The organism is Saccharothrix sp., from assembly GCF_031180885.1.
GTDB lineage: Bacteria > Actinomycetota > Actinomycetes > Mycobacteriales > Pseudonocardiaceae > Actinosynnema.
The window spans coordinates 1-57671 of sequence record NZ_JAPSLK010000040.1; the positions used below are offsets into that span (position 1 = coordinate 1).

General features: G+C 71.1%; 48 protein-coding genes and 1 pseudogene (1 of these 49 running past the window's edge). 20 read left to right on the forward strand and 29 right to left on the reverse strand.

What is annotated here, in order from left to right; translation table 11 throughout:
- The coding region (locus RIN75_RS31560) for a transposase (protein ID WP_309115703.1) at nt 1–212 on the forward strand (212 nt) is incomplete at its 5' end.
- Nucleotides 213–824: 612 nt separating this feature from the next.
- Here RIN75_RS31560 and RIN75_RS31565 read toward each other — a convergent pair.
- Nucleotides 825–1760 carry a lysyl oxidase family protein gene (locus RIN75_RS31565; protein ID WP_309115704.1) on the reverse strand — a complete coding sequence of 312 codons (936 nt, stop codon included), beginning with the start codon at nt 1758–1760 and terminating at the stop codon, nt 825–827.
- 130 nt (nt 1761–1890) lie between these two features.
- On the opposite strand from RIN75_RS31565, the gene wecB reads away from it, so the two are divergent.
- Nucleotides 1891–3000: a non-hydrolyzing UDP-N-acetylglucosamine 2-epimerase gene (gene wecB / locus RIN75_RS31570; protein WP_309115705.1), complete on the forward strand. Its 1110-nt coding sequence runs from the start codon at nt 1891–1893 to the stop codon at nt 2998–3000.
- Here the strand turns inward: wecB and RIN75_RS31575 are convergent.
- Nucleotides 2926–4275: an FAD-dependent oxidoreductase gene (locus RIN75_RS31575; protein WP_309115706.1), complete on the reverse strand. Its 1350-nt coding sequence runs from the start codon at nt 4273–4275 to the stop codon at nt 2926–2928. The genes wecB and RIN75_RS31575 overlap by 75 nt on opposite strands.
- On the reverse strand, nt 4275–5075 hold the full coding sequence (locus tag RIN75_RS31580; RefSeq protein WP_309115707.1) for a glycosyltransferase: 801 nt from the start codon (nt 5073–5075) through the stop codon (nt 4275–4277). The genes RIN75_RS31575 and RIN75_RS31580 overlap by 1 nt, the downstream gene beginning before the upstream one ends.
- Before the next feature lie 331 nt (nt 5076–5406).
- Here RIN75_RS31580 and RIN75_RS31585 point away from each other — a divergent pair, with 331 nt between their 5' ends.
- A complete protein-coding gene (locus tag RIN75_RS31585) occupies nt 5407–6804 on the forward strand; it encodes a sugar transferase (RefSeq protein ID WP_309115708.1) in 1398 nt (465 codons plus the stop codon).
- A complete protein-coding gene (locus RIN75_RS31590) occupies nt 6786–8297 on the forward strand; it encodes a putative glycoside hydrolase family 15 protein (RefSeq protein WP_309115709.1) in 1512 nt (503 codons plus the stop codon). Before RIN75_RS31585 ends, RIN75_RS31590 begins: the two co-directional genes overlap by 19 nt.
- A gap of 55 nt (nt 8298–8352) precedes the next feature.
- On the opposite strand, the gene RIN75_RS31595 is transcribed toward RIN75_RS31590, so the two are convergent.
- From RIN75_RS31595 to RIN75_RS31655, 13 genes are all read right to left on the reverse strand, one after another.
- Complete coding sequence (locus RIN75_RS31595; RefSeq protein WP_309115710.1) at nt 8353–9435, reverse strand: glycosyltransferase family 4 protein; 1083 nt, start codon at nt 9433–9435, stop codon at nt 8353–8355.
- Nucleotides 9432–10520: a glycosyltransferase gene (locus RIN75_RS31600; RefSeq protein ID WP_309115711.1), complete on the reverse strand. Its 1089-nt coding sequence runs from the start codon at nt 10518–10520 to the stop codon at nt 9432–9434. The genes RIN75_RS31595 and RIN75_RS31600 overlap by 4 nt, the downstream gene beginning before the upstream one ends.
- Nucleotides 10517–11923: an oligosaccharide flippase family protein gene (locus RIN75_RS31605; RefSeq protein ID WP_309115712.1), complete on the reverse strand. Its 1407-nt coding sequence runs from the start codon at nt 11921–11923 to the stop codon at nt 10517–10519. The genes RIN75_RS31600 and RIN75_RS31605 overlap by 4 nt, the downstream gene beginning before the upstream one ends.
- Nucleotides 11920–13047, reverse strand: a complete 1128-nt coding sequence (locus RIN75_RS31610; RefSeq protein ID WP_309115713.1) for a glycosyltransferase family 87 protein — start codon at nt 13045–13047, stop codon at nt 11920–11922. Before RIN75_RS31610 ends, RIN75_RS31605 begins: the two co-directional genes overlap by 4 nt.
- 398 nt (nt 13048–13445) lie before the next feature.
- Nucleotides 13446–14270: a hypothetical protein gene (locus tag RIN75_RS31615; RefSeq protein WP_309115714.1), complete on the reverse strand. Its 825-nt coding sequence runs from the start codon at nt 14268–14270 to the stop codon at nt 13446–13448.
- Nucleotides 14267–15316, reverse strand: coding sequence for a glycosyltransferase (locus RIN75_RS31620; RefSeq protein WP_309115715.1), 1050 nt, complete (start codon nt 15314–15316; stop codon nt 14267–14269). The genes RIN75_RS31615 and RIN75_RS31620 overlap by 4 nt, the downstream gene beginning before the upstream one ends.
- Complete coding sequence (locus RIN75_RS31625) at nt 15291–16475, reverse strand: O-antigen ligase family protein (RefSeq protein WP_309115716.1); 1185 nt, start codon at nt 16473–16475, stop codon at nt 15291–15293. Before RIN75_RS31625 ends, RIN75_RS31620 begins: the two co-directional genes overlap by 26 nt.
- Nucleotides 16472–17416 carry a polysaccharide deacetylase family protein gene (locus tag RIN75_RS31630; RefSeq protein WP_309115717.1) on the reverse strand — a complete coding sequence of 315 codons (945 nt, stop codon included), beginning with the start codon at nt 17414–17416 and terminating at the stop codon, nt 16472–16474. Before RIN75_RS31630 ends, RIN75_RS31625 begins: the two co-directional genes overlap by 4 nt.
- Entirely contained in the window at nt 17413–18240 is an 828-nt protein-coding gene (locus tag RIN75_RS31635) for a hypothetical protein (protein WP_309115718.1), read from the reverse strand. The genes RIN75_RS31630 and RIN75_RS31635 overlap by 4 nt, the downstream gene beginning before the upstream one ends.
- Nucleotides 18241–19274: 1034 nt before the next feature.
- A complete protein-coding gene (locus RIN75_RS31640) occupies nt 19275–19886 on the reverse strand; it encodes a hypothetical protein (RefSeq protein ID WP_309115719.1) in 612 nt (203 codons plus the stop codon).
- Nucleotides 19887–19968: 82 nt separating this feature from the next.
- Nucleotides 19969–21444, reverse strand: a complete 1476-nt coding sequence (locus RIN75_RS31645; protein ID WP_309115720.1) for a sugar ABC transporter ATP-binding protein — start codon at nt 21442–21444, stop codon at nt 19969–19971.
- A complete protein-coding gene (locus RIN75_RS31650) occupies nt 21444–22484 on the reverse strand; it encodes a sugar ABC transporter substrate-binding protein (RefSeq protein ID WP_309115721.1) in 1041 nt (346 codons plus the stop codon). The genes RIN75_RS31645 and RIN75_RS31650 overlap by 1 nt, the downstream gene beginning before the upstream one ends.
- Nucleotides 22485–22502: 18 nt before the next feature.
- Nucleotides 22503–23501: an ABC transporter permease gene (locus RIN75_RS31655; protein ID WP_309115722.1), complete on the reverse strand. Its 999-nt coding sequence runs from the start codon at nt 23499–23501 to the stop codon at nt 22503–22505.
- A gap of 167 nt (nt 23502–23668) precedes the next feature.
- Between RIN75_RS31655 and RIN75_RS31660 the strand changes: the two genes are divergently transcribed.
- Nucleotides 23669–24475, forward strand: a complete 807-nt coding sequence (locus RIN75_RS31660) for an SDR family oxidoreductase (protein WP_309115723.1) — start codon at nt 23669–23671, stop codon at nt 24473–24475.
- A gap of 260 nt (nt 24476–24735) precedes the next feature.
- Here the strand turns inward: RIN75_RS31660 and RIN75_RS31665 are convergent, their stop codons facing one another.
- From RIN75_RS31665 to RIN75_RS31685, 5 genes are read right to left on the reverse strand one after another with little or no spacing between them, the layout of a single operon-like run.
- Complete coding sequence (locus RIN75_RS31665; protein WP_309115724.1) at nt 24736–26838, reverse strand: hypothetical protein; 2103 nt, start codon at nt 26836–26838, stop codon at nt 24736–24738.
- 43 nt (nt 26839–26881) lie between these two features.
- Nucleotides 26882–27895 carry a hydroxyacid dehydrogenase gene (locus RIN75_RS31670; RefSeq protein ID WP_309115725.1) on the reverse strand — a complete coding sequence of 338 codons (1014 nt, stop codon included), beginning with the start codon at nt 27893–27895 and terminating at the stop codon, nt 26882–26884.
- Between the two features lie 8 nt (nt 27896–27903).
- A complete protein-coding gene (locus RIN75_RS31675; protein ID WP_309115726.1) occupies nt 27904–28806 on the reverse strand; it encodes a carbohydrate ABC transporter permease in 903 nt (300 codons plus the stop codon).
- A complete protein-coding gene (locus RIN75_RS31680) occupies nt 28803–29693 on the reverse strand; it encodes a sugar ABC transporter permease (protein ID WP_309115727.1) in 891 nt (296 codons plus the stop codon). Before RIN75_RS31680 ends, RIN75_RS31675 begins: the two co-directional genes overlap by 4 nt.
- A 60-nt stretch (nt 29694–29753) precedes the next feature.
- Complete coding sequence (locus RIN75_RS31685) at nt 29754–31058, reverse strand: sugar ABC transporter substrate-binding protein (protein WP_309115728.1); 1305 nt, start codon at nt 31056–31058, stop codon at nt 29754–29756.
- Nucleotides 31059–31289: 231 nt separating this feature from the next.
- On the opposite strand from RIN75_RS31685, the gene RIN75_RS31690 reads away from it, so the two are divergent.
- The 7 genes from RIN75_RS31690 to RIN75_RS31720 all read left to right on the forward strand — a co-directional run bounded on the left by RIN75_RS31690 (nt 31290) and on the right by RIN75_RS31720 (nt 43789).
- Nucleotides 31290–33044, forward strand: a complete 1755-nt coding sequence (locus RIN75_RS31690; protein ID WP_309115729.1) for a DUF2264 domain-containing protein — start codon at nt 31290–31292, stop codon at nt 33042–33044.
- Nucleotides 33041–35878, forward strand: coding sequence for a polysaccharide lyase family 8 super-sandwich domain-containing protein (locus RIN75_RS31695; RefSeq protein ID WP_309115730.1), 2838 nt, complete (start codon nt 33041–33043; stop codon nt 35876–35878). The genes RIN75_RS31690 and RIN75_RS31695 overlap by 4 nt, the downstream gene beginning before the upstream one ends.
- Before the next feature lie 60 nt (nt 35879–35938).
- Nucleotides 35939–37030, forward strand: coding sequence for a LacI family DNA-binding transcriptional regulator (locus tag RIN75_RS31700; protein WP_309115731.1), 1092 nt, complete (start codon nt 35939–35941; stop codon nt 37028–37030).
- An 834-nt stretch (nt 37031–37864) separates the two neighbouring features.
- Complete coding sequence (locus RIN75_RS31705) at nt 37865–38887, forward strand: iron ABC transporter substrate-binding protein (RefSeq protein ID WP_309115732.1); 1023 nt, start codon at nt 37865–37867, stop codon at nt 38885–38887.
- 125 nt (nt 38888–39012) lie between these two features.
- Nucleotides 39013–40389, forward strand: coding sequence for an iron ABC transporter permease (locus RIN75_RS31710; RefSeq protein ID WP_309115733.1), 1377 nt, complete (start codon nt 39013–39015; stop codon nt 40387–40389).
- Complete coding sequence (locus tag RIN75_RS31715) at nt 40386–41399, forward strand: ABC transporter ATP-binding protein (RefSeq protein ID WP_309115734.1); 1014 nt, start codon at nt 40386–40388, stop codon at nt 41397–41399. The genes RIN75_RS31710 and RIN75_RS31715 overlap by 4 nt, the downstream gene beginning before the upstream one ends.
- Nucleotides 41396–43789, forward strand: coding sequence for a non-ribosomal peptide synthetase (locus RIN75_RS31720; protein ID WP_309115735.1), 2394 nt, complete (start codon nt 41396–41398; stop codon nt 43787–43789). The genes RIN75_RS31715 and RIN75_RS31720 overlap by 4 nt, the downstream gene beginning before the upstream one ends.
- Here RIN75_RS31720 and RIN75_RS31725 read toward each other — a convergent pair.
- Nucleotides 43740–44453, reverse strand: coding sequence for a hypothetical protein (locus RIN75_RS31725; protein WP_309115736.1), 714 nt, complete (start codon nt 44451–44453; stop codon nt 43740–43742). The two genes, RIN75_RS31720 and RIN75_RS31725, sit on opposite strands and share 50 nt — an antisense overlap.
- A gap of 98 nt (nt 44454–44551) precedes the next feature.
- Here RIN75_RS31725 and RIN75_RS31730 point away from each other — a divergent pair, with 98 nt between their 5' ends.
- Both RIN75_RS31730 and RIN75_RS31735 read left to right on the forward strand, forming a co-directional pair.
- Complete coding sequence (locus RIN75_RS31730) at nt 44552–44863, forward strand: helix-turn-helix domain-containing protein (RefSeq protein WP_309115737.1); 312 nt, start codon at nt 44552–44554, stop codon at nt 44861–44863.
- 232 nt (nt 44864–45095) lie between these two features.
- The gene (locus RIN75_RS31735) at nt 45096–45308 is read left to right on the forward strand and encodes a hypothetical protein (protein WP_309115738.1); all 213 of its coding nucleotides are present in this window, start codon (nt 45096–45098) and stop codon (nt 45306–45308) included.
- On the opposite strand, the gene RIN75_RS31740 is transcribed toward RIN75_RS31735, so the two are convergent.
- A complete protein-coding gene (locus RIN75_RS31740) occupies nt 45305–45895 on the reverse strand; it encodes a short chain dehydrogenase (RefSeq protein WP_309115739.1) in 591 nt (196 codons plus the stop codon). The genes RIN75_RS31735 and RIN75_RS31740 overlap by 4 nt on opposite strands.
- Nucleotides 45896–45965: 70 nt before the next feature.
- Here RIN75_RS31740 and RIN75_RS31745 point away from each other — a divergent pair, with 70 nt between their 5' ends.
- Nucleotides 45966–46814: a LysR family transcriptional regulator gene (locus RIN75_RS31745; RefSeq protein WP_309115740.1), complete on the forward strand. Its 849-nt coding sequence runs from the start codon at nt 45966–45968 to the stop codon at nt 46812–46814.
- Between the two features lie 42 nt (nt 46815–46856).
- Nucleotides 46857–48116, forward strand: coding sequence for a cyclase family protein (locus RIN75_RS31750; RefSeq protein ID WP_309115741.1), 1260 nt, complete (start codon nt 46857–46859; stop codon nt 48114–48116).
- On the opposite strand, the gene RIN75_RS31755 is transcribed toward RIN75_RS31750, so the two are convergent.
- Genes RIN75_RS31755 through RIN75_RS31765 form a run of 3 tightly spaced genes read right to left on the reverse strand, consistent with a single transcriptional unit; the run spans nt 48117 to nt 51791 of the window.
- Nucleotides 48117–49565 carry a serine/threonine-protein kinase gene (locus RIN75_RS31755; RefSeq protein ID WP_309115742.1) on the reverse strand — a complete coding sequence of 483 codons (1449 nt, stop codon included), beginning with the start codon at nt 49563–49565 and terminating at the stop codon, nt 48117–48119. It abuts the gene before it with no gap.
- Entirely contained in the window at nt 49562–50365 is an 804-nt protein-coding gene (locus tag RIN75_RS31760) for an SAM-dependent methyltransferase (protein WP_309115743.1), read from the reverse strand. The genes RIN75_RS31755 and RIN75_RS31760 overlap by 4 nt, the downstream gene beginning before the upstream one ends.
- A 34-nt stretch (nt 50366–50399) precedes the next feature.
- Nucleotides 50400–51791, reverse strand: a complete 1392-nt coding sequence (locus RIN75_RS31765; protein WP_309115744.1) for an APC family permease — start codon at nt 51789–51791, stop codon at nt 50400–50402.
- 116 nt (nt 51792–51907) lie between these two features.
- Here RIN75_RS31765 and RIN75_RS31770 point away from each other — a divergent pair, with 116 nt between their 5' ends.
- Together RIN75_RS31770 and RIN75_RS31775 are read left to right on the forward strand one after the other, a co-directional pair.
- Nucleotides 51908–52513: a TetR family transcriptional regulator C-terminal domain-containing protein gene (locus RIN75_RS31770; protein WP_309115745.1), complete on the forward strand. Its 606-nt coding sequence runs from the start codon at nt 51908–51910 to the stop codon at nt 52511–52513.
- Nucleotides 52513–53586 carry a P1 family peptidase gene (locus RIN75_RS31775; protein ID WP_309115746.1) on the forward strand — a complete coding sequence of 358 codons (1074 nt, stop codon included), beginning with the start codon at nt 52513–52515 and terminating at the stop codon, nt 53584–53586. The genes RIN75_RS31770 and RIN75_RS31775 overlap by 1 nt, the downstream gene beginning before the upstream one ends.
- Here the strand turns inward: RIN75_RS31775 and RIN75_RS31780 are convergent.
- Nucleotides 53583–54116, reverse strand: coding sequence for a carboxymuconolactone decarboxylase family protein (locus tag RIN75_RS31780; RefSeq protein WP_309115747.1), 534 nt, complete (start codon nt 54114–54116; stop codon nt 53583–53585). The two genes, RIN75_RS31775 and RIN75_RS31780, sit on opposite strands and share 4 nt — an antisense overlap.
- An 83-nt stretch (nt 54117–54199) precedes the next feature.
- On the opposite strand from RIN75_RS31780, the gene RIN75_RS31785 reads away from it, so the two are divergent.
- Nucleotides 54200–54667, forward strand: coding sequence for a MarR family transcriptional regulator (locus tag RIN75_RS31785; protein WP_309115748.1), 468 nt, complete (start codon nt 54200–54202; stop codon nt 54665–54667).
- A gap of 221 nt (nt 54668–54888) precedes the next feature.
- Here the strand turns inward: RIN75_RS31785 and RIN75_RS31790 are convergent.
- A pseudogene (locus RIN75_RS31790) lies at nt 54889–55472 on the reverse strand (Gfo/Idh/MocA family protein); the annotation flags it as partial.
- Entirely contained in the window at nt 55469–57229 is a 1761-nt protein-coding gene (locus RIN75_RS31795) for a beta-galactosidase (protein ID WP_309115749.1), read from the reverse strand. The gene RIN75_RS31795 and the pseudogene RIN75_RS31790, both read right to left, overlap by 4 nt.
- A 47-nt stretch (nt 57230–57276) precedes the next feature.
- On the opposite strand from RIN75_RS31795, the gene RIN75_RS31800 reads away from it, so the two are divergent.
- Nucleotides 57277–57671 carry the 5' portion of a sugar phosphate isomerase/epimerase family protein gene (locus tag RIN75_RS31800; protein WP_309115750.1) on the forward strand. It continues 373 nt past the right edge of the window, so only the first 395 of its 768 coding nucleotides appear in the window; its start codon is at nt 57277–57279; its stop codon lies off the right edge, out of view.

The window sequence follows — 57671 nt, forward strand, 5'->3', positions numbered from 1 at the left end:
TCGAGTCGCTCAACGCCCGCTACCGCCGGGCGGTCCGCGCCCGCGGGCATTTCCCGACCGAACAGTCGGCGATGAAGTGTCTGTACCTTGTCACCCGCAGCCTGGACCCGACCGGGACGGGCCGCGCTAGGTGGACGGTGCGGTGGAAGCCCGTGCTCAACGCCTTCGCCATCACGTTCGGTGACCGCTGGCCGAACGCCGAAACCTACTGATCAACAACGCCGAACACACCGATCCTGAGATAGACCCACGCTCAGGTCAGGTGGCGACGCAGGTGAGGGTCCGCTGGCGTGGCGGCGCGGCGTGGTGGTGTGGCGGCGTGGCATGGCGGCGGGGTGGCGGCGCCGCGATGCGGTGGCGCGGCGGGCCAGCCGTCCGGCGGCGTGGGCGTGCGGTGGGGTAGCGGACAGCCGTGCGGCGGTCTGGGTGTGCGGTGGCGTGGCGGGTTAGTGGCACTGCGGCGGGCGGGGGTGGACTGCGGCGCATGGTCAGGCGGCGGCGTTGCGACCTGCGGTGGAGCGGGCTCGCGAGGCGGAGGTGCGGTGGGCTGGCCGTGCGGCGGTGCGCCGGGTGGGCTGGCGGCGTTGGGCTTGCGGGGCGCGCTCGCGCGGGTGGCGGCGAGAGTGGGCCGGCGAGGGCGGGTCAGTGGGCGCCGTGGTGCGGGAGCGGGGCCGGGCCGGGCCTGGCTGGATGGGGGCCGTTGACCGCGCTCCTTGTTTACGGGACGCGCGAGACCGGGTTTGGTCGCAGATCCTGCATGTCACCCGATCGGGGGTTTCTGGGAGCCGCCTGCCGGCCAACCCGCCACAAGCCGCTGACCTGCACTACAGCTGAGAACACCGCTCCGAGCCAGGACAACTGCGAAGGATCTTCACCTTCGGCGCCGAAGAGATCACCGGAGGGGGAGTGGTCGCGCCGTCGGGCCACTGCAGGGAGATCGAGATGGACGAAGCGTTGTTGTCGTAGCTCTTCTCCACCAAGCTCCGATCGGCGTTCACCACGTTCACCACGTCATACACCCCCGACGGCACGTTGGTCACGTCCAACCACTGAAAGTCGACCTCGTAGTCGTAGTCGTCCCCCGACCCCACCGAGATCCCCTGCTTCACGTCCAACGCCCCCGGCTCCCGCCGCTTGCACATGTTCTCCCGCAGGAAAGTCGCCAACTGACCCTCCGGACTCGACAAGTCCTGCGGCCGCGCCGGCAGGTCGCGCGCGTCGCGGGTCGCGTAGCGGTCGCCCAGGCAGAAGCCGTTCTTGCGGTCGTTCGCCAGAGTCACCCCGTCCGGCGTCCGCAGCATGAAGTGCTCGAAATCCAACAGGTGCCAGTGCTCGTGCGTCGCCGCTGGCTCGTAGTACACCGTCGCGGGCAGGTCGTGCTGCGCCTCCGCGAACGAACCCGGGATCGAACGGTCCACAGCGGACTGGAACGCCTGGCGCGCCCGCATCGTCGACTCCTCGGCCGACCGCTGCGCGTAGATCACCAACGGCCCGTCACCGACGTTGTCCGCCGACGTCGTGAAGCGCAGCCGCACCGCCCCCGCCGGCCCCGCCGCCAGGCAGGTTCCGTTGGCCGCCAACGGGTCCTCCACCATGCACACGTCCCAGTCCCGGCACTGACCGGGATCGCGCGCCGTCCCGCCGGGGCACCCCACCGGCGCCTGTCTCAGGTCCGGCAGCAGGGGACCGGACTCGGCCGGCGCGCCGAGCGCGGCCACGGTCATCGCGGCCGTCGCGGCGGCCTGGAGTTTCCTGATCACCGGAACAACCTAGTGCCACCAACGGGAAACGACACCCACGTTCACTCGATCGACTGAGGTGCAAGGGAAAGCCTCCGAGCAAGAACTACCTTCCCCCGCATTCCAGCCACGGACTAAGGAGAACCCCACGGTGGACACCGTCACGCTGGTGTGCGGCACCCGCCCCGAGCTGATCAAGCTCGCGCCGCTGATCCGCCTGCTCGGCCCGCGCGCCACGCTCGTCTACACCGGACAGCACTACGACCCCGCCATGTACGACCTGATCCGCCGCGACCTCGCCGAACCCGGCGCGTTCCACGAGTTCGCCCTCGGCGGCGCCCGGCGCGGCGCGCAGCTCGGACTGGCCACCAAAGCCGTGGACGACGTCCTCAAAGCCCACCCGACCACGTCCGTCGTGGTGCAGGGCGACACGACCTCCGCCCTCGCCGGCGCCCTCGCGGCCAACGCCAACGACACCCCGCTGGTGCACGTCGAAGCGGGCCTGCGCAGCTTCGACCGGGCCATGCCGGAGGAGCACAACCGGGTCCTCATCGACCACCTCGCCGACCTCTGCTGCGCCCCGACCGCGCTCAACGAGCAGAACCTGCGCGCCGAACGCATCCCCGCGCACCGGATCGCCGTCACCGGCAACACCGTCGTCGAAGCCCTGGAAACCGCGCTGCCCGACCCGGACGCCGAAGAGAAGATCCTCAAGAACCACAACCTCCACCAGGACGGCTACGCCCTGGCCACCATCCACCGCCCGGAGAACGTCGACGACCCGGACAACCTCGAAACCATCCTCCGCCACCTGGCCGACCTGCCGCTCCCGGTCGTCCTCCCGCTGCACCCCCGCACTGCCAAGCGCGCGGACGAGCACGGCCTGACCGGGCTCCTCCACGCGCTCACCGTCATCGGACCGCAGGCCTACCCGGACTTCCTGGCCCTGGCCCGCTGCGCCGCCGTCCTCGTCTCGGACTCCGGCGGCATCCAGGAGGAGGTCAGCGTCCTCAAGCGGCCGGTCGTGGTGGTCCGGCGCAGCACCGAACGCCCCGAGATCGAGGGGACGTTCGGCACGCTCGTCCCGCCGGGTCCCCGCATCGGCCGCGAGGTGCGCCGCTGGCTCGACGACGTCCCCGGCCACCGCGCCCGGCTGGCCGGGATCCCGTCGCCCTACGGCACCGGCTCACCCTCGGTGCGGATCGCCGCCGCCCTGGAACAGCTGGTCGGCCAACCCCTCGGCCAACCCGCCCTGGTCTGACCGGGCACCGCGAGCCGCGTCGTCCACCAGCGCGACGACGCGGTTCGCCAGGCCCACGCTGGAGTTCCAGCTGGTCACCGACGGGTACACGTGCGCGGTGGTGGCCAGCAGCAGCGGGGTCCCCGCCACCTCCAGCGGCGGCCGGCGCTCCAGGTACCCCAACGGGTACACCGGTTCCACGAACGGCGCCTTGAACAGCCGCGCCTCGTCGACGTCCGCCGAGGTCAGGTCCGGGTACAGCCCGACGAGCTGCTTGGTCCACCGGGCCAGCACCCGCGCCTCGTCCGCGCGGTACAGCGCGGACTCCCGGTCGGTGTACTTCATGACGTACACCAGGTGCCGCCCGTCGAACGGCCCCGCCAGCGCGGACATCTCGACCACGCCGTCGAAGTCCGTCCCCGACCGCACGACCGGCGCCCAGTAGTGCCCGGACAGCGGTCGCCGCAGGAAGAACAGCGCGTTCACCACGCCCTGGTACGCCAGCCGAACGTCGGGCAGCAACGGGGCCAGCGCGGGGTCGGCGATCGACTGCAGCACCGGCAGCGGCAACGTCGAGATCACCCGATCGGCGTCCAGCACCTCACCGTTGAAGACCACCGACCCGTCACCACTCACCCGGGTGACCGGTGCGGACGTCCGCACCACCCCACCCGAGTCCACGATGGACTGCCGCAGCGCGTCGATGATCGTCCGGTAGCCGCCCGCCGGGTAGCCGCGCACGGACACGTTGCTCTCCCGCCCCAGCCGCTGCCACAGGTACAGCGCCGGCACGTCCCCGAAGGCCGGACCGAACTTGGACCCGAACATCGGCGCCAGCAGCGAGTCCCACACCCGGTCCCCGTACAGGCCGCGCAACCAGTCCTCGGTGCGCAGCCGGTCCAGGTCGCGCCCGCGCCCCAATCGCCGCAGCAGCAACGACACCGCGCCGAACCGGACCCGGTCGCGCAGCCGCAGCGGGGTGAACCGCAGCAGGTCCGCGGCCGAGTTGAACGGGTGGTGCCGCCCGGCCACGACCATGCCCATGCTGGTGCGCTTCCACGTCACCGACTCGCGCAGACCGACCTCGCCGAGCAGGTCGAGCAGGTCGTCGTCGGTGGGCATCACGCAGTGGTAGAACCGCTCGACCCACCCGTCCCGCCACGGGGTGAACGTCCCGAGCCCGCCGAGCTGGTCAGAGCCCTCCAGCAGGGTGACCTCGGCACCCGACCGGGCGAGCCGGTGCGCGGCGGCCAGTCCACAGATACCGCCGCCCAGGACGGTGACCCGCGTGCCCATCACAGGGGCCGGTAGGGTGCCGGCGCCAGACGATCACGCATGAGAAGCTTCAAATATTGCGCGATCGTCCGACGCAGCTTCAACTTGCTCGGACCCTGCTTGCGGTCGTACCGCAGCGTCAGCGGCACCTCGGCGATCACCGGCCGGCAGTGCCGCAGCTTGAGCAGCAACTCGACCATGCACGCGAACCCGCGCTCCTCCACCAGCCGCTCGCCCCAGTGCTCGGCGGCGCGCGCCAGGAGCGACACCCGGTAGGCGCGGAACCCGCTGGTGAAGTCGCGGACGCCGTCCACGTCGAGCACCCGCCGGAACAGCACCGCCGCGCCGCGGGAGAGCAGCCGGCGGAACGCGGGCGCGGTGGCGTCGTCGCCGCCGTCGACGAACCGGGAGCAGATCACCACGTCCGCGCCGGCCGCGATCTCCCCGCGCAGCGCGGTGATCAGCGCCGGGTCGTGGGTGTCGTCGGCGTCCATCACGACCACCAGGTCGTCCGCGTCGGCCACCTCCAGCACCGCGCGCAGGCCGGACTGGACGGCCTGGCCCAGGCCCAGGTTGACCGGGTGCCGGACGACCTTGACGTCCAACCCGGCCACGTCGTGCGCGCACTCGGCGGTGCCGTCGGAGGAGCCGTCGTCCACCACCCAGGCGGTGATCTCCTCGGTGCGCGCCACGTCGGCGAGCCGGCGCAGCAGCGGCGGCAGCGACTCCGCCTCGTTGTAGGCGGGCAACACGACGTGCGCACGGCCCCGTGTGCGAATCGTGGCGGGCGCGGTGCGCGCCTCGCGTTCGTCGACTGCCACTGTGCCGACCCCATTTCCGTTGTTCCGGGTAACCGGGCCAGAATTATTCGCCTGGGAACTCGAACCGGGTTCCACCCACCCCCGTCTTCCCGATGGCTCGGTCGGTGACGGGAACCCGTACGACACGACTGCTTTTGTCGCTGAACAGGAGGACGTGATCTCACCAAAGAGTGAACGGGAGGTCTTCAATTCCTTCTGGCAATCGGTAAGTAGTCGGAATTCTCTTTCGAGTGAACTCGGTCGGATTACGAAAGGACGTCGTCGGAATGTGCAGTCGCGTGGTGCAGGCGCGCTGGGGGCGGGCGCTCGTCACCCGGGAGGGTGGCCAGTGGTGAACCAGGTGGGCACGACGGCCCCGGCTCCCGCGCGGTCGGGCCGGGTCGAGCCGGAGGCGACCCGCGACCTGCTCGGTCGGGTGAACGCGGTCGCGGTGCTGCTGGTCGTGGTGGACGTGGCGGCCCTGGCCGTCGTCGTGCGGGGCCTGCCGTGGGCGTGGGCGTCGGTCGCCGCGGGCGCGCTGCTGGGCGTCCGGGCGTCCTGCCGGCTCTACCGGCGGCGGCTGTGGCTGTCCTGGCTGCACGACGTGCCGCGCTCGACCGTCGCCACCGCCACGGCGTTCGCGCTGGTCACCGGCGTGACCCTGGTCGCCGGGACGCAGCCGGGCACGACCGTCGAGGTCCAGTGGGCGATCGTGAACTTCACGCTGTTGAGTGAACCTGCTCGCCTGTTCGTGTTCACCTTCGGCCGGTGGGCCCGGCGCCGGTTCCACCGCTGCGACCGCACGATCGTGGTCGGCGCGGGCAAGGTCGGCGCGACCCTGGCCGTCGCGATGCTCCAGCACCCCGAGTACGGGCTGCGCCCGGTCGGGTTCGTCGACCCGTCGCCCGCGCTGGACGCGGACGAGCTGCCGCTGCCGCTGCTGGAGGAGAACCTGGCCGACGCCATCACCCGGTACCGGGCCGGCTCGGTCGTGCTCGCGTTCTCCCGCGCGACCGACTCTCCGCTGGTCAACGCGGCGATCACCGCGCACCGGCTGGGCTGCTCGATCTTCGTGGTCCCCCGGATGTACGAGCTGCACCAGGACGGTCCCGACGTCGAACGGCTGCGCAGCTTCCCGCTGGTCCGGCTGAGCACGGCGCCCACCACCCGGCCCAGCTGGTGGGTCAAGCGCGGCGTGGACGTGCTGCTCGCGGGCCTGTCGCTGGTCGTGCTGGCACCGGTGATCGCGGTGTGCGCGCTGGCCGTGCTGCTGGAGAGCGGGCGGCCGGTGATCTTCCGCCAGGTCCGGGTCGGCATGGACGACCGGACGTTCGTCCTCTACAAGCTGCGCAGCGTCCGGATGACCGGCGAGGACGATTCCCAGATCCGCTGGTCGGTGGTCGGGGACCGGCGCGTCGGCCCGGTCGGCCGATTCCTGCGGCGGACCTCGCTGGACGAGTTGCCGCAGTTGTGGAACATCCTGCGCGGCGACATGTCGATTGTCGGGCCACGACCCGAACGACCGGGTTTCGTGCGCGAATTCTCGGCCGTCCACGACCTATACTGGGCGCGGCACCGGGTGCCCACCGGATTGACCGGACTGGCACAGGTCCACGGGTTGAGAGGGGACACCTCCATTGTCGACCGGTCGCGCTACGACAACTACTACATCGCGAATTGGTCGTTGTGGCTGGACGTCCGAATTCTGCTGCTGACGGTGGGTGAGCTGCTGTGCCGAAACAACCGCTGATCCGTGGTCGCAGGTGGCGCGTCGCCGCGCGGGCGGGGCTCGCCGCGGTGGTGCTGGCGGGCTCGGCGTGGCTGCCGAGCTCGGCCGGGCCGTGGGTCGCCGAACCCGAGGGGGAGTCCACGCCGCTGCCCGCCGACCCGGCGCCGCTCGCGCCGCCGCCCAAGCCGCTCGCGCCGTGCGCCTGGTGGTACGGCATCGGCGAGCCGCCCACCTACGCGGACCTCAAGTTCGCCGCGCAGCACTACGACCTCGTGGTGCTCAACGCGACCGAGACGGCGGCCATGCGGCGGCTGCGCAAGCTCAACCCGAAGATCAAGATCCTGGTGTACAAGGACTTCTCCAGCACCCGCAACTACCCGGGCGCGGTCGACGGCGGCAAGGACGCGCCCTACCTGCCCAGCGGGGTGGGGTACATCGCGGCGCAGAAGAACCACCCGGAGTGGTTCGCGGTCGACACCGCCGACCGCCACATCGAGTGGAAGGGCTACCCGCTGCACTGGCAGATGACCGTGTGGACCGAGTCCTACCAGAAGGCGTGGGCGGACGCGGTGACCGCGGAGGTGGTGCGCGAGGGCTGGGACGGCGTGCTGGCGGACAACGACTTCAGCTCGTTGAGGTACTACTCGTCGGCGGTGCTCAAGGGCACGGCCGACGCCGCCGCCACCGACCGGCTGATCCGCGACGGGCTCGACCGGTTCCTCCAGGTCGCGGGCGACTCGTTGGCGCAGGCGGGGAAGATGCTGATCCCGAACGTGTCCGAGTCGCACCTGACGCCGGGGCGGTGGTCGGCGCACTCGCGGTACAGCGGGGCGATGGAGGAGAACTTCGGGCTGCGCGAGAACACCGGCGGCGGCGAGCTGCTGACGTTCCGGGGCAACGAGTTCAAGGAGCTGCGGGCGCAGGCGGCGCTGGGCGAGTCGTGGCTGCTGCTGGTGACCAAGACGCACAGCGTGCGGGAGGAGCGGGTCGGGTACGCGACGGCGGCGCTGCTGGCCGGGCCGTACACGTGCTGGCACGGGGCGTCCACCCAGGACTACCAGGACCCGGACTGGTCGGCGTACCAGGACTCGGGGCTGGGGGAGGCGGTGGAGTCGGCGAACCAGCTGGCCAACGGGGCGTGGACGCGGACGTTCACCAACGGGTGGGTGGCGGTGAACCCCACCGGCAAGTCGGTGAAGGTCACGCCGCCGCCGGGGTTGACCACGATCGAGGGGACGCCGGTGACCGGCGCGGTGGAGCTGCCCGGCGCGGACGCCGCCGTCCTGGTCAAACCCCCGGCCCCCGCCACCACTTCGCAGACCACCACGACGACGACCACCACGACCACTCCCACCACGACGACTACCGCGACCACCACGCCGAGCCCGAGAACCACCACGACCACTACGGCGACCATCACGACCAAGACCACCACGACGACGGTCACCACGACCCCGCCGCCGCCGACCCCGGCTCTGCCGCCGCCACCGGGAAGGCTGACACCCGGCAGGTGATGCCGGGCAGGTGATGCCGGGTTCCGGCCGGGGGGAAATCCGCCCCGGCCGGCGGTCAGGACGACAGCAGTTCGCGGTAGAGGTCGAGGTGGCGGGCGGCGCAGACGTCCGGCGCGAAGCGGGAGCGGGCGCGGTCGGCCAGGGCCGCGCCGCGCGCACCGGGGTCCGGGTCGGCGAACAACGCCCGCAGCCGGGCCGCCAACCCGTCCACGTCGCCCGGCGTGGCCAGGCTCGCGCGGTCGGACAGCATGTCGGCCACCCCGCCGGTGTCCGTGGCCACCACGGGTTTCCCGGCCGCCATCGCCTCGGCCACCACCAGCGGCTGCTGCTCCATCTTCGACGGCAGGACCAGGGCGTCGTGCCGCCGCAGCTGCTCGGGCACGTCCGCGCGGAAACCCAGGAACTCCACCCGGCCGGGCAGGTCGCGCCGCGCCCGTTCCTCGGCCTCCGCGCGCAGCGGCCCGTCCCCGACGACGGTCAGCGACGCGCCCTCCGGCATGGTCCCGGGTCGCGCCAACGCCGCCAGCAGGGTCAGCAAACCCTTGCGCTCCACCAAAAGTCCCACGAACACCAGCCGCCGCACCGGACCGGACGGCGGGCAGCACGGCGGCAGGTCCACGCAGTTGTCGATGTGCGTGACCCGCTGCGCCGGCACCCGCAGCCGCCGCACCAGGAACTCGCCCATGGAAGGCGCGGGCACGACCGTCCGGTGCACGAACCGCGCCACGCCCGCGTCCGCCGCCAGCACGGTCCGCGTGTACTTCGACGGCCCGGACGCCCCGGCCCAGCCCCGGAACCACGGTTCCGCCACGTCGTCGGGCACCCCGTGGTAGGTCTGCACCACCTTGTGCCGCAACCGCAACCCGGCGCTCACCAGCCCGGCCCGCCGGTCCTGCGCGTGCACGACGTCCGGCGCCCACGCCCGCAGCGCCTCCCGGGCCTGCCGACCGGCTTTCAGATCCCCTTTCGTGGCAATGGAGACCTCCGTGTGGTGGCCGGCGATCAGCTCCGCGCCGCGCGCCGGCACCGGTCCGAAGACCCGCACGTCGTGCCCGGCCGCGAGCAGCGTCGCGGCCAGCCGCACGGTCACGTCCACCGGACCGCCGCGGTCCTGCGTCAACAGGTAGGCGACCTTCACCGCGTCCCTCCCACGAGCTTGTCCACCAGGGTGGCGACCTGGTCGCACACCCTCGTCGAGTCGAACAGCACCTCGGCGCGCCGCCGCCCGGCGAGCCCTTCCCCGGCCGCCAGCACCGGGTCCGCCAGCCTCTTCGCCACCGCCGACGCCAGCGCGGGCACGTCCCCGGCGGGCACGACCGCGCCGGCGTCGCCCACGCTCTGCCGCACCCCGCCGACGTCGAACGCCACCACGGACCGGCCGCTGGCCATCGCCTCCAACGGCACCAGCGCCATCCCCTCCGCCCGCGACGGCAGCACCACCACGTCGGCGGCGGTGTAGAAGTCGGCGACCGCCGTGTCGTGGCCCCACCAGCGCACCGACCCGTGGTCGCCCTCGGCCCGCCACCGGTCCCGCATCGGCCCGTCGCCGACCAGCACCAGGTGCGCGTCGGGCACCGCGTCCAGCACCGCCGGCCACGCCCGCAGCAGTTGGTCCTGGCCCTTCAACGGCGCCAACCGCCCCACGCACACCGCCGTCGGCACGTCCGGCAGCCCCAACCGCTTGCGCGCCGCGACCCGGCTGCGCGGCCGCAACGTCCGCGTGTCGACGCCGTTGCACACCACCTCGGCCGGGGTGGAGACGCCGACCGCGCGCCCGGCGGCCAGTTCGTCGTCGCTCACGCACACGAGCTGGTCGGTCCACCGCGCCGCGAACCGCTCCCACGCCACCGACGCCTGCCGCAGCGCGCCAGTCGCGCTCTGGAACGACCACAGGTGCGGTTGGAAGATCGTCGGCCGCCGCCCGCGCACCGCCAGCCGTCCCGCCAAGCCCGCCTTGGAGCTGTGCAGGTGCACCACGTCCGGGTCGAGTTTGTCGAGGACGTCCTTGAGCCGCCGGGTTTCCGCCGCGACCGACGGGCCGGGACAACGCGTGGCCGACCACGGGTGCACCCGCACGCCGACGTCCCGCACGCGGTCCGCGAGCCACCCCGGCGGGCACGCGACGTCCACCCGCCAGCCCCGTTCCCGCTGTGCCGCGGCCAGTTCCAGCACCACGGCCGCCACCCCGGCCTCCACCGGCTGGGACACGTGCACGACCCTCATCGACGCACCTCACGCAGTTCACGCACCGTGCGGCGGTCCACCAGCAGGACCACCGCCGTGTAGCCGAGCACCAGGACCAGACCTTCACCGACCGCGCCGGTCAGCGACGGCCCGAACACCGCGCCCACCGGCCCTGCGGCCGCGAGACAACACAGGGCGGCCAGGGCGGTCGCGGCCACCGCCCGGCCGAGCTTCGGCGGCGCGAGCCCGTTGCGGTTTAATGCGAACCACGTGGCGGGCACGAGCACGCACACCACCGCGGCCTGCGTGAGCGCGACCACCACCACGCCGTGCCGGGTCACCACCGCGAGCGCCACCACCAGGGTCGCCAGGTGGGTCAGCTCCAGCGCGAGGTAGCGGCGAGCGTGCCCGGCGGCGCGCAGCACCTGGTACCACAGGTGCAGCAGGCCGAGGCCCAACCCGTAGAGGCACAACAGCCGCAACGGAACGGCCGCCGGCGACCAGCGCGCGCCGAACAGCTCAACCCGGTCCGCCATCGCCGCCGTCACCGCGTACAGCCCACCCGTGACCACCAGCACCGCCTGGGTGAACCTCCCCGCCGCCGCCGACACCCGATCGGCTTCGCCGGCCCGAATCAACTTGGCGCACAACGGAAAAAGCACTCCACCGAGAACCACCGCGACCACGATGTAAGGCACCCAGGCGATCCGGTACGCCAGCGAGTACACCCCCACCGCCTCCGGCCCCAGGACGTGCCCGATCACCAGGTAGTCGACGTTCACCAGCAACACCGCGACCAGCGCCCCCGGCCCGACCACCGCGATCCAGCGCACCGACTCGGCGGCGGCGTCCCGATCCCAGCACGGCCGAACCCGCACCCCCACCGCCACACCCAACGCCGGCAGCGCCACCGCCGTCACCAGCAGCCCCACCACCAGCGACACCGGTCCAGCCTGCTGACTGGCCAGCACGACGGTGACCGCCGCCCCGAGCAACGCACTACCTGCGTCGGGCACCAGCCTGCGACGAAAGTCCAGGTCCCGGTGCATCAGCCCGAGCTGCACCCCGCCGGCGGCCGTGAACGGCAGGCTCAAGGCAGCCAACCGAATCAGCGGCGCAGCCTGCGGCGCATCGAGGGCATGGGCCAAAGCATCCGCACAAACGGTGACCACCACCGCAAGGGCGATCCCAGTGCCGACGCTGAGCGTGAGCAAGGTCCCCGCAACCCGGCGCGGGTCGAGTGTCGTCCGGCTGATGACGTCGTAGACGCCCATCGACTGGACGACGTGGCCGATGTTGACCAGTGAGACCGTCAGCGCGACGAGTCCGAGCCCTTCTTCGGTGAGGAACGCGGCGAGGACCAGCGTGACCGCGACCTGGCCGGCCTTGCCGACCAGGTTCACCAGGAACAGCCACAGCGACCCGCGCACAGCTCCCGTCATGCCCGCAGCCGGCCGCGCGCGAACACAACCAGCGCCACCCAAGCGAGGACGATCGCCACCCCGTCCACGGTGACACTGGACCTAACCCCAACGAATTCCCGAATAACAGTGTCCACGAAGTACAGATGCGCGAACGGGACCAGCAACGCCGCGACAGCCAACCCCAGCCACCGCAACTCTTGCCGTCGCCGCCACCACACCGCCGCAGCCGCCGCCATGGCAGGCACCGCGATCAGCACATCTCCAGGCTGATGCACGACGGCCACCACAACGGCCACACAGGTCAACAGATCCGCCGCACCGGTATCGTCCTGAGCCCGGTCAAGCCGCCGAACCAACACCACGCTTACCGTCAGCACCACCACCAGCGTGAGCAGTTCAGCAGCAGGCGGCAGCCACCCCGTAACCCGGAACAACACCGCCGCCAGATCAACCCTTTGCGCGGTAACCGAATTTACAGCGCCGTACGCGGTCTGAGACGCATGCTCAAGGTTCCTCCCCACCACCTCAAGGAACCCGGACACACCATCCCGAACCACCAACGGCACCAAGGCCACCAAACTGGCACCCGCAGCGATCCCCGTACCCCCCAAGGCAACCCGCCAAGAGCCCCGCGCACACAGCAGAATCGCCAACGGCAACCCAAACTGCGGCTTCAACCAAGCCAACGCCACCGCGAGGGCGGCCCACCGCGGATGACTGTTCCGCGCCAACAACGCCCCCGCGACCCCCACCGCAAGCAGCGGATTGACTTGCCCCACGTACAACTGCGCCTTACCCACCTGACTGGTGACCAGCAACGCAGCCACCACAGCCGTACCCACCACCCACGGCACCCGCATCCGCGCCGCCGCCATCACCGCAAGCGCAACGAGCAGAACCAGGGAGGCCAACGCGAACGCCACCGCGCCTACCCGGTAACTGGGCAGGGCGAACGGCATGTGCAGCAAGAGGTGGTAGGGCTGGTAGAGGTTGAAGTTCTGCCGCACAGGCCAGTGCGCGAACATCACAGCGGGGTCGTACGGATTACCTGCCGCCAGAAACTCCCGAATCGGAAAGTACAGCGCATCCCGAAAATCCTGCATCCGCTCTTCAGCCAGATTCCCCGCGGACGGCAACCCCACCTCAACCGCCGGTCGCAACGCCCGCCAAGCCCCCACCACCCCCACAACCCCAGCCACCAACCCAACAACCAACTGCCCCCGCCGACCACCCGCAGAGGAGCCCCTCCCACCAGGCACCAACCGCGCCGACCGCGCCGAACCCGCCAGCCGCCTCGCCGGGCTCACCGCCCCCGCCTCCCCCGCCGGCACCGCCTCCCCCGCCGAATCCGCCAGTCCCGCCGAATCCGCCAGTCCCGCCGAATCCGCCAGTCCCGCCGAGTCCGCCAGCCCGGCCGAGTCCGCCGGCCCCGCCGGATCAGTCGAACCCTCCGCCACCGACCAGCGCACCGATCCGGGCAACTTTGTCGGTACCTCGTGGGACAATGGAGACGGGGGCCGGAGGCCGTGCCCTTCGTCGTTCACGCCAGCACCACCGCCACCACCGTCGTGTCCGCCGGCCGCACACCGACCACGCTCGCCAACTCCTCCCGCGCCCCACTCCGAGGCACCACCGCCACCAGCGCCACCCCGTCCGCCGGTTCGGCAGCCTTGTCCGGCAACGCCTCCGCCAACTCCTCCGCCCGCCCGGCCAACCCCGGCACCACCGGCACCACCCGCACCGGCCGCCGCGCCGCCGCGCACAACACCGTCAACCGCTCCACCAGCGCCGGATCGTCGTCGGGCACCACCGCCACCGGGTGCCGCACCCCTGCCGCCGCCAACGCCGCCCGCACCCCGTCAGCCGCCCGCGTCCCCCGCAAGTGCCGCACCACCGCGACCGCCACCCCCGCCACGACCGCCGCCACCAACGCCAACCCGATCGCCAACGGCCAGTCCGGCGCCACCCGCGCCACCGCCGGCGCGTCCAGCACTCGCAAGCTCCCCGCCGGCGCCAACAGGTCCGCCTCGACCACCGCCGCCGCCACCGCCGCCGCCTCGTTGCTCGCCTGCCCGGCAGCCGGCGCCCGGACCGACACCCGCGCCAACCCCGACGCCGGCACCAGCTCCACGGACACCCGCTCCGCCGACGTCCCCGCCTTGCCCACCACGGATGGGCTCCGCGCCACCTCCACCAACGCGGGCAAGGACAGCGCCACCACCTCCCCGTACTGCGGTCCTTGCGGTCCCGCGAGCAGGCTCACCCGGGCCTGGTACTCCTCCCCGGAGAACAGCGTCGCCACCACGACCACCGCACCCACCAGCAGCGACACGAGGGCGCTCTCACCGACCACCCGCAGCTTCACCGCCGACCTCCCCAGCTCCGCAACAACTCGTCGTAGGACCGCATCAGCACCCGCGGGTCGTGCGCCGCGGTCACCGCCGCCCGCCCGGCCGCACCCATCGCCACCCGCCGCGGCTCGTCGAACAGCAACGAGCCCAAGGCCTCCGCGGTCGCCGCCGGATCACGTGGCGGCACGACCACACCCCCGCCGCCGGCCAGCGCCTCGCCGACCCCGTCGACGTCCGTGGCCACCACCGGCCGCCCCGCCGCCAGCGACTCCAGCACCGCGACCGGCATCCCCTCCCAGTCACTGGTCAGCACGGTGACGTCACACGCCGCCAGCAGGTCGGCCACGTCCGGCCGGTTGCCCAGGAACCGCACCCCGCGCACACCCCGCCGCTCCAGCTCCGGCCGCAGCGACCCGTCGCCGGCCAGCCACAACTCCGCACCCTCGATCCGCGACCACGCGTCCAGCAGCACGTCGTGCCGCTTCTGCGGTTCCATCCGGGCCAGGCACAGCGCGACCGGCACGTCCTGGTCGGCACCGAGCGCCGCTCGCACGGTCGCCCGGTCCACGCGCGGCTCCTGCGGGAACACCGCGTTCGGGATGACCACCGACTCCACCCCGGCGGCCCGCAACCGCGCCGCCGTCGCCTCGGCCACCGTCACCACCGCACCGGACGTCCGCCGCAAAACCCTTGCCGCACCGGCATAATCCCGCTCGGCGACACCGTGGAACACGGTCACCAGCAGAACCTTCTTCGGTACCAACGCAAGCCGCGCCACCATGCTCGCGGACACGTTGTGCGCCAACACGACCTCCGGCTCGAACCCGCGCACCGCCGCACGCGTCGCCGCCGTGGCCCGCAGCACGCCCACGGGCCGTCGCCGCGCCACCGGCACCGAGAACGTCGGCACCCCGTGCCCGCGCAGGACGTCCGCGCGGTGTCCGCCGCCGCTGGCCACGGCGCTGTGCCAGCCGAACTCGGCCCCGGCCCGGGCCATGCCGGCGACCAGCGCCTCGGCCCCGCCCGTGCCCATCTCAGCGATCACGTGCAGCACGCGCATCGGCTCTCCTCACACGCAGATCGGCCGCGGCGACCACCGCGACCAGCGACCACAGCGGCAGGTAGTACTGCTGGGACAGGAACGTCGAGGCCACCACCACGGCGATCAGCGACGCCTGCACCGCCGCCATCTCCCGCCGCCACCCCACACGCAAAACGCGTTCGGACGACACCGCCGCCACCGCCAGCAGCCCGACGAACAACCCGAACCCCGCCACCCCCAGCTCGGCCGCGACCTCCAGGTACATGTTGTGCGCCACCGGGGTCTGCTCGTCGACCTCGGCGTTGCGCGAGAACGCGGGGTAGTTGTCCCGGAACCCGCCCGGCCCCACTCCGAGCGCCGGGTGCGCGGACACCATGCGCGCCGCGGCCTCCCACCGCAGCCCACGAGTGTCCACATTGGTCCCCGCGATGTAGGACTTCTCCTGCAACGCCCGGTCCAACGCCGGCCCGGCGAACACCAGCGCACCGCACGCCACCACGACCAGCGCGGCGACCCCGCCCAGCACGACCTTGACCGGCACGACCCGTCGCGCCACCAGCCACCCGCCCGCCGCGGCCAACGCCAACGCCCCACCCCGCGAGAACGTCGCCGCCGCCCCCGCCGCCAACACCAGCGCCACCACGCCAACGGCGACCCAACGCCACGTCGCTCTTGCGCTCTTTCCCGGCGCAAGTGCCGCAAGCAGCGGCAAGGCAGCGACCAGGAAATACGCCAAGTCGTTCGGATCTTCCAACGGCCCGCTAGCCCGAGCCTCCCCCTGTGCCAAGAGGCTGTACAGCGCCCCCACCGCCGCCACCGCAGCCCCCGCCACAGCCGCCCCCAGCAGCGCCCGCACCGGCACGTCCCGCGCGACCACATCCACCAGAATCACGGTCAACAGCAGGAACGGCAGCCATCGCTGCAAGTAGTCGACCACATATGGTCCACCAGCATGCATGGCAGTGGAAGCCAGCAACACAATCGCGAAAGCAGTCAACACCGCGTGCAAGGGGTGCGGCGTGACGAACCGCCGTTCCCGGACCCGCACCACGATCCACACCACGGCCAGCAACGCGGGCGCGACCTTAGCCAGGTGCCCGTGCACCTCCAGCAGGTACCCCTCCAGCGGGGCCAGCGCCACCGTCACGCATGCCAGAACCCGCAGCAGCACCGTCATCCCGACCGTTCCAGCCGTCCGACGTCCCGCACCGGCAACCCAGCACCCAGCGCGGCCACGTGCGCACCGGTCCCGACCACCTCAAAGTGCCGCCGCAGCACCCCCAGCACCCAGCCCAACAGCTCAACCTTGCGCGCCGACGGCACCGCCATCCCGGGAAAGAACTCCATCCCCGGCGCTTCCGCCGCACCCAGCACATCCGTCGGGTGCAACAACAACGACGGCGCGACCCCGGTCCACCGGCACAACCGCAACGCCATGCGGAAATACCCACGCGCCAACGCCGGCGACACTTCATGCAGTTGCAACAGGTACGACCCGTGGATCGGCACACGCAACAACGGCATCGTCGTCACCGGCAGTTCCACAACCCCGTTGTGCCACCGATAAGGCCGATTGGGCGCCCGAACCTTCCCAAACCCGCCGAACAGTTCACCGCTGTCCGATGTGGACGGTGCGGTCCGATTGTGGTAAAAGCGTGCCAATGGCCCGATCCACGTCGGCAACGTGCTCGCGTCGTAGCTGTACCCACGCTGGGCCAACACGTCCAGCAACTCAGGCGTCACGCTGTAACCGGGACCACGGAATCCGACCGGCCGCGGCGCACCGGCCGCGACGATCGCGTCTTCCGTCCGCGCGACCTCCGCCTCCAACTCGGCCCGCGAATACCGGTGCAGCCACGGTTCGTGCCCGAACGAGTGGTTGCCCACCTCGTGTCCCGCTTCGGCAATAGCGGCAACCGCCGCCGCCCCGTCATCGCGCACCGCGTCCGCGCCCACGACGAACACCGTCGTGGTCAGCCCGTGCTCGCCGAAAATCTCCAGCAAACGGGGCGTCGCGACGGACAGGAAGCTCGGCCTGCGTTCCCACGCCGGGTCGCCGTGGGTCTTCAGGTACGCCCAGAGGTTGTCGAGGTCGAGGGAGACGCTGGCGACGGTCACGCCGGTTCCTCCGCCGGGACGGGCGCGGGTACCGGCCGGGACGCGTAGCCCAGCGCCAGCACACCCGCGACGACGAGCGCGACACCCACCGCGACCCACCACTCGCGGCCGGGTGCGATCCGGTCACCCATCGCAGCGATGCCGACGATGGACGTGAGGACGACCGTGACCGAGTCCATGGTCGCGACCGTGGACGTGGCCGAACCCCGTTGCAGCGCGGCGGCCATGCACGCCTGGCCGACGAGCGCCGCCGCGATCATCAACCACACCAACGGGTAATAGGGGAGGGACAGCAGCGGTTCGTCGGCCAGGGAGCGGCTCGCGATGGCGACGATCGCGTACCCGACGCCCGCCGCGACCGCGATCGGCAGGACGCCCTGCGCGCGCCGGGACACCACGAAGATCGCCACCAAGGGGAGGCCGAGCAGCAGGAACCCGGTGTCAACCGGGATGTCGTCGGCGACCGAGGGTGCGGAGGCCCCGGCGAGCAGCACGAGTCCAACGGCCATCACCACCAACACAACGACCTCAACCGCCCGCACCCGCCACCCCAACGCGACCACCCCGAACACCGTCGCGACCCCTACGGCACACGACGACCCGGCCTGCACCAGGTACAGCGGCAGTTCGGCGCGAGCGAAGAAGGCGAGCACGAACCCGCCGACCTGGCCCGCGAAGCCCAGGAGGTAGAGGCGGTCGCCGGCGAGTCGGGCGAGGAGGCCGAAGCCGTGGCCCGGTCGGGTGCGCCGGGCGGCGACGGTCTGCGCCACGATGCCCAGCGCGTACATCGCCGTGGCCGCCGTGAGGGCGAGATATCCGGGCACGCAACAACTCCCTGCGAATGGATTTCAACCGGCGGCAGCGTACGGCGTCGAATTCCGTTGCCTGATCGGGCGATATTCGAACTACTCGTTCGAGTGAAGCGGTGTGATGGCTAATCAGCGGCGCGTGATCACTCGATACACTTTCGTTCAACCACCGTGCACTGCCGCCCAATCTGGGTGACAGCCATCGCGCTGGACTGGTTCGATGGTGACCTTCGTGGTGTTGGGCGGCACGGCGAGCAGCGTCCTCACGCTGCTTATCCTGCTATGCCGCAGCTGTCGCTGGCCTGCTGTCGCTGGGCTGCCGCCGCATAACTCCCACGGCGATCGGGTTCATTGTGACCGGGATAGCTGTGACTGGGGGACTGTCGGCCAGGAACCCGTCGACGTGACCCGGGACTTCGCTGGCCAGCGACCTCGGGACGCCGCGAGGGGCGGGCACGGTGGCTCGGCACGGTGTGCCCCGCGGCGGTGCCGCCGTAGAGGCGGCAGCGGGGACGGGAGGGCGGGACGCCGGTGGCGGGGCCGCGGCGGCGGGGCGGCGGCGGGGCCGCGGTGGCGGGGCGGCGGCGGGGCCGCGGTGGCGGGGCGGCCGGGGGTGGCAGCAGCGGGAGGGTGGGGCGGTAGCGGGGGCCGGAGCAGTAGCGACGGGAAGGTGAGGCGGCGGGGCGGCGACGGCGGCGGCAGTGGGGCGGCGGCAGCGGGGTGGCGGTGGGGTGGCGGTGGGGTGGTTTTGGCTTGGTTGCCGGCGGCATGTTGATCAAGTGGCCGCCGACCTGCTGATTTGGGGCTCACCTGGCGGTGGTCCGCCGACTTGTGGGTGCGGCTGGTGAGTGTGGCTGCCTGGTCGTCGGCAGGTGGCTGCGCTCCAGGGGGAGCGGCGAAGGGGGTCGTGCGGGTGCGGGTTGTGCCAGTGGCTGCCCTGTCCCGGCCGTCCGTTCCTCATTACACGGGACGCGGGAGGCGGCGGTTGGTCGCGGATCTCGTATGTCACTCGGATGGGTGGTCTGTGGAAGGAGGAGGAAAAGGGCTGGTCAGGAGGGTTGGAAGAGGTGTTCGTAGGACAGGGTGCCGGAGAAGTGGTGGGTGGAGTGTTCCTGCATTCGGGATGCGTAGGTGGGGTGGGTGGCTAGGGCTGTGTAGGTGGGGAACGAGAGGTCTAGGAGGTTGGCGGTGTGGGCGGCGTAGATGTCGAAGCCGGGGTACATCAGGCCGGCGAAGGGGAGGTCGTCCACGTCGATGGCGAGGATGGGGTATTCGCCCATGGAGTCGGGTTCGCCTACGGCCAGGACTCGGCGGGAGTCGGAGCCGCCCGGTAGGAGGAAGCACTCGGGGAAGCGGTCTGCGATGGGGGTGAAGCACTCGCCCCACCAGCCGAGTTCGTCGGTCACCAGCTCGTCCAAGGGCCGCGGGGTCAACGTGCCGTCGTCGGCGAACCAGCCGTGGCGGGTGAAGAGGCTCCGGTCGTACGCCAGCCAGGCTTGGAGGCTGGGTGACAGAGGCCTGCCCGACGGGAACTCGGGCATGGTCGGGAGGGGAGTGGGCTCGCCGGTCACCCAGGGGACGTTGCGGTGGTCGAACATCGACCGGCCGGGGTCTTGGCGCACCGACTCCAGGACCTGCTCTACCAGGGCGATTCCATGCATGATCGGAAGGTAGCAGCAGGCACCGACAATTCGGGGAGGGATGGAGGGCCGGACCGGCGAAGGGCGTCGGTTGGGGAGGACTTTATGGCGCGCCGGTGTTCATGGTTCGGAGGATGGTGTGTTGGTCGAAGTCGGTCAGTTCGGCGCACACCGTTCCCTTGTGGAACACCAGAACGCGGTCGCACGCGGCCACCAGTTCGTCGAGGTCGGTGGAGCACAGCACCACCACCTTTCCCTCGTCGGCCACCATCCGCAGCAAGGAGTGGATCTCCGCGCGTGCGCCCAGGTCTACGCCGCGGGTGGGGTCGTCGAGCAGCAGCACGGTAGGGGCGGCGGCTAGCCACTTCGCGAGCACTGCCTTTTGCTGGTTGCCACCGGACAACAAACCCGCACGCAGGTCGACGTTGAGCGGGCGTACTTGCACCTGTGCCGCCAAAGTGGAAGCGGAGGCGCGGAGGGTGCTTGGGCGGAGCAAGCCTCGGCTGGACAGAGCGACTGGTTGCACCTGAGCCACGTTTTCCCACACCGGCTTGTCCAGCATGAGTCCGACACGGCGTCGGTCGCCGGACACCAGGGCCACGCCTGAAGCGATAGCGGAACGGAAGGACGAAGGAAATTTACCACCGGGCAATGCGACCGAACCTGACGACGGGCGGCGGAGACCTGCGATCACCTCCAGCACTGCGGTGTGGCCGGAGCCGGCCAAGCCTGCCAGCCCTACGATCTCGCCACCTGAACATGTCAGGGACACATCGGAGAGTCGGTCGGGCACGCTCACCCCGCGCAACTCCAACCCAGGACCGATGCGCCGACTCGTACCCCGGGATACGGTAGGCAAGTCCTGTCCCAACATTGCGTGCACGATGCCACCAATGTCCAAAGAGGATCGAGGCGCGGCATCCAGTACCGTTCGGCCCTCGCGTAGGACGGTGATCTCGTCGCACAGGGTCATGACCTCCTCGAGGATGTGCGACACGAACACCACGGCCACCTGCCGGTCCCGCAACACGCGCAGGATGTCCAGCAGCCGCTCCGAACTGTCCGGGTCCAGCGCGGACGTCGGCTCGTCCAGGATCAGCACCCTCGGCTCCACGATCAGCGCCTTGGCGATCTCCACCAACTGCCGTTGCGCCAACGACAACGTCCCCAAACGCACCCTCGGATCGACGTCCAATCCAAGCTGGCGCAGCACGGGCACGGCCCGGTCCAGCATGGCACGGCGGTCCAGCAGTGGGCCGCGGGTGGGCTCGCGCATCGGGTACAGGTTGGCCAGGACGTCCAAGTCCGGGAACAGGTTCAGCTCCTGCGACACCACCGCCACCCCGTTGGCGGCGGCGTGCGCGGTGCTGGCGAACGACACCTCGGCGTCCGCCAGCCGCAGGCTGCCCGAATCGGGCGCGACCGCCCCCGTGATCACCTTGATCAGCGTGGACTTGCCCGCGCCGTTCTCGCCGAGCAACGCGTGCACCGAGCCGGGGCGCAACGTCAGGTCCGCACCGGCCAGCGCGGTGACGCCGCCGTAGGCCTTGGTGATCCCGCAAGCGGTCAGCGCGTGCATCAGTTGGCCTCCGACAACGGGCGCAGGTGGGCGTCCGGCGAAGCGAGCTGCTTCTCGGTCTCGGCCTTGAACGCGGCCTTGCGGCTGTCCTCGTCCTTCTGCCGCGCCATGATCTGGTCGATGTTGGCCGCGTTCACCACCAGCGACCCGGTGTTCCACCAACCCTTCGGCATCTGCTTGCCGCGCTTGTGGTCGATCAGCAGACGCAGGGCGACATAGCCCTTGAGCCAGTGCTCTGGTGATGCCAGGGCGAACACGTACCCGTCCTTCACCGCCTGCAGCGCGGCGGCGTCGGGGTCACAGGAACCCGCGAGGAAACGACGGCCCGTGTTCTTCTGGATCAGGGCCAGGGACACGGCGTCCTGCGCGCCGACGCCCAGGTACGCGATCGCGTTCGGGTTGGCCTTGACCAGGTCGTTCCACTTGGTGAAGTTCGACGTGGGCTCGGAACCCGAGTCGAACGGGCCGAGCACCTTCAGGCCCGGGCGCTTGGCCTGGATGACCGACTTCATGCCGTCCAAGCGCTGCTGGAGCAGGGTCAGGCCGGGGATCGCGTTGCCCAGCACGACCTCGCCGGTCGCGTTCTCCGGGACCCGCTTGACGAACTCCTCGCCCAGCGCCTTCCCCAGCTCGGTGTTGCTGTTGCCGATGTAGAGTTCGACCTTGGTGCCCGCGGGCGGCACGGTGTCCACCGCGACCACCGGCACGCCCAGGTCGGCCGCCTGGTTGAGCGGGCGCACGAACAGGTCGGGCGTCAACGTTTCCAAGGCGACGCCGTCCTTGGAGTTGCGGATCGCCGACTGGAACAGCGACACCTCCTGCGGACCGTCCACACCGGACGGCGCGCTCAGGGCCAGGTCGACGTTCCCGGCGTCGGACGCGGCGGCCTTCGCGCCGAACGCCATCTCCTGGAACGGGTTCTGCGTCGACGTGGCGTACACGAACGCCATCTTCAGCGGCGCGTTGGGGGACGACGCCGCGCCGCAGCCGGCCAGCAGACCGGCGGCGGCCAGCGCCGCGACGTACCGAGGGGCACGCATCAGGACCTCATCTCCTCACTACAGCCCGAGCATCGATTCGCGCGCCCGCTGCCTGCTGCGCAGCGCGCTGTCCACCCCGACCGCCAGCAGGACGACCAGTCCGGTGGCGAAGGAACTCCAGTTCGCGGGAATGCTGAAGTACACGAGCCCGCTGGACACCACGCCCAGCAGCACCGCGCCGAACACCGCTCCCACCACGGTGGCCACCCCGCCCCGCAACGGGGTGCCGCCGATCACCGCCGCCGCGATCGCCTGCAACTCGAAGCCGATGCCGATGTTCGGGTCGCCGGAGGTGAAGAACGCCAACCCCAGCACGCCCGCCAGCCCCGCCACCGCCCCGACCAGCACCAGCACGTACAGGCGGGTGCGCGGGATCGAGATGCCGGAGAACGCGGCCGCGTCCGGGTTCGACCCGATCGACCGGACCCGGTACCCGAACGGCGTCCACCGCAGCACCACGGTCAACCCCGCCGTCACCACGACCAGGATCCACACGCTGACCGGCAACCCCAGCAGGTCACCGCCCAGGACGGCGAAGAACGAGTGCTCCAGCGGCAACCCAGTCACCTGCTGCCCATCGCCCAAGGCGACCGCCAACCCCCGGTACAATTGCATGGTGGCCAGGGTGGCGACGAACGCCGGGATCGCGATGTGCTGCACCACCAACGCGTTCGCCAGCCCGAGGACCGCCCCGAGCGCGATGCCCGCGAGGCAAGCCAGCCACGGGTCGAAACCGTCCCGCATGAGCAGCGCCGAGGTGATCAGCGACAGCCCGAACATCGCCCCCACCGACAGGTCGATCTCCCGCATCGCCAGCAGGAACGCCATCCCGGCCGCGAGCAGCGCCACGTACACCGAGTTGTTCAGCACGTCCTTGAGCTGCCCGACGGTCAGGAACGCGGGCCGCAGCACACCGATCAGCAGCACCAGGACGATCGTCGCCACCAGCACGCTGCTCGACTCCGCCCGCAGCGCCCTGGCGCCCCTGGCCACCACCCGCCGGTCGACCTCGGTCATGCTCGCCTCCGTCCGCCGCACCCGCCGCACGGCCGGGTTCGGGTGACCAGGGTGCTTTCCGGGGCGGGGGAGTCGCTTGCCCCGAGGCGAACACCGGTTGACTGCCGGCGCACCGGCTGTGTCCGGGGCCACAGCACGGCGGCGCGGTCCGCCTACCGTCTGCGGACATGGGCAACATCGAGGGCATGGTGGCGCTGGTGACCGGCGCGGGTTCGGGCATCGGCGAGGCGGTCGCGCGCCGGCTCGACGCGGAGGGTGCGCGGGTCGCGGTGCTGGACGTCGACTCGACCGGCGCGGAGATCACCGCGGGCCTGCTGACGCAGGGGATGGCCGTGGTCGCGGACGTGTCCGATTCCGACCAGGTCGAGGGGGCGGTGAAGGCCGTCGTGGAGACCTACGGGCGGCTGGACATCCTGGTCAACAACGCGGGGATCCGGGGTGGGGCGGAGGCGGACGAGGCGTTCGCGCGCCTGGCCGGCCGGGTCGAGGAGTCGGTCGCGGGCGAGGCCACCACGGTGTTGGACGCCACGGTGAACATCAGCGACGAGGCGTGGCACCGGATGCTCGGCGTCCACCTGGACGGCACGTTCTACTGCACGCGCGCCGCGCTGCGACACATGCAGCGCGGCGCGTCCATCGTGAACATCTCTTCGGTGTGCGGGTTGGCCGGTTGTGCGCACCTGCCGCACTACTCGGCCGCCAAGGGCGGCATCGAGGGCCTGACCAAGGCCGTGGCCCGCGACGTCGCGCCGCTGGGGATCCGGGTCAACTGCGTGGCGCCGGGTTACGTCGAGACGCCTCTGGGGGACGTCATCGCACCGGTGCTGCGGCGGGACCTGGAGCGGCAGATCGCGTTGGGGCGCTTCGGGCTGCCGGCCGAGATCGCCGCGACGGTGGCGTTCCTGGTCGGGCCGGACGCGACGTACCTGACCGGGCAGACGCTGAGCCCCAACGGTGGTTCGCTGATCAGCTGACACGCCGTCCCAGCCGCCTGCTTCGGCCCTTCAAAAGTCAAGTCGCGTTGGGCGTTCCGCCGCCCACCCCTTCCCAGGCCCTCTCGCAAAAGCCACCAAAAGCACCCGCCTTCGGCGGCTTGCGCGCGAAGCGCGCTTGGCGCGCACCGCGCGCCTGGCTTGTGCGAGGCGGCCAGGGAGGGGGTGGGTGGGCGGAACGCCCAACGTGACGAAGCAGTTGAGCAGGGCTCCGCGCCACAACGGGCAGAGCCCTCACCAACTCAGGCGATTTCCATCGCGAACACGTGAATGCCGGGCGTGGCCAACGGACCACCGACGTCCGGCAGGGTCACCGACGCCACGGTCTTGGCCGGGTCGAGTGGCACGGATGTCGACCACAGGCGCACGTCCTGCTCATCCCGCCCAGTCGACGCGTTGTTGTAGGTCGTCGGCGGCTTGTTGTGGTAGGTCATGAACGCCGCCTGGGTATTCCCCGGGATGGCTGAAGCAGCCCAGAAGTCGCCGAACGCCAACGCAAATGCGGACGTCGTCCCGTCCGTGTACGTGACAGTCCCGGTACCGGTCTGGGTGCCGAACGTCGCCGCCCCCAGGAAGGCCAGCTTCGACCCCGACCCGGACATAGCGATCTTCTGCCCCGCTGCCTTCACGTTGTCCGGGAACCCGTAGTACCGCTGCGGCCAATCAAAGTTCACCCCGCCGACCACCGCACTCGGGTACTTGATCCCCTCCGCCTCCAGCGCCTGCCCCGAGAAGCTCCGGCCGCTCTTCGAAATCCCACCGGCCTTCGGGTTCAGGTCGTTGCTGATGCCGACGTCGTTGAACGCCTCCCGCAGCGACGAGTACGTCTTCGCCGCCACACCAACCGAGTTGTCCGCGCCGATGTTCACCTTGCCGTCCGCACGCGGCACAGCCGCCCCGAAGTAGTCCCGAGCACCCGCCTCGGCCGCCACCACCCCGGCACCCAACGCAGGCGACCCCGACGTCAGCTTGTACCCGGCCACACTGTTGAACCCGGAAGCACTCCCGCCCGCGTAGTTCAACTTCGGGTCGGCGGCCACCGCGCCCGGGTCACCGGAAGGCGCCGTGAACCCGCCCCAGTACAGGTTCGACCGGTAGCTCACGCCCGTCCCCACCGGCAGCGAGCCGTGCTGCGACACGAAGATGTTGTTGGCGAACAACGTAGTCGCGGCCACGCCCACCGGCACCTTCACGTCGAACGGCCGCGCCATGCAGTAGAACGTGTTGTTGTAGTACACCGAGTGCGAGTACTTGTCGCCGTCCGCCGCGATCCGGCAGTCGTCCTGCGACACGTTGTACCGGATGACCTGCTTGGCCTTGTAGTTCGGGTACTCCGTGCAGTGCTGGCACCCCAGGAAGAACCCGCCCGCGTTGTTGCTGGAGAAGTTGTACTGATAAGTGCAAGTCCCCACGATCGCGCCGTCGCAGTCCCACGCCGTCGAGTCGTAGATCGACGGGTAGCTCCGCGTCACCTCGTTGAACTGGAAGACCGGGTCCTTCGAGTTGATCGGCCACATGCCCGCGAAGTTCCCGCCCAGGAACGGGTACGCGCCGCCACCCAGGTTGTCCGCCCGGTTGTGCTCGATCAACGGCGAGTCGGACCCGTGCACCACGATCCCGTCGCCACCCACGCTGATGATCTGATTGCGCGCGATGTAGACATCGGTGTGGTACTGCGCCGGCTTGATGGTGATCTTGATCCCGCCACCGCCGGTGTCATGCACGTAGTTGTCGGTTATGTGAAGTCCCGCGATCGCCCCAGCGGTAGCGTCGCTGAGCACCGAGATACCGGCGGAACCCTTGAACCACCCCGAGTTCGTGCCGATCTTGTTGCTCCACCCGGCGACGTTGTCGACCTCCAACCCGGTCAACGTGATGCCCGCCTTGGCCGCCGCACTGACGCTGCGCACCCGGACGCCCGCGCGTTCCGCGGTAGTACCGGGGTTGGTGACCCGGACATCCCGCACGGTCCAGTGGCTGACGTCCCGCAACAGCACGGTCTCCCCATAGGCCCCGCCCCCGTTGAGGACCGGACGGGAACCGGTCCCGTAAGCGCCCAGCGTGATCGGTGAACCCGCCGCACCCGACCCCGAGGCCACGAACTGCCCAGTGCACGTGGTGCCGCGCTTGAACAACACCGACTCCCCCGCACCGAACGTCTTCGCGTTCACCTGGGACAGCGCGTTGAACGGCGCGGCCTGGGTGCCCAGGGGCGACCCGGTGAACGAGCAGTCGACGTAGTACGCGGTGGCGGCCGACGCGGCGGGGGCGACGGCGACCGCCGTTCCCGCCGCGACTATCGAGGTCAGACCGGCTTGCAGGGCGCGGCGCAGACGAGAACTCACGTTGGTCTCCTGTCATGCGTTACGGCGTTCAACCAGGAAGGGGTCACGCGGAGCGGTCGAGCACCTCCGGGAGGACCCGGTGGGACAGGGGGAGGCCGTGGCCGAGCCGGTCCAGCTCGTCCAGGGCCTGGTTGGTCATGCGGGCCAGCTCGTTGCCGAGCGAGCCCGCGATGTGCGGGGTCAGCACCAGGTTCGGCGCGGTGAACAGGGGCGAGTCGGCGGGCAGCACGTCCGGGTCGGTCACGTCCAGCACGGCGTGCAGGCGCTCGGAGAACAACTCCCGCAACAACGCGGCAGTGTCCACAAGGGACCCGCGCGAGGTGTTGATCAGCGTTGACCCGGTCGGCATCATCGCCAACCGCCGCGCGTCCATCAGGTGCCGGGTCTCGGGCAGTTCGGGCGCGTGCAGGCTGACCACGTGCGAGGTGCGGACCAGGTCGTCCAGGCCGGTCAGCGCCACTCCCAGGGACGCCGCCTCGGCCGTCGTCAGGTACGGGTCGGTCACGACGATGTCGAGGTCGAACGGCCGGAGCAGCTCGATCACCCGCCGGCCGATCTTGGACGCGCCGACCACGCCCACCCGCCGCCGGTAGTTGCCCAGCCACGGGAACTGCGCCTGCCAGTCCTGCGGCTCCCGGACCTCCCGGTAGCGCGCGGCGATCGCCGGCACCCGCTTGTTGCTCATCAGGATCGCTGCCACCGTGTACTCGGCCACGGGCAGCGCGTTGGCCGCCGCCGCCGAGGACACCGCGATACCGCGCCGCCAGCACGCGTCGGTGATGTGGTGCTTGACCGAACCGGCCGCGTGCACGACGGCCTTCAAGCGAGGCGCGTCGCGCAGCACCTGCTCGTCGACCTGCGGGCAGCCCCAGCCGGTGAACAGCACCTCGGTCTCGGCCAGGGCGGCGCGGGCCTCGGGGGTGGTGAAGTCGTCGATGACCAGGTCGGGGTCGGTGTCGGCGAGGGAGGCCAGGCGCGCGCGGGCGTCCTCGTCCAGCAGCCACCGCGCCACGTGGCGGTGCATGGCCACCAGCGTCCGGGGACGTGCGTGTGTCACGTGCTCTCCTACTTCACTGCGCCGGAGGTCATGCCGGCTTTCCAGTGGCGTTGCAGGGACAGGAAGGCGATCACCACGGGCACGACCGCCAGCAGCGCGCCGGTGATGGTCAGCGGGTAGTACTCGGGTTCGGCGGTCACCACGGTGTGCCACGAGTAGAGGCCGAGGCTGAGCGGGTACAGCTCGCGGTCGGACAGCATGACCAGGGGGAGGAAGAAGTTGTTCCAGATGCCGGTGAACTGGAACAGGAAGATCGTCACGAACCCGGGCATCAGCGTCTTCAGCGAGATCGACCAGAACGTGGTCAGCTCGCCCGCGCCGTCGACCCGCGCGGCTTCCAGCACTTCGCCGGGCACGTAGCCGGCGCTGAAGATCCGGGCCAGGTACACGCCGAACGGGTTGACCAGCACCGGCACGAACACCGCCCAGAACGTGTTGACCACGCCGAGCTCGGAGGCCAGCAGGTACAGCGGCAGGGCGAGCGCGGTCGTGGGGACCAGCACGCCCAGCAGGACCACGCCGAACAGCTTCTCCTTGCCGCGGAACGAGAACTTGTCGAACGCGTACCCGCACGCCACCGAGCAGAACGCGCCCAGGCCCGCGCCGCCCACCGCGTACAGAATGCTGTTGACGTACCAGCGCAGGTACACCCCGCCGTCGGCCGACGCCAACTCGCCCAGGTTCTCGAAGAAGTGGAACTCGGTGAGGGTGAAGGCGTTGCCGGACAGGTCGCCCAGGCTCTTGGTCGAGGCGACCAGCAGCCAGGTCAGGGGCAGCACGGTGTAGGCGGTGGCCAGCACCAGCGCGGTGTTGACCGCGATCTTGGACGCCCACAGGGGCTTGCGGCGCCGCGCACGAGACGGAACCGGCGCCGGTGTCGACACAGATGGCTTGGTCATGGTGGTGGTCACGCCGCCCCCTTGCGGTTGCCGATGCGTGTGACGACGAAGGACAGCAGTGCCGCCACGAAGGCCAAGAGGATGGAGGCGGCGGCGGCCACTCCGTAGTCGCCGCGGCGGAAGGCGGCGTCGTAGGCGTACATGTTCGGGGTCCAGGTGGTGTTGACCGCGGGGTTGGCCCCGTTGAGGATCATGGGCTCGGTGAACAGTTGGAGCGCGCCGATGACGGTGAACAGCACGGTCATGACGACTGCGGCCCGGATCATCGGCAGTTTGATGCTCAGCGCCGTGCGCAGCTCACCCGCACCGTCGACGGAGGCGGCCTCGACGACCTCGCGCGGGACGGCTTGCAGGGCGGCGTAGAAGATGACCACGTTGTAGCCGACCCATTCCCACAGCGAGATGTTGATGACCGAGCTGAGTGCGTGGTCGCTGGACAGGAAGTTCCACGTCAGGCCGCCCTCGCGCATCGCGGCGACGACCGGGGACAGGCCGGGCGTGTAGAGGTAGAGCCAGATGATGGCGGCGATGATCCCCGGCACCGCGTGCGGCAGGTACAGCGTGAGTTGGAAGAACCGCTTGGCGCGGGCCAACGTGGAGTCCAGCAGGAGAGCCAGCAGCAGCGCGCCGCCGACCATGACCGGGATGTAGCCCAGCACGTAGCCGGCGATGACGCCGAAGCCGTCGCGGAAGGCGGGGTCGGCCAGGGCGTGCAGGTAGTTGCCGAGCCCGGTGAACAGGGTCTCGGTGCCGCCGAACCCGAGGCCGGAGGAGCGTTCGGTGAACAGGCTGAGGTAGGCCGCGTACCCGATCGGCACCACCAGGGTGCCCAGGAACAGGGCGAAGAACGGGGCCATCAGCAGCGTCGCCGCGCCGCGTTGGGACTTCTTGGCTGACATCGCCTACTCGCTCGTGGGAGGGGTGCGCCCCGGCCGTCGCCGACCGGGGCGCCGCGGTGGTCAGGAGACGTTGAGGCCGCGCTTCTTCAGCTCGTCCACAGTGGACTGCTGCGCCTTGCGCAGTGCGTCGGTCAACGCGCCGCCGCTGGTGACGGTGCCGAAGTTGTCCTTGAGCGTGGAGTTCGTGGCGAACATGCTCGGACCCCACGTCCAGCCGTTCTTGATCGTGGCCGCCGCGTCCTTGTAGACGCTGTAGGCGTCCTGGCCACCGAAGAAGCTGTTGTCGAAGCTCTTGGCCGCCACCGGCACCATGTCCGCCGCCGCCGGGTACATCGTCGACTTGGCGATGCCGAGGCGGGTGGTGATGGCCTGCGCGTCGGTGGTCATCCAGCCGATGAACTTCACCGCGGCGTCGACCTTCTTGCTGTCCTTGGCCACCGCGAACGTGCTGCCGCCGTACATGCCGCTGGCCGGGGTGCCCCAGTGCGGGATGGGCGCGACGGCCCACTTGCCGGCCTGGTCGGGCTGGTTGGCGCGCAGCGCGCTGCCCGCGCCCCACGATGCGCCCACGTAAGAGACGGTCTCACCGGCCTTCACGCCGGCGTTCCACTCCTGGGAGAACGCGGACTGCACGCGCACCAGGTCCTCGGAGATCAGGCCCTGCCAGTAGTCGGCGACCTGCTTCGACTTGGGGTCGTCGATGGAGACGTGCCACGAGTCGCCGCTGGTGCCGAACCACTTGCCGCCCGCCTGCCAGGCCAGCGACGCGAAGTGGCCGGGGTCGTCGGGGAAGAACGTGCCGATGCGCGCCTTCGGGTCGGCCTGCTTGACCTTCGCCGCCGCGGCCTTGTACTCGTCCCACGTCTTCGGCGCGGCGATGCCGTTGGCGTCGAAGAAGTCCTTGCGGTAGTAGAGGACCATGGGGGAGGCGTCCAGCGGCACGGCCCACGTCTTGCCGCCCAGCTCGGTCAGCGCCCGGATCTGGTCGGGGAACTTGGCCTTCAGGTCACCGACCTTGGCGCTGAGGTCGGCCAGGCTGCCCTGGCTGACGTAGTCCGGCAGCACCGGGTACTCGATGTTCATCACGTCCGGCGCGTTGCCCGCCTTGATCGCGTTGGTCATCTTGGTGTAGCCGCCCGCCGCGCCCGACGGGATCTGCTCGAACTTCACCTTGACGTCGGTGTGCAGCGCGTTGAACGCGTCGACCACCTCGGCCGAACCCTTGGTCCACGACCAGAAGGTGATCTCGGTCGGTCCGCTCTGGGCGGCGCCCCCCGACGCGCCACCACCCCCGCACGCCGCCACCAGACCCAGGGCGGCCAGTGCCCCGATCGCGCCCAGTCTGGTCCGAATCTTGTGCCGCATCTCACGCTCCAGGGGGTCGTCTCGCAGTGGCGGCAAGTTTTCGTGCCGTTCACACGGCAAGTCAAGGTGAGACCGATCAAGCGAACACAACCGATCGTCACTCACCGTTTGCGCACGTCATGCTGTTGTGAGTGATCACCATGCGGAAGTGGCGGGCGTGTCGTGTTCGCATTTGACCGAGTTGGCCGTTCGGGCTTGTCCCGCGGTGTGACGCCGCCTACGTTCCCGCGAATGCACCCAGCACCGTCGCTGCCGGCGCCCGACCCTTCCAGCACGTGGGGTCGGGCGCAGTGGGAAGCGGTCGCCGACCACCTCGTGGACGGCATCCTGGCCCACCGGTCGCCGGGCGGCGCGTTCCTGCGGCCGCCGGGGCGGACCAGCTGGTCCGGGCCGGTCAGCGACGGGCTGGAGGGGTTCGCGCGGAGCTTCCTGCTGGCGGCCTTCCGGCTGGCCGGGGCCGGTGGCGCGGACCCGCGCGGGTGGCTGTCGGCCTACGCGGAGGGGTTCGACGCGGGCACCTCGACCGAGCCCTGGCCCGCCATCGTCGACCGCGGTCAGCCGCTGGTGGAGGCCGCGTCGCTGGTCATCGGCCTGCGGCTGACCCGCGCGTGGCTGTGGGACGAACTGCCGGACCCGGTGCGGCAACGGGTCGCGGACTGGCTGTCGGCCGGGGTGCGGGTCGAGCCGGTGGACAACAACTGGTGGCTGTTCTCCGTGCTGGTCGCGGACTTCCTGGAGCCCATCGGGATCGACGACGGCGCGGCGGTCCGGGAGCGCGGGCTGGCCCGCGTCGAGTCCTTCCACGTGGGGCGCGGCTGGTACTCCGACGGCCCGAACCGGTCGTTCGACTACTACAACGGCTGGGCCATGCACTTCTACCCCGGCCTGCGGTCCTACCTGTTCGGCCACGCCTTCGACCCGGCCCGGCTGGTGTCGTTCCTGGGCGATCACGTGCACTTCTTCGACCACGACGGCGGAATGATCCACTTCGGACGGTCGTTGACCTACCGCGTGGCGTCGGTGGCCCCGCTGTGGCTCGGGGCGCTGCTGGACGTCTCGCCGGTGCCGGCGGGGGAGACCCGGCGCATCGCGAGCGCGACCCTGAAGCACTTCGTGGCGCGCGGCGCGATCCGGGACGGGGTGTGGACGGCGGGCTGGTACGGACCGCACGAACCCAGCTTGCAGGCATACTCCGGGTCGGCCTCGCCGTACTGGGCGGCCAAGGGGTTCCTCGGGCTGGTGCTGCCGCCCACGCACCCGGTGTGGACCGAGCCGGAGACGTCGACCAGGCACGACGATCCGGTGTCGCTGCCCGAGCCCGGCTTCCTGCTGCACCGCGCGCCCGGCGACGGCACCGCGCGGCTGGTCAACCACGGCAGCACCGACCACCCCGGCGACCCCCTCTACGACCGGATCGCGTACTCGTCGCGCACCGGGCCGACCGTCGACCCGGCGGACAACACGTTCGCCGTGCTGGTGGACGGGGTGTGGTGCGGGCGGCCGGCGCTGGAACCGACCGGGATCGGGCCGGACTGGGCGGCGTCCCGGCACGTCGCCGCGCCCGGCGTGGTGGTCGACGCGGTGAGCGTGGTGCGCGGGGCGAGCGAGGTGCGCGTGCACCGGACGCCGCCCGGGTCGGTCGTGCGGCACACCGGCTGGCCGCTGGCCGGTGCTGCCGCCACCACCGACGACCTCGTGGTGCGCACGACGGTGGGCGCCATGTCCAGCGAACTCGTCGGACTGCTCGGCTACGAGTCCGCCGAAGCCCTCGACGCCCCCGAGGGCACCGCTTTCGGCCGCCCCGCCGTGGTCCCCGCCCTGCACGGGACCGGTGACCTGTTCGTGTGCCGGGTCGCCCTGGGCGAAACCGAATCGCCGACCGCCACCGCCGAGCGCACCGACCGGGGCGTGCGGATCACCTGGTCGGACGGCACCACCCACAACGTCGACCTCGACGACCTCTCCGTGGTGAGGAGTGACGCATGACCCTGTCCCGCAGGCACTTCCTGCTCGCGAGCACCGTCACGGCCCTGAGCCTCTCCGGCACCCCCGCACCCGCACTCGCACTCGCCGAAGACGCCTACTCGACCCTGCGCGCCCGGTGGCGCGACCTGCTGACCGGCGTCGGCTACGACCCCACGATCGAGCCCTTCGCCTCCGCCCTGCAACGCACCGGGCAGCAGGCGGGGGCGAACCTGGCGGCCATGAGCCCCGGCACGTCCTCGCTGTGGCCGGACCTGCCCATCGGATCGGTCTCGGGCAACGTGACCGCCTCGCACTCCCGGCTGCGCACGATGGCCCTGGCATACGTCCAGCCCGGGACCGCCCACACCGGGTCGTCCACCATGCTCACCGGGATCACGACGGGTCTGAAGTGGTTGCGTGACAACGCCTACACCGCCGGCCGCGCCACCTACGGCAACTGGTGGGACTGGCAGATCGGCACCCCGCAGCTGCTTCTGGACCTCTGCGTGCTCGTCGACGCGCCCCTGCTCGCCGACCACCTGGCCGCCGTGGACCACTACGTGCCCAGCTCGCGGGTCGCCCAGTACAGCGGCACCAGCACCGGCGCGAACCGGGTCGACCTGTGCCAGGTCCTCGCGCTGCGCGGCGTCCTCGGCGCGTCCGACGCCAAGCTGACCACCGCGCGCGACGCGCTGTCCCCGGTGTTCCCGCACGTCCTGACCGGGGACGGCATGTACGCGGACGGCTCGTTCGTGCAGCACACCTATGTGCCGTACGCGGGCAGCTACGGCGCGGTTCTGCTCGGCGGGCTCGGAGGGTTGCTGACCCTGCTGTCCGGCTCGACGTGGCAGGTGACCGACCCGAACCGGCAACTGGTGCTCGACGCGGTGACCACCACCTTCGCCCCGTGGATCATGAACGGCCTGGTCGTGGACGGCGTGTCCGGCCGCGCGATCAGCCGGGGCAACCAGACCGACCACACCCGCGGGCACGCGATCATGGGGAGCATCCTCGTCATGGCGTCCTCGGGGCTGGGCACGGCGGCCGAGGTCGCGCAGTGGCGCGGGCTGGTCAAGGGGTGGATCGAGCGCGGCAAGTACAGCCCGTACTTCGCCGACACGACCATCGCGGTGCCGGAGTTGGCGCTGGCCAAGGCGGTCGTGGACTCGTCCGTCGCGGCGCTGGCGCACCCCGTGGGGCACAAGCTGTTCGCGGCGATGGACCGGGCGGTGCACCGGCGTCCACAGTGGACGTTCTCGGTGAGCATGTCGTCCGCGCGCACCACGTTCTACGAGGTCGGCAACGGCGAGAACCCGCGCGGCTGGCACACCGGCAGCGGCATGACGTACTGGTGGGGCGAGACCTACGGCAACGGGCAGTACTCCGACGCGTTCTGGCCGACCGTCGACCCGTACCGGCTGCCCGGCACCACGGTGTCCCGCAAGGCGTTGGCGGACGGCGCGGGTGGTGACTGGAACGCCACCCGGCCGACCAACACGTGGGCGGGCGGCGCGAGCGACGGCACGTACGCCGCGCTGGGGCAGGACGTGCGGGGGTTGCAGAGCACGCTGACCGGGCGCAAGTCGTGGTTCTGCCTGGACGACCAGGTGGTGTGCCTGGGCGCGGGCATCACGTCGACCGACGGCGTGGCCGTGGATTCGGTGGTGGACAACCGGAACCTCGGCGCGTCCGGCACCCATCCGCTGGTGGTGGACGGCACCGCGCAGTCCTCTTCGCTGGGTTGGTCGCAGCGGTTCACCGGGGCGAGTTGGATGGCCATCGGCGGGTTCGGCGGGTATGTGTTCCCAGGTGGGGCGACCGTGGATGCGGCGCGGACCGCTCGGACCGGGGCGTGGCGGGACATCAACCGGGGTGGGAGTGCGGACGCCATCACCCGCCGCTACCTGACCTTGTGGTTCGACCACGGCACGAACCCGACCGGCGCGAGCTACGGCTACATCCTCCTGCCCGGCGCGACCGCCACCGCCACGGCGGCGCGTGCTGCCTCGCCCACCGCGTCGATCCTCGCGAACACGGCCAACGTGCAGGGAATCGCTGCGCCGAGCACTCACGCGGCCAACTTCTTCGCGGCCGGGACGTGCGGCCCCATCACCGTCGACGCCCCGTGCTCGGTGCTGGTCCGGCGCAACGGCAGCCAGGTGACGGTCACTGTCGCCGACCCGACCCGCAAGGCCACCACCGTGCTGGTCACGTTGACGGACAACGGTTTCACCACTGCTCAAGGCGACCCGACGGTGAACGTCCTGGGCACCTCCGGCACCACTCGGCTGTTGGTCGAGGTCGGCGGATCGTTGGGCCGCAGTCACACCGTCACCCTCGGTACTGGCACTGCTTTGAGCCCTCGCACCGCGCGCACGGTCGCGCCCGCCGCCGACGCGTACGTACGGGACGGTTCGTACTCGGGGACGAGTTATGGGACCGACCCCACGCTGGTGGTGAAGTCGGCGACCGGCGCCGGGTACACGCGCAACTCGTACCTGAAGTTCGACCTGTCCGCGTTGGCGTCCGCGCCGACGCGTGCGGTGCTGTGGGTGCACGGGAAGGTGTCCGACTCGGGTGGCACGCACACCACGTTGTCCGCCAACGAAGTTGCCGCTTCGTGGTCGGAGTCGGTCACCTGGGACACCCGGCCGGCCCTGGGTTCGGTCGTCGTGACCGGGCGGGTGAGCAACGTGGCCGACTGGATCCCGCTGGACGTGACGGCGTTCGTGCGGTCCCAGTTCGCCGTGGACCGGACGGTGTCGTTGGGGCTCAGTGGTTCCGCGCTCGCGGTCGAGCTGAACAGCCGGGAGAACTCCGTGAACAAACCGTTCCTCGAAGTACTCACGGACTGAACGTTTCAACGGATATGATCCTGGGACGATCGTTTGGTCGTTCGATCATCGGAGGTGCGCATGGACGCGAGCCGCAGGCACCACGCGATCCTCATGGCCGTGCGCAGGGACGGCAGCGTCCGCGCCGCCGAACTGGCCGCCCAACTGGGTGTCTCCGCCATCACCGTCCGCCGCGACCTGGCGGAACTGGAGGCGCGCGGGGACGTCAGCCGGGTGCACGGCGGCGCGGTGCTGCCCAGCGCGATCCGCGACACCCTCGTCACCCCGTCCGCCCCGAGGGTCGCCGGCCGCAAGCCGACGATCGGCATGGTGATACCGGCCGCGAGCCAGTACTTCCGGGAGATCGTCGAGGGTGCCCGGCGGGCGGCGCAGGCCCGGGACATCAAGCTGGTCCTGGCCGTGTCGGACTACAACCTCGACGACGACCGGTCCCACGTGCAGCGGTTGCTGGAGGCGAAGGTCGACGGGCTCCTGCTGACCCCGAGTGAACCGTTCTCGCGGTTGGCACCGGCGTTGGACTGGATCGCGGAACTCCCGATCCCGGTGTTGTTCGTGGAGCGTTCGCACGAGCCGACCGCCCACCTGCACCCGGTGGAGTACGTGTCGTCGGACCACCAGCACGGGGCGATCCAGGCCGTGCGGCACCTGGTGGAGCTGGGGCACCGGAACATTGCGCTGGTGACGTGCCAGTCACCGACGAGTGGGTGGATCACTCGTGGCTATGACGCGGCCGTGGAGGCGATGGGATTGCCGACGTCGATGCCCAGGCACGAGAACCGCACGCACGAGGAGATCGCGCAGGAGTTGGACGCGATCCTGGACGGGTTCGAGGGTGCCGGGGTCACGGCGGTGCTGGCGCACCCGGACAACATCGCGATCCAGGTGTTGCAGCGGGCGCGGCAGCGGGGCCTGGTGGTGCCGGACGACCTGTCGGTGATCGCTTATGACGACGAGTTCGCCGGCTTGGCGGACATCCCGCTGACGGCGGTCGCGCCGCCCCGGGAGAACGTGGGCCGGTTGGCGGTGGAGTTCCTGCTGCGGAAGTTGCACAGCGGGCGGTCGGACCGGGCTGAGCTGCACATCCACCTGCTGCCACACGTGGTGGTCCGGGCTTCGACCGCCGCTCCCCGCAAGGTACCCGCCGAAACCTGACCCCCGCTCGACCCGCTTTTGCGCCGCAGGCGCTGCCTTTCGCGCCGCAGGCGCCGCTTTTGGTCGGGCTTGCCAAGCCACAGGGAAGGGCCTCGGTTCGTCCCCCGTACGGCCTGGGCGCAGCCCAACCACGCTTCGGTCCTTTCCGCAACCACGCTTTACCGGTTGCGGAAAGGGTCGAAGTGCGGTTGCCTCCAGCAGGTCTTGCGGGGGACGAACCGACGCCCTTCCTCCCCCCTCGGGGCCTCCAGGCCCGCTTTTGGCTTTTGATCTTGAGAGCAGCGCGTCAGCGCTGTTCAAGAGCGCGAGGCGCGTTCCTCCTCCAGCAGCGCGGAGCGCGTTGGGTGACCACGCGCGAAGCGTGGAGTTGAGCGGGGAAGCGCAATTCTAAAGCTTAAAAGAGCCTCGCCGGCGGGCGAGCCGCCAAGGATGACACAACTACAACTGCGGGGGCTTCTAGCTTGTGCCATCCCCGCATGACCCGGCAAAGCCGACCGCATTTTTGGCCGGGCGCCGCTAAAAATTTTGCTCGTTCCTCACAACATTTTCGGCTGCACCCGACCAAAAATGTGGTAGCCCTTCGGGCCATACGGGGATGACACAAGCAAGAAGCCCGGGTCGAGTTGTGTGCCCCTCGGCGGCACGCCCGACGGCGCTGCGCGCCGGAAGAGCGGACTGCCCGCCGTGCCTGCGATCCGGGCTGGTGGGGCCGCGAACGGGTGATGTGGGGGACGACGCATCACGTAACGGCTACGGCTGCTTGCCTCGCGCTTAGGCTAGCTTTACCTTTGCTGCGCCTTGACCGCCTGGGGGTGAGTCCGAGGAGGACGCGCAGTGATCCGTCGCGCACGCAACGCCGCCGTGGTGCTGGCGCTGCTGGTGGCCGCCCCCGTTGCCGGCTGTGGGTCCGACACCCAGAGCAGTGACGCGCTCGTGATCTACTCCGGGCGCAACAAGGAGTTGGTGGGCGGGGTGCTCGATCAGCTCCAGCAGGCCACCGGGGTCAAGGTCGAGGTCCGGTACGGCAGTAGTGGTGAGATGGCCGCCCAGCTGTTGGAAGAGGGCGAGCGGTCCCAGGCGGACGTGTTCTTCTCGCAGGACGCGGGTGCGCTCGGGGCCGTGGCTGAGCAGGGGCGGTTGGCTGAGTTGCCTGCCGACGTGCTCGACCTGGTTCCGGCGGGGTACCGGGCCGACGACAAGCGGTGGGTGGGGACGTCCGCGCGTGTTCGGGTGGTGGCCTTCGACCCGCGCGTGGTCACGGAGGCGGACGTCCCGGACAGCCTCGAACAGGTCGTGGACCCGAAGTGGAAGGGCAAGGTCGGGTACGCGCCGACCAACGCGTCCTGGCAGGCGTTCGTCACCTCGGTCCGGGTGGTCAAGGGCGAGGACTACGCCAAGGACTGGCTGAAGAAGTTCGCCGCCAACGAGCCCAAGCGCTACGACAACAACATCGCGATCATGAACGCGATCAACGACGGCCGGCTCCCGGTGGGTCTGATCAACCACTACTACTGGTACGCCAAGGTCGCCGAGCACGGCGCGGACGCGGTGAAGGTCAAGCTGCACTACGTGTCCAGCGGTGACCCGTTGGGGCTGGTGAACGTCGCGGGCGCGGGTGTGGTCGCCGGGTCGGACAAGGCGGAGGCGGCGCAGAAGGCGGTTCGGTTCCTGTTGTCCGAGCAGGCGCAGCGGTACTTCGCGGACGAGACCGCCGAGTACCCGGCCAACCCGACCGTGAAGTCGACCAAGCACCAGTTGCCGGCGCTGACCGACCTGCACGGCCCGGACATCGACCTGTCGAAGCTGTCCTCCCTCCAGCAGACCCTGGCGCTGTTGCAGGAAGCGGGGCTGTCCTGAACGGCCCCCTGCGGGCCGCACCGACGAACACCGCACTCGCCCTGGTCGTCGCCGGGGCCGCCCTGACCCCCCTCGCCTACCTCGCCGTCCGCTCGTTCGACCACGGCGCGGGGGTCGTCTGGCGCGTGCTGTGGCGGGCCCGCACGCTGGACCTCGCGGTGCGCAGCCTCGCCCTCGCGGGCGCGGTGACGGCGGCGTGCCTGGTGCTGGGTGTGCTGGGCGCGTGGCTGGTGGTGCGGTCGGACCTGCCGTGGCGGCGGGTGTTCGGCGTGCTGCTGGTGCTGCCGCTGGCCGTTCCGTCCTACGTCGCGGGGTTCACCTGGATCGCGTTTCTGCCGGGGCTTGGTGGGTTCTGGGGCGCGTTTCTGGTGTTGACGCTGGTGTCGTATCCGTACGTGTTCCTGCCGGTGGCGGCGGCGTTGCGGACGGCCGACCCGGGGGTGGAGGAGGTCGCGCGGTCGTTGGGGCGGGGGCGGGGGCGGACGTTTGTGTCCGTGACGCTGCGCCAGGTTCGGCCCGCGGCTACGGCCGGCGGGTTGTTGGTGGCGTTGTACGTGCTCAGCGACTTCGGGGCGGTGTCGTTGATGCGGTACGAGGCGTTCACGCTGGGCATCTACACCAGCTACCGGGCGACGTTCGACCGCACGCCGGCCGCCGTGCTGGGGTGCGTGCTGGTGGCGTTGGCGATCGCGTTGACGATCGGGGAACGTCGGGCGCGGGGTGCGGTGGCGACGCGGGAGCACCGCGGGGCGATCACGGTTCCGTTGGGGCGTATGAAGGTTCCGGCGTTGGTGGGTGTGCTGGGGCTGGTGGCGGTGTCGTTGGGGACGCCGGTGTTCAGCTTGGGGTGGTGGTTGGCGGCGGGGCGGTCGGCGTTCAGTGGTGACCTGGCCACAACGACGCTGAACACGATCTCGGTGTCCGCGCTGGGTGCGGTGGTGACGATGCTCATGGCGCTGCCGGTGGGGGTGCTGGCGGCGCGGCACCGGGGGGCGTTGGTGCGCGGGGTGGAGTTGGCGAGCTTCGCCGGGCACGCGTTGCCGGGCATCACGGTCGGGTTGGCGCTGGTGTTCTTCGGCATCCGGTTCGCGCCCGGCCTGTACCAGACGACGCCGATGCTCGCGTTCGCCTACGCCGTGCTGTTCCTGCCGCTGGCGGTGGGCGCGGTGCGCACGGCCGTCGCGCACGCGCCGCCGGTGCTGGAGGACGTGGCGCGCTCGCTGGGCAAGGGCCGTGCGGAGACCCGGTTGCGGGTGACCGTGCCGCTGGCCGCGCCGGGCATCCTCGCCGGCGCCGCGCTCGTGTTCCTGACCTGTGCCAAGGAGTTGCCCGCCACGCTGCTGCTGCGGCCGACCGGCGTGGACACCCTGGCCACCGAGCTGTGGACCAAGACCGAGGTCGCCGCCTACGCCGCCGCCGCGCCCTACGCGGCGGTCCTGCTCGTGGTGGCGGCGATCCCGGCCGTGGTGCTGGACCGGTTCCTGCGCGGAGGTGACCGATGAGCGGGTTGCGGATCAGCGGGCTGGTCGCCGGGTACGGCCCGGAACCGGTGCTGCGCGGCATCGACCTCGACGTGCCCGACGGCGGCCTGCTCGCCGTGCTGGGGCCGTCGGGCTGCGGCAAGACCACGTTGCTGCGCGTGCTGGCCGGGTTCCACCCGGTGCGCTCGGGCACGATCTCGTTGGGGGACAAGGTTCTCGCGGACGGGTCGGTGGACGTGCCGCCGGAGCGCCGCGGCATCGGGATCGTGCCGCAGGAGGGCGCGTTGTTCCCGCACCTGACCGTCGCGGGCAACGTCGGCTTCGGCCTCGCGCGTGGGCAGCGTCGGGAACGGGTGGCCGAACTGCTGGAACTGGTGGGGCTGTCCGGGTTCGAAGCGCGGATGCCGGCGCAGCTCTCCGGCGGGCAGCGGCAGCGGGTGGCGCTGGCGCGCGCACTGGCGCCCCGGCCCGGGGTGGTGCTGATGGACGAGCCGTTCTCGTCGCTGGACGCGGCGCTGCGCGACGAGCTGCGGGCCGACGTGCGGGCGGCGCTGCGGGCGTTCGGCGCGACGGCGCTGCTGGTGACGCACGACCAGGAGGAGGCGCTGGGCGTCGCGGACCGGGTGGCCGTGCTGCGGGGCGGTGTGGTGGCGCAACTCGGTGCGCCGCACCAGGTCTACACCTCGCCGGCCGACCTCGGGGTGGCGTTGTTCGTGGGCGAGGCGGTGACGTTCGCGGGTGAGGCGCGGGACGGGGTGGCCGAGACGCCGCTGGGTCGGCTGGCGGTGAAGGGCGAAGGGCCGGGGACCGTGTTGGTGCGGCCGGAACAGCTGCACTTGGGCGGCGAGGGTGTGCCGGCGACCGTGGCCGATGTGTTGTTCCACGGGCATGACGCGACTGTGTTGCTGCGCTTGGGGGACGGTTCGGTGGTGCGGTCGCGTGTGCAGGGGCCGCTGCCGGTGCGGCCGGGGGACGACACGTCCGTCGTGGTCTCGGGGCCTGCGCTGTTCTTCGCGGGCGGTTCCGCATGACCGCCACCGCTGACCTCGGGTTCGCCGCCAACCTCGCCGCCCACGGCTCCAGAGTGGCTGTGATCAGCCAGAACGTGACGACTACATATGTAGATTTGGACCGGCGGGTGGCCGCGACGGCCGGTCGACTCGGGGTCACGCGGCGGCTGGTGCTGTTGGCCACCCGCAACGACCTGGACTCGCTCGTGACCTACCTGGCGGCGTTGCGCGGCGGCCACCCGGTGCTGCTGTGCGCGCCCGGCCAGGTCGAGGCGTTGACCGGGGCCTACGACCCGGATGTCGTGGCCGACGGTGACCTTGTCGAACGACGGGCGGGCACCGCGCACGACCTGCACCCGGAGCTGGCACTGCTGCTGTCCACCTCCGGCACCACCGGCTCCCCGAAACTGGTGCGGCTGTCGGCGGAAGGCTTGCGCGCCAACGCGGAGGCGATCGCCGAGTACCTGGACATCCGACCCACGGACCGGGCGATCACCTCGTTGCCGATGCACTACTGCTACGGGCTCTCCGTGGTCAACAGCAACCTCCTGCGCGGCGCGGGACTCGTGCTCACCGGCCGATCCGTTGTGGACAGTGAGTTCTGGGATCTCATGTCACACAACGAAGTCACCAGCCTGCACGGGGTGCCGCACACGTTCGACCTGTTGGACCAAATCCGTTTCGCGGACCGCGACCTGCCGTCGCTGCGGTACGTCACCCAGGCCGGCGGGCGGCTCGCGCCGGAGCGGGTGGCGGCGTACGCGGCGCTGGGCGAGGCGCGTGGCTGGCGGTTCTTCGTGATGTACGGGCAGACCGAGGCGACCGCGCGGATGGCCTACCTGCCACCGGAGTTGGCGCGCACGCACCCGTCGTCGATCGGCGTGCCGGTGCCCGGCGGGTCGTTCGACGTGGTGGACGGCGAGCTGGTCTACCGCGGGCCCAACGTGATGCTCGGGTACGCGTGCGGACCGGAGGACCTGGCGCTCGGCCGGACCACGTGGGAGTTGCGCACGGGTGACCTGGGCCGGCGCACCGAGGACGGCCTGTACGAGGTCGTCGGCCGGCGGAGTCGGTTTTTGAAGCTGTTCGGGTTGCGGGTGGACCTCGACCAGGTGGAGCGAGTCCTCGCCGAGTCCGGGGTGCCGGCGGTGTGCACGGGTGACGACGACACGCTGGTGGTCGCCGTGCGGGGGCACGTGCGGCGGGCCGGGGCGTTGGTGCGGTCGCGGTTCGGGTTGCCCGCGGCGAGCGTCCGGGTGGTCCGGGTGGCCGAGTTCCCCTTGCTGGACAACGGGAAGGTCGACTACCGGGCGGTCGCGCGACTGGGCGCGGGTGTCTCGGGGGCGGGGTCGGTGCGGGAGTTGTTCGCGTCGGCGCTCGGCGAGGACGTCCGGGACGACTCGACGTTCGTGTCGCTGGGCGGTGATTCGCTGACCTACGTGCGGGTGTCGGTGGAGCTGGAACGGCTGCTGGGCCGGTTGCCCTCGGACTGGCAGACCCGCACCGTGGCCTCGCTGGAGCGGTCCCGGGTGGCGCCGCGGCGGGTGCCGCGGGTCGAGACGGACATCGTGTTGCGGGCGCTGGCGATCGTGCTGGTGGTCGGGTCGCACGTGAAGGTGTTCGACGTGACCGGCGGCGCGCACCTGCTGCTGGCGCTAGCCGGGTGGAACTTCGCCCGCTTCCTGCTGCCCGCCGCGCCCCGCCGGATCCTGCGCAGCGCGGCGCTGGTGGCGGTGCCGACGTCGTTGTGGCTGGTCTACCGGGTGTTCACCACCGACGACGTGACGTGGGTGAACGTCTTGCTGGTGAACAACTTCGTGCGCACCGGGGCGGTCGGGTACTGGTTCGTCGAGGTGCTGGTGCACGTGCTGCTCGTGCTGGCGCTGGTGTTCGCGGTGCCCCGCGTGCGCGAGTGGGAACGCACGCGGGGCTTCGTGTTCGCCTTCGTCGCGCTGGCGGTGTTGTCGTTGCCGCGCTTGGTGTTCGACGCGGACGCGTCCTTCGCCGACCGGAACATGACGACGTTCGGCGCGGTGTGGTTCTTCGCCTTGGGCTGGCTGGCGTTCCGGGCCGACACCGTCCTGCGGCGGTGCGTGGTGCTGGTGGTGGCGATGGTCCTGGTGCCGGGGTCGTTCGACGACCCGGCGCGGGAGGGCGTCGTGCTCGCCGGCCTGGCCCTGCTGCTGGCCCTGACCCGGGTGCCGCTACCCCGGCCGCTGGTCGGGGTGGTGAGCCTGGTGGCGAGCGCGTCGCTGTACATCTACCTCACGCACTACGCGTTGTTCCCGCCGCTGCTGGAGTTCTTCCCGCCCGCCGTGGTGGTCGTGCTCAGCCTGGCGGGCGGGATCGCCGCGTGGAAGGTCACCCGGTTCGTGTCGCGGTGGTCTCGGTCAGCGTCCGCTGCCCGGTGACGTACTCGCTGTAGACGCCGAACTTCACGGTTCCGCCCACGGGGGTCGTGGTTTCCACGAAGCTGCGACCCCCGTGCGTGCCGCCGAACGTGATCGCGAACCCCTGCGTGACCGGCCGGTCCTGCGGCGGGACGGTGCTGGGCGGGAAGATCTCGTCGGAGGCCTGGGTGTAGCGGTCGCGGTAGGGCCGGGAGACCTTCTCGAACGTGTTCTCCAGGACGGTGCCCACGGCGGGGATGGTGATCAACATGCCGCGCGTCCCGTCCGCGTACTTGGTGTTGTAGACGACGACTTCCGCACTGCCGGACGGGTAGAACTCCGCCCGACCGCCGCCGACCCGTGAGCCCTCCGGGCAGGCCTGCCGGTCGAGTTGGGTCCGGTCGCAGGTGGGGAAGGTGGCGGCGTTGAAGCGCACGGACGAGTCGAACAGGAACACGAACCGGCGCGGCGCGGCCGGTTTCTCGCCGGACTCGGTCCACCGCTTCGCGTCCAGACCCAGCACCACCCCCTGCCCGCCGTCGGAGACGACGCTCGCCGTGCCTGCTTCGAGGTTGACCGGACCGGCGACGTCCGGCTCGTAGGGCACCTGCCGACCCTCGGGCGCGGGGTCCGGTATCGGGCAGGCCAGGGCCGTGACCAGCAGCGATGTGACTGCGAAGTGCATGGGGAGCCTCCTTGAGTTCTTTTCGAGAGGTCTCGAATAAACGCGGGGAGGAGTACAGTTTTCGTGAGGTGTCGAATAGACCTGAGAGGCTTCTCAGCATGCTGGGCCGTTGGACTCCGCTGTCCCACCCCGAGATCGCCGACGTGACGGTGGACGACGTCCTGCGCGCCCTGGCCGACCCGACCCGGCGGAAGATCGTGCGACTGCTCATCGCCGAGGGAGACCGGCCGTGCGGCACGTTCGGCCTGCCGGTGGCGGCGTCGACCCTCAGCCACCACTTCCGGTCCCTGCGCGAGGCGGGCCTGATCCGGCAGTGGGACGAGGGCCGCAAGCGCATGAACACGTTGCGCCTGGACGAACTCGACACCCGCTTCCCGGGCCTCGTCGACACGATCCTCGCCGCCGACTAGCCCCTGGGCGGGTTCGCGACCCGCTTCCAGCAGGGCGGGGCCGTCGACCGCCGCCGCCCGCGATCCACAGTCCGTACCGGGCGGCCCGGTGCAGTTGTCACGGGGTCCGGAGATCACTCGAAAGAGGACGCCCCTACCCGCGCCGACCGCGCGCCTTGGCCCGGTCGTACCCCCAGCCCGCGAGTGCCACGCCCGCCACCAACGGGCTTTCGCCGACCCGACGATGGCCCGCGTGCTCGCCCCCGGCGACGACGCCCTGATCACGCTCACCGCAGACCTGATCGCCGCCGCACGGGGCAGCGCCCGGGCGACCGACCGGCTCGACGCCGACATCTGCTGGTCGCCGGCGACGAGCCTGGGCGTCGACATCGCCCTTGGGCACCGCACCCCGGCGGCGGCGCGAGCGGTCTTGGACCACCAGGTCGACCGGGTCCTGAACGGCTAGGGGATGAACACCTGGCCGGTCAGCGGACCCTCGACCGCGCGGACGTAGGACTGGGCGACGTCGGCCAAGGCGACCGGGGGCATGCCGGGGAAGAAGTCGCCGTAGGCGTCCAGCGCCTCGGTGACCACGGTCGGGCTCACCGCGTTGATCCGAAGCGGCGCGATCTCGATGGCCGCCGCCCGGACGAACGACTCGATCGCGCCGTTCGCCAGCGACGCCACCGAACCCGAAACGATCGGCTCGCGCGCCAGCACGCCCGTGATCAGCGTGAACGAACCTCGCACGTGCGCCAACCCCTGCCGCACCAGCTCGACCTGGCTGAGCACCTTGCCCGCGAACCCGGCGCGGAAGTCGTCTGCGGTCAGGTCGGGCAGGGGCTTGAACGGGACGTCGCCCGCCGCGCTGACCACCGCGTCCACCGGGCCGGCCGTCGCGTACAGCGCGCCGACCCGCTCCGGGTCGGTCAGGTCGAAGCGCAGTTCGCCCGACGAGCGGCCGACGGTCAGCACCTCGTGGCCGCGGTCGACGAAGGTCTTGTGGACGGCCGTGCCGATCAGGCCGGAGGCGCCGATGAGGAGGATCTTCACACCTCGAACCGTATGCGCGGCAAGGCATCGCCGTGAAATGCTTCTCCTCGGGCATTTATGCTCCACGGTTATGAATGTCGAGCTGAGGCACCTGCGGGCGCTGGCCGCCATCGGCGACGAGGGCACCATCACCGACGCCGCCGCCACGCTGCACGTCAGCCAGCCCGCGCTGTCCCGCACCCTGGAACAGCTCGAACATCGCCTCGGCACCCGCCTCGTCGAGCGCACCACCCGCAGTCTCGCCCTGACCGACGCCGGACGCCGGCTGTGGGAGCACGCCCACCGCATCCTCGCCCAGCTCGACGACGCCCTCGCCGAGGCCGCCGCCGGACCGCGCCCGCTGCGCGTCGGTTTCGGGTGGGCGGCGCTGGGCCGGCACACCCTGCCGCTGCTGCGCGGGTGGCGCGAGGCGCGTCCCGGCACGCCCGTCCGGGTGCGGCGGTGCGACGACCCGGAGGTGGCGTTGCGCAAGGGCGAGGTCGACATCGCGTTCATGCGCACCCAGCCGTCCGACACCGCCCTGGCCTCCCGGGTGCTCTACCAGGAGCACCGGATCGCCGCCGTGCCGCAGGGGAACCCGTTGGCGGACAAGGAAGTCCTGCACCTGGCCGACCTCGCCGGCGAGCCGGTGGCGCTGTGCTCGACGGCCGCGACCACGAGCGCGGACCTGTGGCCGGAGGGGATGCGGCCGGACACGTTCGAGGTGCCCGGCGTGGACGAGTGGCTGACCACCATCGCGCTCGGCGAGGCGGTCGGCGTGACCACGGAGGCGACCGTGCACAGCCACCCGCACCCCGACATCCGCTACCTGCCGCTGGCCGACGCCGCCACGGTGACCGTCCGCCTGGTGTGGCCGCGCCGGCCGACGCACGCCGCGACGGGGGCGTTCCGGGAGCACGCCGTTAGCGCGTTGAGGTGACGTCCGTTGCGCTGATCGCGACCCGCCGGGTACTGCTCAGGCGTGAACCCCGACCTGCTGCGCAACCACCTGGCCCGCCGCGACCTGCTCAAGCTCGCGGGTGCGGGCCTCGCCGCCACCGCCGTCCCGGCCGCCACCGCCACCCCAGCCACTGCCGCGCCTGAAGAGTCCGCGCCTGACGCGTCCGCGCCTGACGCGGCCGGCAGGTTCGACGACACGCCGTTCGACTACGCCGACCCGGCCAACCTCGCCGACTGGGCGCCCAGCCGGTACGGACCGGACGACCAGCGGGGCGCGCTCAACGAGGTGACGCCCGCCAAGACCGCCGCCGCCCTGGCCCTGCTCAACCCCCGCCGCGAGGTCAAGACCTACAACCTCGGCGAGCTGATGTGGAACGGCTTCCCCGCCTTCCGCACCGACCCGCGCCGCACCTACGAGCAGCGGCTCACCATCTGGGGCTACCCGCCACCGCCCGGGTTCCTGGAGCAGGGCGGCATCCTGGTCGCGCTGGAACCGCTGGGCGCCAACAAGATCAGCGTGCACGAGGAGCGGTTCGAGGCCGAGTTCTCGCCCAAGCACGCCAAGCCGCTGGCCGCGACCTACCAGATCGGCACCCAGACCGACAACCTCAACCACGTCGGCGCGGCCGAGTTCTTCTACAACGGCCGGCGCGGCCCCGACATCGCCCGCCCGCACGGCACCATCGCGTTGGGCGCGGAGCACATGGGCCCGGTCGTGACCCGGGGCATCCTGCTGGACGTGCTCGGCGTGAAGCTCGCGCGCGACCGGGTCGAGGACCTGGCGGAGCCGGCGAGCAACGGGAAGCCGTTGCTGCGCGAGAACTACCGGATCACCGTGGAGGACATCAAGGACGCCATGGAGTTCGGCGGGATCAAGCGCATCGAACCCGGTGACGTCGTCCTGTTCCACACCGGCTGGAACCAGCTGCTGGCGCGGCGCGACCCGGCCGACATCGCGCGCTGGGAGGCCAGTCGGGGGCTGCCGGGGATCTACGTGCGCGAGGCGCGGTGGCTGTCCCGGTTCCGGCCCGCGATCGTCGGCGGCGACACGTGGGGGCTGGAGGTGCTGGGCAACCCGGTCAACGGCGACGGGACGGCGTTCCCGGTGCACCAGGAGCTGCTGATGCGGCACGGCATCCGCATCGGCGAGTCGTACGTGGTGGACGAGTTGGCGGCGGACCGGGTGCACGAGTTCGTGTTCATCGTGACGCCGCAGTACGCGGAGGGCGCGACGGCCGGCAACACGCCCCCGGCAGCCCTGGGCCAGCCCCGGCGGCACTGATCACTCGTCGTCGTCGTCCTTCTTGCCGCCGATCCGCTCGGTGGACAGCACCTGGATGTCGGTGACCCGCCCGTCGACGACGGTGACGCGGTGGGTGTCCCGGTGCTTGCCCCGGCGCTCGTACTGGATGCCGATGACGACGGTGGTGGGGCTGTCGGCCTTGGGCGGGGTGGTGATCTCGACCTTGTCGGCGTCGCGCCAGGACCTGTTGTTCTTCGACAGGTCCTTGTAGTACTCGGCGACGGTGCGTTCGAGGGCCCGGGTGTCGACCTTGGGTGTGGTGGTGGTCGTGGTCGTCTTGGTGGTGGTGGTGCTCGCGGTGGTGGGGGTGGCGGCGGGGGTGTCCTCGCCCCGGCTCGCCAGCACGGCCACCACGACGACGACCGCGACCGCCAGTGCCGCACCCGCCAGCAGCCACGTGCGGTTGGGGCGCGATGGTGGGGTGGCGGGGACGGGGTGCGGGTCGAGCCGCGTGCCGGGTGGGGGCGCGCCGAAGTCGAGCCGGGTCGGCGGGGGAGCGACGGGTTGGAGGTGCGGGGGCGCGGCGGGCGTCGGGCCGGTGGGCGATGCGCCCGCTGCCGCTGGCGGCAGCCCGGCCGACGCCTGGCCGGCCGACGCCTGGCCGGCCGACGCCTGGCCGGCTGCCGAATGCGCGCCGGGCGAGGCGTCGGCTGCCGCGCGGAGGCGGTGGGCGGCTTCTGCCATCGTCGGGCGGGTGGCGGGGTCGGTGCGGAGGAGGTCCAGCAAGATCGCGGTCAGCTCGCCTGCCCGGGTGGGCGGTGGGAAGTGGCCCGCTGCCACGGCGTGCAGCAGGGCGATGGCGTTGTCCCCGTCCCCGAACGGCGGTCGTCCTTCCACCAGCGCGTACAGCGTGGCACCCAGGGCGAACACGTCCGACGCCGGTCCCGGCACCCCGCCGCGCGCCACCTCCGGCGCCAGGAACGCGGGCGTCCCGGCCAGCACGCCGGTCCGGGTCACGGTCACGTCCCCGAACGCCCGCGCGATGCCGAAGTCGGTGATCTTCGCGGTGCCGTCGTCGGTGCGCAGGATGTTGCCGGGCTTGACGTCCCGGTGCACGATCCCCGCCGCGTGCGCGGCGGCCAGCGCGGACGCGACCTGGGCACCGACCCGGGCGGCCTCCGCGACCGGCAGGACGACACCGGACAGCGACCGCCCCGCCACGTACTCCATCACCAGCACGGGCACATCGCCGTCGGTCACCACGTCGTGCACGGTCACCGCGTTGGGGTGGTGCAGCCGGGCCGCGATGCGGGCTTCGCGCGCCGCCCGTGCCGCCGCCTCCCCGGGGTCGGCACCGGGCGGCACCACCAGCAGCTTCACCGCCACCTCGCGGTGCAGCCGCTCGTCGAAAGCCCGCCACACGACGCCCATCGCGCCCGCGCCGAGCCGTTCCACGAGCCGGTAGCGCCCGGCGACGACCTCGGTCACGCCTTGCGACCCACTCCGGCGAACGTGGACGTCGTGCTGGCGTCCGCGACCTCCTCACCGGGCTCGGGCCGCCACTCCGGCAGGTACACCACGCCAGGCTCGACCAGTTCCAGGTCGCCGAACAGCTCGGTGACCTCGCGGCGGGTGCGCATGGTGAAGTCGCCGACCCGGCGGCGGAACTGCCGGGTGCCCTCCTCGGCCCGGTCGGCGTCGCCCTCGAGGCTGGCGTGCGACAGGGCCAGGTAGCTGCCCGGCACGGCGGGTTCGAGGTAGCGGCGGATCAGGCCGGCCGGGTCGTCGGCGTCGTCCACGAAGTGCAGCACGGCGAACATCAGCACCGCCACCGGCCGCGAGAAGTCCAGCAGCTTCCGCGTCTCCTCGGCCTCCAGCACGTCCTGCGGGCGGCGCAGGTCGGCCAGCACCGCGTCCGCGTTGGGCTCGTCGCGCAGGATCGCGCGGCTGTGCGCGACCGCCACCGCGTCGCAGTCCACGTAGACGATCCGGGCGGTCGGGTCGTGCCGCCACGCGACCTCGTGGACGTTGCCCACGGTCGGGATGCCCGACCCGAGGTCGAGGAACTGGGTGACCCCCTGACCGACCAGGTAGGACACCGCGCGGCGCAGGTAGGCCCGGTTCGCCCGCAGGATCGCGGGCAGGCCCGGCATGGCGTTCGTGATCGCCGCGGCGGCGTCCCGGTCGACCTGGAAGTTGTGCGAGCCGCCCAGGTGCACGTCGTACACCCGGGCCGGGCTCGGCTTCTGCAGGTCGATCTCCGGGCCCACCCAAGCCGGTCGTTGCATCCCCAGTCCCTCCGTCGGCGAAACCGGCGACACGCTATCGCGGCGCGGTGTCCGCCGGCACCGGGTCCTCCGGTCCGCGCAGCACCCACGCCCCGCGCCGCCGCACGACCAGCGCGTAGTACAGCGCCGCCGCCACGCCGATGCCCGCGGTGATCGCCAGGCTGGGCCGCCCGACGACCGGGTCGAGGAAGTTCGTCCACACCACGTACGCCAGCGCGCCCAGCGCCAGCACCGGGGCGACCGGGAACCACGGCATCCGGTACGCGGCGTGCGCGGTGGTGCCGTTGCGCCGCCCGGCCAGGACCGCCAGGCACAGCGCCGCGTACACCGCGACGATCGAGGTGGCCGTGACGACGAGCAGGAAGTCCTTGTCCGCGAAGCACAACGCGGTCGCGAACGCCCCCGTCACCACGGTCGCGACCCACGGCGTCCCGGTGCCGGGGTGGATCGCCGCCAGCGCCCGGCTCACCGTGCCCGGCCACGCGGTGTCCCGGCCGGTGCTGAACACCATCCGCGAGGTGATGAGGATGATCGCCAGCACCGCGTTGAGGATCGCCAGCGCCACGGCCAGGCTGATCACGGTGTTCACCGCGGACCCGGCCTGCCCGGCGACGAAGTGGGACATCATGTTGTCGGCGGCGAACAGGTCGGGCAGCGACGGCGCGCCCAGCAGGACCGCCGTCACCGGGATCAACTCCGCGCAGACCGTGATCGCCAGCGCCCACAGGATCGCCCGCGCGATGCCGCGGTGCGCGTCGTCGGTCTCCTCGCCGAAGTACACCGCCGAGCCGTAGCCGTTGTAGGAGAAGATCGCGACCGCCGCCGCGGCCGTGATCACGCCGAAGGACACAGGACCGGCCGCGTTGACCGGTTCCGTGAGCAGGTCGCCCAGCGGCCGGGCCGGGTCGAACAGGCCCAGCGCGCTGACCACCGCCAGCGCGGCCAGTTCGATCACCAGGAAGATCCCGGTGATCCACGCGTTGAGCTTGACGTCGAACACCGCCAGCGCGGTCGCGCCCGCCGTCGCCACGGCCGCGACGACCGGCCCGTTCAGGCCCGGGAACAGCACTTCGAGGTAGGTGCCGACGCCGAGCGCGATGACCGCGATGATCAGCAACTGGGTCACCAGCAGCAGGCCGAGGGTGACGAACCCGGGCAGCCGGCCCAGCGTGCGCGCGACGATGGCGTACTCGCCGCCGCTGAGCGGGTAGGCCGAGGCCAGTTCGGCGTAGACGAACGCCATGAAGACGCCGACGACGGCGGCGACCACGAAGCTCCAGAACGCTCCGCTGCCCGCCTGGCCCACCACCCCCGGCGCGATGATGAACACCGAGGACGCGGGCGAGATCGCGGACAGCGTGATGAGCAGCGTGCCGAGCACTTTGAGCCCGCGCCGAAGGGCGGGTGACGACGACCGGTCCGGCATGGCGGTCTCCTTCGCCGAGTTCTTTGACTGGCCATCAAAGAACTCGGGGTGGAGTTCGTCAATAGCGGAGAGCTGTCGACTTGCGTTCTCTGAAGATCACTTGAAGAATCGCCGGTATGCCGAGACCGAGCCGCGCCCACGAGAAGCGCGAGGAGCTGGTGGCCGCCGCGCGCCGGGCCGTGCTGGAGCGGGGCGTGCTGGACCTGCGCCTGCGCGACGTCGCCGACCGGGCCGAGATGTCCACCGGGTCGGTCCTGTACTACTTCCCGAACCTCGGCGACCTGCTGTTCGAGGTGCAGCGGGAGGCGATCGAGCGGTTCTGCGTCGACCGCGAGGCCGCCGCCCGCCGCGAACCCGACCCGCGCCGCCGGCTGGTCACCACCATCCGCGCGGGCCTGCCGACCGGTCGCGACGACGAGCTGTGCGTGCTGATCTACGAGCTGGGCGCGTACGCCCGCCGCGACCCCGCCTACGCCGCCCAGCACATCCGCCTGTGCGAGCGCCAGGTCGCGCTGTACGCGGCGATCCTCGAAGCGGGCGCGGCGACCGGCGTGTTCGACCTGACCCGGGACGCCACCACCATCGCCCGCGGCCTGGTCGCCCTGGAGGACGGCCTCGGGCTGCACCTCACGCACGCCGTGCCGACGTTCACCGTCCCGGAGGCCGAGGCGGTTCTCGTCGCCTTCGCCGCCGACGCCACCCGCTGCGACCTGGAGGCCTGATGCGCGCCCGCGACCTCGGACTGCGACTGCCCGGCGACCCGGGGCCGCACAACGCGATCACCGACGTGCCGGGGGTGCTCGTCGGCTACACGACGTTGGCGGAGGGCGATGTCCGGACGGGCGTGACGGCGATCCTGCCGCGCGGGCACGAGGGTGTGAACGTGCCGTGCGCGGCGGGGTGGTTCTCGCTCAACGGCAACGGGGAGATGACCGGCACCGCGTTGCTGTCGGAGTCCGGTGCCCTGCGGTGGCCGGTGCTGATCACGAACACCCACGCGGTCGGCACGTGCCACCGCGGGGTGATCGACTGGATGACGCGCACCCACCCCAGTGCCGCCGACCAGTGGCTGCTGCCCGTGGTCGCGGAGACCTGGGACGGGTACCTCAACGACATCAACGGTCCGCACGTGCGGGCGGAGCACGCGGTGGCCGCCATCGAGGTCGCGTCGACCGGTCCGGTGGCGGAGGGCAACGTCGGTGGCGGCACCGGCATGAACTGCTACGCCTTCAAGGGCGGCAGCGGGACGTCCTCGCGGGTGGTGTCGTACGGGTCGGAGACGTACACGGTGGGCGTGTTCGCGCAGGCCAACTTCGGGTCGCGGCGCGAGCTGACGGTGTCCGGGGTGCCGGTGGGGGAGTGGCTGACCGACGACAACCCCATCGAGGACTCGGACTGGAAGTTCCCGCCCGGCGCGGGGTCGGTCATCGTCGTGGTCGCCACTGACGCGCCGCTGTTGCCGGGGCAGTGCTCGGCGTTGGCTCGCCGGGTGCCGTTGGGGTTGGCGCGGACCGGGACCACGGGCTCGCACTTCTCGGGGGACATCTTCCTCGCTTTCTCGACCGGCAACGCGGGGTCCATGACGCCGTCCGCCTTCCCGGTGGGCGCGCCGGGGTACGACACGGTGGAGTGCGTGCCGTGGAACCGGATGGACGACTTCTTCGCGGCGGTGGTGTACGGGGTGGAGGAGGCGGTGCTGAACGCCTTGGTGGCCGCCGAGACGGTGGTGGGGCGCAAAGGAAGGCGATCGCCCGCGTTGCCGGTGGACCGGTTGGTCGAGCTGCTGGCGCGTTAGGCGAAGGCGGCCAGTGGTTCGTCGACGGGTGCGTCGATGAGTCGGTTGGCCAGGGTGGACATGGTGTAGACGCCGATGCCCATCACGACTTCGAGGGCGTTCTGGGCGGTGAAGCCCTGTGCCGTGAAGTTGGTGAGGGCTTCGTCCGAGACCTGGCCCGCGGTGTCCAGGACCTCGATGGTGAAGGTGCGGACGGCTTCCAGTCGGTCGTCGTCGAGGGGTTTGCCCTGGCGCAGTGCGGTGATGACGGGCTGGTCGGCCTGGAGGGCGGTCAGCTTGGCGGTGTGCATGGCGACGCACAGGTGGCAGCCGTTGCGGGTCGCCACGGTCATGATCAGGACCTCGCGGGCGAGCGGGTCGAGGGTGGTCTGCTCGAACATGGCGCTGGTCTTGAGGAAGGCGTCCAGCAGGTGCGGGGACTCGGCCATGCGCGCCACCGCCGACGGCAGGTAGCCGAGCTTGGCGGTGGTGGCCTCCATGAGGCGGCGGGACGCGGTGGGAGCGGTGGCGGGGGTGTGGTCGGCGAACAAGAGGAGTCCTTCGGTGGGTAAACTCGACAACGTGGTTGACCAAAACGTAAACCTGGTTGTCGAGTTTGGCAAGGGCTTCCGGCATGGGTGAGGACGGGTACGGCTTCGAGCTGCCGTTGCTGCTGTTCGCGGGCTTCCGGACGATCGTGGACCGGCTGCACGCCGAGCTGGCCGCTCAGGGGCACCCGGACGCACGGCCGGCGCACGGGTTCGCGTTGCAGGCCATCGGGGTGCGGGGGGCGACGGCGAGCGAGGTCGGGCGGCGGTTGGGGGTGTCCAAGCAGGCGGCCGGGAAGACGGTGGACCGGCTGGAGGCGCTGGGGTACGTCCGGCGTGAGGACGATCCGGCGGACGCGCGGCGCAAGCTCGTGCTGTTGACGCCGCGAGGGCTGGACGTGCTGGAGCGGTCGGCGGTGATCTTCGAGCAGATCCGGGCGGAGTGGGCGGAGGCGTTGGGGGTGAAGCGGGTTCGGGAGATGGAGGCGGACCTGCGGACGATGGTGCCGGCCGCGTTCTTCCGGCTTGATGTGGCGGGGTGGTTCGGGGCGTGACCGGGTCGGTGGGTTGCCGACCCGGTCGTCTCCGGTCTGGGGCGGAGGGTGACGCCTTGCCGGTCACAGGTGGACGGTGATGCCTTCCGCCGAGGACTTCAGGGCGGCTTCGGCGACCGCGACACCGCGCGCGCCGGAGTGGAGGTCGTGCGGGAACGGCTCGTCGTCGACGACGTGGCGCACGAAACGCTCCCACTGCACCTTGAAACCGTTGTCCCACTGTCCATGACGATGCCGCCGCCGTCCTCGGACCGGTAGTTCCACGACGGCCGCTGCGCCTCCTGCCAGTCGCCCTCGAACACCCAGTAGCCGAACTCGCCCCGCACGCTGAGGACGCGGCCGAAGAACCCGCTGTCCAGCAGGCGCTTGAGCTTGAGCAGACCGGGCAGCAACAGCTTGTCCTGCACCACGCCGTGCTTCACGCCCGCCTTGTCGGCCAGTTGCGCCAGTTCGACGGCGTCGGCGAGGGTTTCGGCGGTGGGCTTCTCGGTGTAGACGTGCTTGCCGGCCTCGATCGCGCGCTTGATGGCGCGGCGCGGGCGGTGGTGACCTGGGCGTCGAAGTAGACGCCGGCGTCGGACAGCGCGGTGTCCAGGTTGGTGGTCCAGTGCGCGATGTCGTGGCGGGCGGCCAGTTCGGCGAGCTTGGCGGGGTTGCGGCCGACCAGGATCGGCTCGACCTCGACGCGTTCGCCGCTGGCCCGGGGGACGCCGCCCTGGTCGCGGATCGCGAGGATCGACCGGGTGAGGTGCTGGCGGTAGCCCATGCGTCCGGTCACGCCGTTCATCGCTACGCGCAACGTCATCGTGGATCTCCTTCGAGGATGGGGTGGGGGCTGACGGTGACCGATCGCGGGCTCGCGGCGGCGTGCGGTTCGTCGGGGTGCAGTTCGAGGACGACTATTTGGTTGTCGCCTCTGCGCAGAACAGGTTCGGGGACGTAGAGGGTCCTTTGCGGACCGATGTGCCAGTAACGGCCGAGGCAGAACCCGTTGACCCACACGACACCCTTGGTGAACCCGGCCATGTCGAGGTAGGCGTCCCGTGGGGTGTCGGTGGTGAGGGTGCCGCCGAGGAACAGCGGTCCGTAGGCGGTTCCTCCGGTGCCCCAGGCCAGGTTTGGGAGGGTGTCGAGCGGGATGGGGGTGGTTTCCCAGCCGTGCAGGTACTGGCGTTCGTGCAGGACGCCGCCGACGATCCCCTTGTGCTCGCCCAGCAAGGGGCCGTAGTTGATCCGGCCCATGGCTTCGACGAGCAGTTCGATGGTGACTCCGCCGGGGACGTCTGTGGTGTCGACGGCTTGGGGGTCTGCGGCTCGGGAGTAGGTCGCCTGGTGGGTGCCGTCGACGTAGAGCTGGGCGCGGTCGCGCAGGTCGCGCAGGCGGAGGGGGAGGGGTGGACGGGGGCCGGGGATGGTGGTGCGGTGGAGCAGGAAGCCTTGGTGCTGGCCCACTTGTTCGAATGTCGGCACGTGCGGCGATTGGATCGTGGGGTTGTCGACCACATCGAACAGGCGAATGGAGCGGGTGAGCGGCACGGTCTGGGCGGGCAGAGTGGCTGGTGAGGTGGTCGGCGCCGGCGGAAGCGGGGTGTAGTGGCCGATCACCTTGCGGAAGGCCCAGTACTTCGGGGTTGGGTTGCCGGCCTCGTCCATGGGGGCGTCGTAGTCGTATGAGGTGACCGTTGGGCGGTACGCGCCGTCGTGGACGTCGCCGGCCGCGTTCGCGCCCGCCCAGAAGCCGAAGTTGGTGCCGCCGTGCGCCATGTAGAGGTTCACCGACGCACCGGCCGCCAGCACCTCGTCCAGCGCGGCGGCGGCGTCCTCCGGGGAGCGGACCACGTGGTGGTCGCCCCAGTGGTCGAACCAGCCGTCCCAGAACTCCATGCAGAACAACGGGTCGTGCGGCCGGTGCCGGCGCAGCTCGGCGAACTGGCCCGCCGCGTCGCTGCCGAAGTTCGCCGTCGCCAGCGCGCCCTCGACCATCCCGCCGGTGAGGAACAGCGCCTCGCCGCCGTCGGAGGTGAACAGCGGCACGTCGATCCCGCGTCGCAGCAGGCCGTCGCGCAGGTGGGCGAGGTAGGTGTGGTCCGAGCCGTAGGAGCCGTACTCGTTCTCGACCTGCACCATCACGACGTTGCCGCCGTGCGTGACCTGGCGGGCCGTCACGATGGGGATGAGGACGTCGAACCATCTGTCCACGGCATGTAGGAAGTCCGGGTGTGCGCATCGGAGCGGGCCGGACAGCCACCACGGCAGGCCGCCGTTCTCCCACTCGCCGCAGATGTACGGGCCGGGGCGCACGATCGCGTCCAAGCCCTCCTTCGCCGCCAGCTCCAGGAAAGCGTCTACCGCCTCAAGGTCGTGGTACTGGCCGGGTCGGGGCTCGTGGAGGTTCCACGGCACGTACGTCTCGACGGTGTTCAGCCCCATGCCGCGCAACACCGACAGCCGTCGCGCCCACTGCGCCGGGTGGCCGCGGAAGTAGTGCAGCGCACCGGACAGCACGCGGTGCGGCCGTCCGTCGCGCAGGAACTGGCCGTCCTCGACGGTGAACGTGGTCATGACCCCTGCCCTTGACAATTTTGGAAAGCGCTTTCACGATGCGGAGCGTGGAACCCGGGCGCATGGCTCTGAGCACGCTGGGAACGCCGGAACGGTCGCTCGCGGAGGCGGCCCGCCTCGCCGCCGACGCGGGCTGCGACGGCCTGGAGATCCGCGTCCACGGCGAGGTGCGCCCCGACATGGACCACCGGGCGGCCCGCGCGGCCCTGGCGGGGGCCGGTGTGGAGGCCGCGTGCCTCGCCGGCTACGCCAAGGTGTGCGCGCCCGGTCCCGATGAGCCGGTGGTCGAGGAGTTGCGCGCGCTGATCGGGCTCGCGTCCCGGTTGGGCGCGCCCAACGTCCGGGTGTTCCCCGGCGGTGACGCGCCGGCCGGCCCGCGCATCGCCGCCGTCCTGCCGGACCTGCGTGCCGCCGGCGTGCGCCTGCTGGTCGAGACCCACGA

Excerpts from the sequence above, each read along its gene's own strand:
- RIN75_RS31575 (WP_309115706.1), bottom strand. The coding sequence starts at position 4,275 with ATGGGCACGCGGGTCACCGTCCTGGGCGGCGGTATCTGTGGACTGGCC.
- RIN75_RS31600 (WP_309115711.1), bottom strand. The coding sequence starts at position 10,520 with ATGAGGGTCGTGCACGTGTCCCAGCCGGTGGAGGCCGGGGTGGCGGCC.
- RIN75_RS31605 (WP_309115712.1), bottom strand. The coding sequence starts at position 11,923 with ATGACGGGAGCTGTGCGCGGGTCGCTGTGGCTGTTCCTGGTGAACCTG.
- RIN75_RS31620 (WP_309115715.1), bottom strand. The coding sequence starts at position 15,316 with ATGCGCGTGCTGCACGTGATCGCTGAGATGGGCACGGGCGGGGCCGAG.
- RIN75_RS31625 (WP_309115716.1), bottom strand. The coding sequence starts at position 16,475 with ATGACGGTGCTGCTGCGGGTTCTGGCATGCGTGACGGTGGCGCTGGCC.
- RIN75_RS31640 (WP_309115719.1), bottom strand. The coding sequence starts at position 19,886 with ATGCATGGAATCGCCCTGGTAGAGCAGGTCCTGGAGTCGGTGCGCCAA.
- RIN75_RS31645 (WP_309115720.1), bottom strand. The coding sequence starts at position 21,444 with ATGCACGCGCTGACCGCTTGCGGGATCACCAAGGCCTACGGCGGCGTC.
- RIN75_RS31650 (WP_309115721.1), bottom strand. The coding sequence starts at position 22,484 with ATGCGTGCCCCTCGGTACGTCGCGGCGCTGGCCGCCGCCGGTCTGCTG.
- RIN75_RS31655 (WP_309115722.1), bottom strand. The coding sequence starts at position 23,501 with ATGACCGAGGTCGACCGGCGGGTGGTGGCCAGGGGCGCCAGGGCGCTG.
- RIN75_RS31660 (WP_309115723.1), top strand. The coding sequence starts at position 23,669 with ATGGGCAACATCGAGGGCATGGTGGCGCTGGTGACCGGCGCGGGTTCG.
- RIN75_RS31680 (WP_309115727.1), bottom strand. The coding sequence starts at position 29,693 with ATGTCAGCCAAGAAGTCCCAACGCGGCGCGGCGACGCTGCTGATGGCC.
- RIN75_RS31685 (WP_309115728.1), bottom strand. The coding sequence starts at position 31,058 with ATGCGGCACAAGATTCGGACCAGACTGGGCGCGATCGGGGCACTGGCC.
- RIN75_RS31690 (WP_309115729.1), top strand. The coding sequence starts at position 31,290 with ATGCACCCAGCACCGTCGCTGCCGGCGCCCGACCCTTCCAGCACGTGG.
- RIN75_RS31695 (WP_309115730.1), top strand. The coding sequence starts at position 33,041 with ATGACCCTGTCCCGCAGGCACTTCCTGCTCGCGAGCACCGTCACGGCC.
- RIN75_RS31700 (WP_309115731.1), top strand. The coding sequence starts at position 35,939 with ATGGACGCGAGCCGCAGGCACCACGCGATCCTCATGGCCGTGCGCAGG.
- RIN75_RS31715 (WP_309115734.1), top strand. The coding sequence starts at position 40,386 with ATGAGCGGGTTGCGGATCAGCGGGCTGGTCGCCGGGTACGGCCCGGAA.
- RIN75_RS31720 (WP_309115735.1), top strand. The coding sequence starts at position 41,396 with ATGACCGCCACCGCTGACCTCGGGTTCGCCGCCAACCTCGCCGCCCAC.
- RIN75_RS31725 (WP_309115736.1), bottom strand. The coding sequence starts at position 44,453 with ATGCACTTCGCAGTCACATCGCTGCTGGTCACGGCCCTGGCCTGCCCG.
- RIN75_RS31730 (WP_309115737.1), top strand. The coding sequence starts at position 44,552 with ATGCTGGGCCGTTGGACTCCGCTGTCCCACCCCGAGATCGCCGACGTG.
- RIN75_RS31745 (WP_309115740.1), top strand. The coding sequence starts at position 45,966 with ATGAATGTCGAGCTGAGGCACCTGCGGGCGCTGGCCGCCATCGGCGAC.
- RIN75_RS31760 (WP_309115743.1), bottom strand. The coding sequence starts at position 50,365 with ATGCAACGACCGGCTTGGGTGGGCCCGGAGATCGACCTGCAGAAGCCG.
- RIN75_RS31765 (WP_309115744.1), bottom strand. The coding sequence starts at position 51,791 with ATGCCGGACCGGTCGTCGTCACCCGCCCTTCGGCGCGGGCTCAAAGTG.
- RIN75_RS31770 (WP_309115745.1), top strand. The coding sequence starts at position 51,908 with ATGCCGAGACCGAGCCGCGCCCACGAGAAGCGCGAGGAGCTGGTGGCC.
- RIN75_RS31775 (WP_309115746.1), top strand. The coding sequence starts at position 52,513 with ATGCGCGCCCGCGACCTCGGACTGCGACTGCCCGGCGACCCGGGGCCG.
- RIN75_RS31785 (WP_309115748.1), top strand. The coding sequence starts at position 54,200 with ATGGGTGAGGACGGGTACGGCTTCGAGCTGCCGTTGCTGCTGTTCGCG.
- RIN75_RS31795 (WP_309115749.1), bottom strand. The coding sequence starts at position 57,229 with ATGACCACGTTCACCGTCGAGGACGGCCAGTTCCTGCGCGACGGACGG.